At 71.1% G+C, this 57105-nt stretch carries 49 protein-coding genes, 1 pseudogene and 3 CRISPR repeat arrays (1 of these 53 cut by a window edge); of the genes and pseudogenes, 10 read left to right on the plus strand and 40 right to left on the minus strand.

Annotation, left to right across the window (positions count from 1 at the left end; translation table 11 throughout):
* The 3 genes from pyrH to rpsB form a co-directional block, all read right to left on the minus strand.
* Positions 1-368, minus strand: the start of a protein-coding gene (gene pyrH, locus ACFW3L_RS15610; RefSeq protein WP_040694415.1) for a UMP kinase. 376 nt of this gene lie to the left of the window's left edge; 368 of the gene's 744 nt are visible here — the first part of the coding sequence; its start codon is at positions 366-368; its stop codon lies off the left edge, out of view.
* 224 nt (positions 369-592) lie between these two features.
* Complete coding sequence (tsf, locus tag ACFW3L_RS15615) at positions 593-1429, minus strand: translation elongation factor Ts (protein ID WP_378740801.1); 837 nt, start codon at positions 1427-1429, stop codon at positions 593-595.
* A gap of 128 nt (positions 1430-1557) precedes the next feature.
* Positions 1558-2496, minus strand: a complete 939-nt coding sequence (gene rpsB / locus ACFW3L_RS15620) for a 30S ribosomal protein S2 (RefSeq protein WP_378740803.1) — start codon at positions 2494-2496, stop codon at positions 1558-1560.
* Positions 2497-2822: 326 nt separating this feature from the next.
* Between rpsB and ACFW3L_RS15625 the strand changes: the two are divergent.
* Positions 2823-3197 (plus strand): annotated as a pseudogene (locus tag ACFW3L_RS15625) (peptidoglycan DD-metalloendopeptidase family protein); the annotation flags it as partial.
* A 580-nt stretch (positions 3198-3777) separates the two neighbouring features.
* Here ACFW3L_RS15625 and ACFW3L_RS15630 read toward each other — a convergent pair.
* From ACFW3L_RS15630 to ACFW3L_RS15640, 3 genes are all read right to left on the minus strand, one after another.
* Positions 3778-4659, minus strand: coding sequence for a tyrosine recombinase XerC (locus ACFW3L_RS15630; RefSeq protein WP_378740805.1), 882 nt, complete (start codon positions 4657-4659; stop codon positions 3778-3780).
* On the minus strand, positions 4656-5015 hold the full coding sequence (locus tag ACFW3L_RS15635) for a RidA family protein (protein WP_378740808.1): 360 nt from the start codon (positions 5013-5015) through the stop codon (positions 4656-4658). Before ACFW3L_RS15635 ends, ACFW3L_RS15630 begins: the two co-directional genes overlap by 4 nt.
* Before the next feature lie 210 nt (positions 5016-5225).
* Positions 5226-6020, minus strand: coding sequence for a BTAD domain-containing putative transcriptional regulator (locus ACFW3L_RS15640; protein WP_378740811.1), 795 nt, complete (start codon positions 6018-6020; stop codon positions 5226-5228).
* 221 nt (positions 6021-6241) lie between these two features.
* On the opposite strand from ACFW3L_RS15640, the gene ACFW3L_RS15645 reads away from it, so the two are divergent.
* Together ACFW3L_RS15645 and ACFW3L_RS15650 are read left to right on the plus strand one after the other, a co-directional pair.
* Complete coding sequence (locus ACFW3L_RS15645) at positions 6242-7582, plus strand: aspartate aminotransferase family protein (protein WP_378740814.1); 1341 nt, start codon at positions 6242-6244, stop codon at positions 7580-7582.
* Positions 7579-8754: an iron-containing alcohol dehydrogenase gene (locus ACFW3L_RS15650; RefSeq protein ID WP_378740816.1), complete on the plus strand. Its 1176-nt coding sequence runs from the start codon at positions 7579-7581 to the stop codon at positions 8752-8754. Before ACFW3L_RS15645 ends, ACFW3L_RS15650 begins: the two co-directional genes overlap by 4 nt.
* 215 nt (positions 8755-8969) lie before the next feature.
* Here ACFW3L_RS15650 and ACFW3L_RS15655 read toward each other — a convergent pair whose 3' ends face one another.
* From ACFW3L_RS15655 to ACFW3L_RS15775, 25 genes are all read right to left on the minus strand, one after another.
* Positions 8970-10328, minus strand: a complete 1359-nt coding sequence (locus ACFW3L_RS15655) for a SagB/ThcOx family dehydrogenase (protein ID WP_378740819.1) — start codon at positions 10326-10328, stop codon at positions 8970-8972.
* Entirely contained in the window at positions 10325-11425 is a 1101-nt protein-coding gene (locus ACFW3L_RS15660) for a thiopeptide maturation pyridine synthase (protein ID WP_378740821.1), read from the minus strand. The genes ACFW3L_RS15655 and ACFW3L_RS15660 overlap by 4 nt, the downstream gene beginning before the upstream one ends.
* Positions 11422-12345 (minus strand): thiopeptide-type bacteriocin biosynthesis protein, encoded by a 924-nt coding sequence (locus ACFW3L_RS15665; RefSeq protein ID WP_378740823.1) that lies wholly within the window; start codon positions 12343-12345, stop codon positions 11422-11424. The genes ACFW3L_RS15660 and ACFW3L_RS15665 overlap by 4 nt, the downstream gene beginning before the upstream one ends.
* Complete coding sequence (locus tag ACFW3L_RS15670) at positions 12342-14861, minus strand: lantibiotic dehydratase (protein WP_378740826.1); 2520 nt, start codon at positions 14859-14861, stop codon at positions 12342-12344. Before ACFW3L_RS15670 ends, ACFW3L_RS15665 begins: the two co-directional genes overlap by 4 nt.
* A complete protein-coding gene (locus ACFW3L_RS15675; protein ID WP_378740829.1) occupies positions 14858-16480 on the minus strand; it encodes a SagB family peptide dehydrogenase in 1623 nt (540 codons plus the stop codon). The genes ACFW3L_RS15670 and ACFW3L_RS15675 overlap by 4 nt, the downstream gene beginning before the upstream one ends.
* A 32-nt stretch (positions 16481-16512) precedes the next feature.
* Positions 16513-18390, minus strand: a complete 1878-nt coding sequence (locus ACFW3L_RS15680) for a TOMM precursor leader peptide-binding protein (protein ID WP_378740832.1) — start codon at positions 18388-18390, stop codon at positions 16513-16515.
* On the minus strand, positions 18387-20192 hold the full coding sequence (locus tag ACFW3L_RS15685) for an NAD(P)-dependent oxidoreductase (protein WP_378740834.1): 1806 nt from the start codon (positions 20190-20192) through the stop codon (positions 18387-18389). Before ACFW3L_RS15685 ends, ACFW3L_RS15680 begins: the two co-directional genes overlap by 4 nt.
* Positions 20193-20270: 78 nt before the next feature.
* The gene (locus ACFW3L_RS15690; protein WP_017545978.1) at positions 20271-20489 is read right to left on the minus strand and encodes a hypothetical protein; all 219 of its coding nucleotides are present in this window, start codon (positions 20487-20489) and stop codon (positions 20271-20273) included.
* 265 nt (positions 20490-20754) lie between these two features.
* Positions 20755-20970, minus strand: a complete 216-nt coding sequence (locus ACFW3L_RS15695) for a hypothetical protein (RefSeq protein WP_378740838.1) — start codon at positions 20968-20970, stop codon at positions 20755-20757.
* Between the two features lie 131 nt (positions 20971-21101).
* Positions 21102-22262 (minus strand): DNA-processing protein DprA, encoded by a 1161-nt coding sequence (dprA, locus tag ACFW3L_RS15700; RefSeq protein ID WP_378740840.1) that lies wholly within the window; start codon positions 22260-22262, stop codon positions 21102-21104.
* Between the two features lie 2 nt (positions 22263-22264).
* A complete protein-coding gene (locus ACFW3L_RS15705) occupies positions 22265-23785 on the minus strand; it encodes a YifB family Mg chelatase-like AAA ATPase (RefSeq protein WP_378740842.1) in 1521 nt (506 codons plus the stop codon).
* Positions 23785-24156 (minus strand): YraN family protein, encoded by a 372-nt coding sequence (locus ACFW3L_RS15710; protein ID WP_378740845.1) that lies wholly within the window; start codon positions 24154-24156, stop codon positions 23785-23787. Before ACFW3L_RS15710 ends, ACFW3L_RS15705 begins: the two co-directional genes overlap by 1 nt.
* A gap of 117 nt (positions 24157-24273) precedes the next feature.
* Positions 24274-24606 carry a DUF2469 domain-containing protein gene (locus tag ACFW3L_RS15715; RefSeq protein WP_378740847.1) on the minus strand — a complete coding sequence of 111 codons (333 nt, stop codon included), beginning with the start codon at positions 24604-24606 and terminating at the stop codon, positions 24274-24276.
* Positions 24607-24872: 266 nt separating this feature from the next.
* Complete coding sequence (gene lepB / locus ACFW3L_RS15720) at positions 24873-25748, minus strand: signal peptidase I (RefSeq protein WP_378740849.1); 876 nt, start codon at positions 25746-25748, stop codon at positions 24873-24875.
* A gap of 62 nt (positions 25749-25810) precedes the next feature.
* Positions 25811-26170, minus strand: coding sequence for a 50S ribosomal protein L19 (rplS, locus tag ACFW3L_RS15725; protein WP_378740851.1), 360 nt, complete (start codon positions 26168-26170; stop codon positions 25811-25813).
* A 175-nt stretch (positions 26171-26345) separates the two neighbouring features.
* Positions 26346-27161: a tRNA (guanosine(37)-N1)-methyltransferase TrmD gene (gene trmD, locus ACFW3L_RS15730; RefSeq protein WP_378740853.1), complete on the minus strand. Its 816-nt coding sequence runs from the start codon at positions 27159-27161 to the stop codon at positions 26346-26348.
* 11 nt (positions 27162-27172) lie between these two features.
* On the minus strand, positions 27173-27694 hold the full coding sequence (gene rimM / locus ACFW3L_RS15735) for a ribosome maturation factor RimM (protein WP_378740856.1): 522 nt from the start codon (positions 27692-27694) through the stop codon (positions 27173-27175).
* Positions 27695-27883: 189 nt separating this feature from the next.
* Entirely contained in the window at positions 27884-28126 is a 243-nt protein-coding gene (locus ACFW3L_RS15740) for an RNA-binding protein (protein WP_378740859.1), read from the minus strand.
* 2 nt (positions 28127-28128) lie between these two features.
* A complete protein-coding gene (gene rpsP / locus ACFW3L_RS15745) occupies positions 28129-28584 on the minus strand; it encodes a 30S ribosomal protein S16 (RefSeq protein WP_378740861.1) in 456 nt (151 codons plus the stop codon).
* 266 nt (positions 28585-28850) lie between these two features.
* Complete coding sequence (ffh, locus tag ACFW3L_RS15750; protein ID WP_378740864.1) at positions 28851-30449, minus strand: signal recognition particle protein; 1599 nt, start codon at positions 30447-30449, stop codon at positions 28851-28853.
* A 189-nt stretch (positions 30450-30638) separates the two neighbouring features.
* The gene (locus ACFW3L_RS15755) at positions 30639-31850 is read right to left on the minus strand and encodes a hypothetical protein (protein ID WP_378740866.1); all 1212 of its coding nucleotides are present in this window, start codon (positions 31848-31850) and stop codon (positions 30639-30641) included.
* A gap of 409 nt (positions 31851-32259) precedes the next feature.
* Positions 32260-33603: an ammonium transporter gene (locus ACFW3L_RS15760; protein ID WP_378740868.1), complete on the minus strand. Its 1344-nt coding sequence runs from the start codon at positions 33601-33603 to the stop codon at positions 32260-32262.
* Between the two features lie 261 nt (positions 33604-33864).
* Complete coding sequence (gene ftsY, locus ACFW3L_RS15765) at positions 33865-35055, minus strand: signal recognition particle-docking protein FtsY (RefSeq protein WP_378740870.1); 1191 nt, start codon at positions 35053-35055, stop codon at positions 33865-33867.
* Positions 35056-35157: 102 nt separating this feature from the next.
* Positions 35158-36189, minus strand: a complete 1032-nt coding sequence (locus ACFW3L_RS15770; protein WP_378740872.1) for a FecCD family ABC transporter permease — start codon at positions 36187-36189, stop codon at positions 35158-35160.
* Positions 36190-36254: 65 nt separating this feature from the next.
* Positions 36255-37250, minus strand: a complete 996-nt coding sequence (locus ACFW3L_RS15775; RefSeq protein ID WP_378740874.1) for an ABC transporter substrate-binding protein — start codon at positions 37248-37250, stop codon at positions 36255-36257.
* 698 nt (positions 37251-37948) lie between these two features.
* Between ACFW3L_RS15775 and ACFW3L_RS15780 the strand changes: the two genes are divergently transcribed.
* Both ACFW3L_RS15780 and ACFW3L_RS15785 read left to right on the plus strand, forming a co-directional pair.
* Positions 37949-40573: a S8 family serine peptidase gene (locus tag ACFW3L_RS15780; RefSeq protein WP_378741042.1), complete on the plus strand. Its 2625-nt coding sequence runs from the start codon at positions 37949-37951 to the stop codon at positions 40571-40573.
* 162 nt (positions 40574-40735) lie between these two features.
* Positions 40736-41086: a ribosomal protein L7/L12 gene (locus ACFW3L_RS15785; RefSeq protein ID WP_378740876.1), complete on the plus strand. Its 351-nt coding sequence runs from the start codon at positions 40736-40738 to the stop codon at positions 41084-41086.
* Positions 41087-41141: 55 nt separating this feature from the next.
* On the opposite strand, the gene ACFW3L_RS15790 is transcribed toward ACFW3L_RS15785, so the two are convergent.
* The 4 genes from ACFW3L_RS15790 to ACFW3L_RS15805 form a co-directional block, all read right to left on the minus strand.
* On the minus strand, positions 41142-41318 hold the full coding sequence (locus ACFW3L_RS15790; RefSeq protein WP_378740878.1) for a DUF397 domain-containing protein: 177 nt from the start codon (positions 41316-41318) through the stop codon (positions 41142-41144).
* Positions 41319-41383: 65 nt separating this feature from the next.
* The gene (locus ACFW3L_RS15795; protein ID WP_378740881.1) at positions 41384-41554 is read right to left on the minus strand and encodes a DUF397 domain-containing protein; all 171 of its coding nucleotides are present in this window, start codon (positions 41552-41554) and stop codon (positions 41384-41386) included.
* Between the two features lie 313 nt (positions 41555-41867).
* On the minus strand, positions 41868-42035 hold the full coding sequence (locus ACFW3L_RS15800; RefSeq protein WP_378740884.1) for a DUF397 domain-containing protein: 168 nt from the start codon (positions 42033-42035) through the stop codon (positions 41868-41870).
* Positions 42032-43099: a Scr1 family TA system antitoxin-like transcriptional regulator gene (locus ACFW3L_RS15805; RefSeq protein WP_378740887.1), complete on the minus strand. Its 1068-nt coding sequence runs from the start codon at positions 43097-43099 to the stop codon at positions 42032-42034. The genes ACFW3L_RS15800 and ACFW3L_RS15805 overlap by 4 nt, the downstream gene beginning before the upstream one ends.
* A 222-nt stretch (positions 43100-43321) precedes the next feature.
* On the opposite strand from ACFW3L_RS15805, the gene ACFW3L_RS15810 reads away from it, so the two are divergent.
* The 5 genes from ACFW3L_RS15810 to ACFW3L_RS15830 all read left to right on the plus strand — a co-directional run bounded on the left by ACFW3L_RS15810 (position 43322) and on the right by ACFW3L_RS15830 (position 46157).
* The gene (locus ACFW3L_RS15810; RefSeq protein WP_378740890.1) at positions 43322-43645 is read left to right on the plus strand and encodes an ATP-binding protein; all 324 of its coding nucleotides are present in this window, start codon (positions 43322-43324) and stop codon (positions 43643-43645) included.
* Between the two features lie 291 nt (positions 43646-43936).
* The gene (locus ACFW3L_RS15815; RefSeq protein ID WP_378740893.1) at positions 43937-44500 is read left to right on the plus strand and encodes an ATP-binding protein; all 564 of its coding nucleotides are present in this window, start codon (positions 43937-43939) and stop codon (positions 44498-44500) included.
* Positions 44500-45021, plus strand: coding sequence for a hypothetical protein (locus ACFW3L_RS15820; RefSeq protein WP_378740896.1), 522 nt, complete (start codon positions 44500-44502; stop codon positions 45019-45021). Before ACFW3L_RS15815 ends, ACFW3L_RS15820 begins: the two co-directional genes overlap by 1 nt.
* 102 nt (positions 45022-45123) lie before the next feature.
* Positions 45124-45666: an ATP-binding protein gene (locus ACFW3L_RS15825; protein ID WP_378740898.1), complete on the plus strand. Its 543-nt coding sequence runs from the start codon at positions 45124-45126 to the stop codon at positions 45664-45666.
* A complete protein-coding gene (locus tag ACFW3L_RS15830) occupies positions 45663-46157 on the plus strand; it encodes a hypothetical protein (protein ID WP_378740901.1) in 495 nt (164 codons plus the stop codon). Before ACFW3L_RS15825 ends, ACFW3L_RS15830 begins: the two co-directional genes overlap by 4 nt.
* A gap of 36 nt (positions 46158-46193) precedes the next feature.
* A CRISPR array of direct repeats spans positions 46194-47259; the repeat unit is 29 nt; unit sequence GGGTCCATCCCCGCGTGCGCGGGGAGCAG.
* Positions 47260-47472: 213 nt separating this feature from the next.
* On the opposite strand, the gene ACFW3L_RS15835 is transcribed toward ACFW3L_RS15830, so the two are convergent.
* The 5 genes from ACFW3L_RS15835 to smc form a co-directional block, all read right to left on the minus strand.
* Positions 47473-48921, minus strand: coding sequence for an amidohydrolase family protein (locus tag ACFW3L_RS15835; RefSeq protein ID WP_378740903.1), 1449 nt, complete (start codon positions 48919-48921; stop codon positions 47473-47475).
* Between the two features lie 196 nt (positions 48922-49117).
* Positions 49118-49699: a CRISPR direct-repeat array (repeat unit 29 nt; unit sequence GGGTCCATCCCCGCGTGCGCGGGGAGCAG).
* A 298-nt stretch (positions 49700-49997) separates the two neighbouring features.
* Positions 49998-50534 (minus strand): NUDIX hydrolase, encoded by a 537-nt coding sequence (locus ACFW3L_RS15840; RefSeq protein ID WP_378740905.1) that lies wholly within the window; start codon positions 50532-50534, stop codon positions 49998-50000.
* A gap of 340 nt (positions 50535-50874) precedes the next feature.
* Positions 50875-51879: direct repeats of the CRISPR family, unit length 25 nt; unit sequence CCATCCCCGCGTGCGCGGGGAGCAG.
* A gap of 149 nt (positions 51880-52028) precedes the next feature.
* The gene (locus ACFW3L_RS15845) at positions 52029-52415 is read right to left on the minus strand and encodes a hypothetical protein (RefSeq protein ID WP_378740907.1); all 387 of its coding nucleotides are present in this window, start codon (positions 52413-52415) and stop codon (positions 52029-52031) included.
* Between the two features lie 119 nt (positions 52416-52534).
* A complete protein-coding gene (locus tag ACFW3L_RS15850; protein ID WP_378740909.1) occupies positions 52535-53023 on the minus strand; it encodes a hypothetical protein in 489 nt (162 codons plus the stop codon).
* A 102-nt stretch (positions 53024-53125) separates the two neighbouring features.
* Positions 53126-56671, minus strand: a complete 3546-nt coding sequence (gene smc / locus ACFW3L_RS15855) for a chromosome segregation protein SMC (protein ID WP_378740911.1) — start codon at positions 56669-56671, stop codon at positions 53126-53128.
* Positions 56672-57105: the final 434 nt, after the last annotated feature.

A 57105-nucleotide genomic window follows, 5' to 3' on the forward strand; every position in this document is an offset into this window, starting at 1 on the left:
CGCGGAATGTAGGCCTCGGCGACCTGGCTCATGTGGATCGCGGTCTGTACGCGGGTGTCCACACCCAGACGCTCCAGGAAGTCCTGGAGGGCGAGGCAGTTGATGACGGTGCCGAGCATCCCCATGTAGTCGGCGCGGCCGCGCTCGATCCCGCCCTCGGTGAGCTGCGCGCCGCGGAACATGTTGCCGCCACCGACGACGACGGCGACCTGGATGCCCTCGGAGACCGCCTCCGCGATGGACTCCGCCACGTACTGGACGACCTCGGGCTCGATGCCGAGACCGCCACCTCCGGCGAACGCCTCCCCCGAGAGCTTGAGCATCACACGTTTCCAACCGGAGTCGTGCATGGCGGGTTCGGTGGTCATCGCTTCGTTCTCCGACACGGCCTGTGGCCTCCCTTGTTCTCCCCGAGTGGCACAGGGTCCCCCGAGTGCTCCTGCTGCGGGCGGCGGGGGCGAAGGTCGCCCCAAATCCACCCATATCCACCAGAAGGTGCCGGGGAGAGAAGTCTCCCCGGCACCTCCATCATGTCAAAACCCCAGGGTGTGTGCGGTGGACGCCTTCTCGGAACGCCCCACCGGACAACTCCCTAGGCCTGGCCGACCTTGAAGCGAACGAAGCGCTTGACGGTGACCCCGGCCTCGTCGACGACCTTCTGGACTGACTTCTTGTTCTCCTTGACGAACGGCTGGCCGAGCAGCGTCACGTCCTTGAAGTAACCGTTGAGGCGGCCCTCCACGATCTTGGGGATCGCCTGCTCGGGCTTGCCCTCCTCGCGGGTGGTCTCCTCGGCGATGCGGCGCTCGTTGGCGACGACCTCGGCGGGGACCTCGTCCTTGCTGACGTACTGCGGGGCCAGCGCGGCGATCTGCTGGGCGAGGTCCTTGCCGACCTCTTCGTCCTTCTTGTCCAGCTCGACCAGGACGCCCATGCTCGGGGGCAGGTCCGGGTCGGACTTGTGCAGGTAGCTCGCGACGTAGGCGCCGTCGAACTTCGCGATGCGGCGGAACTCGAGCTTCTCCCCGATGATCGCGCTCTTGCCCTCGATGTACGCCTGGAGGCTCTTGCCCGGCTCGATCTCGGCGGCGGCGATGGCGGCGATGTCGTCGCCGTCCTGGGCGGCGACGAAGTCCGCGACCTGGTTGGCCAGCTCGATGAAACCGGCGTTCTTGGCGACGAAGTCGGTCTCGCAGTTGAGCTCGATGAGGGTGGCCTTACCCTCGCTCTCCTGCTTGAGGACGACCATGCCCTGGGCGGCGGTGCGGTCGGCGCGCTTGTCGACGGACTTGGCGCCCTTGATGCGCAGGGCCTCGACGGCCTTGTCGTAGTCGCCGTCGGCCTCGGTCAGGGCCTTCTTGCAGTCCATCATGCCGGCGCCGGTCGCGTCGCGCAGCTTCTTGACGTCCGCGGCGGTGAAGTTCGCCATGCCTGTTCTCGGATTCCCTTGGAGTGAAGTCGGATCTGGAAGTGACCGGGTGAGCACCGCACGGGCCGCCCCGCCCACGAGGGGCGAGGCGGCGCACGGGAGACGGTGTCCCCGGAAGGGACCGCTGACTACTCGGCGGTCTTGTCCTCAGCGGGGGCCTGCTCGGGGGCGTCCACCGGGGAGTCCTCGGAGGTGACCTCGGCCGGAGCCTCGGCGGCGACCTCGTCGGCCGGGGCGACGGTCGGGGTCTCGGCCGGGGCCTGCTCGGCGGCGGCCTCGGCGGCGGCCGTCTCGCTCTTGCCCTCGAGGAGCTCGCGCTCCCACTCGGCCAGGGGCTCCTCGGCGGCCTTCTCCTCGGTCGCGCCGGAGGCACCGGAGCGGACCAGCAGACCGTCGGCGACGGCGTCGGCGACGACGCGGGTGAGGAGGCTGACGCTGCGGATGGCGTCGTCGTTACCCGGGATCGGGTAGTCGACCTCGTCCGGGTCGCAGTTGGTGTCGAGGATCGCGACGACCGGGATGTTCAGCTTGCGAGCCTCGCTGATCGCGATGTGCTCCTTCTTGGTGTCCACGATCCACACGGCGCTGGGCACGCGGGACATGTCGCGGATACCACCGAGGGTGCGCTCCAGCTTGTCCTTCTCACGGCGAAGGTTCAGCAGCTCCTTCTTGGTGAGCGCGGAGCCGGCGACGTCGTCGAAGTCGATCTCCTCCAGCTCCTTGAGACGCTGGAGCCGCTTGTGCACGGTGGAGAAGTTGGTGAGCATGCCGCCCAGCCAGCGCTGGTTGACGAAGGGCATGCCGACGCGGCGGGCCTGCTCGTCGATGGCCTCCTGCGCCTGCTTCTTCGTGCCGACGAACAGGATGGTGCCACCGTGGGCGACCGTCTGCTTGACGAACTCGTAGGCACGGTCGATGTACGCCAGCGACTTCTGGAGGTCGATGATGTAGATGCCGTTGCGCTCGGTGAAGATGAAGCGCTTCATCTTGGGGTTCCAGCGACGGGTCTGGTGCCCGAAGTGGACGCCGCTCTCCAGGAGCTGGCGAATCGTCACGACTGTGGCCATGACCTGGTCCTCCTTGCGGTGGCGGAGGGATGCTCCGCCGTCGGTTGATCCTGACGCCCCGGCCGTACCGCCACCCCGCCGAAGCGGTGTGGACCGTGGGTGCGGCCCCTCCCGGAGGAGGCGGGTGGGCGTGCGTATTGTTGGTTGGTCCAGCGGACCACAGACAATTCTATCCTCCGCCGGGCACACCCCGGAACAGCTCCGTGCCCAGGCAGATCGCTCGGGCGCCGACGCCTCTTCAGGGGCGGTTCCCCGACCTCCGGGGAGTTGTCCACAGATCCCGATCAGCGGTGGCGGATCCGGACCGCCGAGCGCACGCTGGAAGCATGTGTCCTCGCCGCCTCTGGCACGTCCTCCTCTCGCTCTCCCTCCTGCTTCTGCCCGTCCTCTCCCACCGGGCCACGCCCTCCTGGCGCTGGCCGGTGGACCCTCCCGCCGAGGTCCTGCGCGGCTTCGACCCGCCCGAACAGCCCTGGCTTCCCGGGCACCGGGGCGTGGACCTGGCCGCCGAACCGGGGCAGCCGATCCACCCGGCGGGCCCTGGTGTGGTGCACTACGCCGGCCGGATCGCGGGGGTGGGAGTGGTGAGCGTCTCCCACGGGGACCTGCGCACCACCTACCTCCCTGTGGACGCCACCGTCGCCCGGGGCGACCCGGTGGGCGACGGTCCCCTGGGCACGCTGTCCGCCGAGCCCCGGCACTGTCCGGACCGTCCCTGCCTCCACTGGGGTCTGCTCCGCGCCTCCGACTACCTGGACCCCCTCGGCCTCCTGGGCCGAGGCGGGATCCGCCTGCTGCCCCTCCACCGGGCGGCGGGGGTCGAACTGGGTGCGGGCCAGCGGCCGGGCCACTGCCCCGGCCAGGCCCCCGGGAGCCCGCATGTCCGCTGTCCCGATCACCGGGGCCACACCGCAGCGGCTGTCAGGCACGGACCCGTCACCCCGACCGGGAAGCCCCGAGCAGGAACCATGCGCAGAGGCCTCCGCTCTCAGCCGCCGCGACCCGACCACCGAGGCCACGCACCGAAGCGGACCGCACCTGGCGGGGAACGCCCCAGATCGGGGCCCAGCGCAGGAACCATGGCGGACGGAGGGGACTCACTGTCGCGGACCGACCACCGGGGCCGCGCACCGGTGCGGCCAGCACCTGGCGGGACCCGTCACCCCAGTCGGGGAAACCCCGAGCAGGAACCATGGCGGACGGAGTGGCTTCCCTGCGTACGGAAGTCGCAGCGGTGCCAGGTGGAGGCGCGCCCCGCCCCCGGTTCGGTGCCGTGCGCGCTCAGGCGCGGGGGTGGGCCTGTTGGTAGGCGGTGCGCAGGCGCTCCACGGAGACGTGGGTGTAGATCTGCGTGCTGCGCGGGCTGGAGTGGCCGAGGAACTCCTGGACGCTGCGCAGGTCGGCTCCGCCGTTGAGGAGGTGGGTGGCGGCGGTGTGGCGCAGGCCGTGCGGGGCGGAGTCCACCCCGGCGGCGCGCAGGTGGGCGTGGACGTCCTCACGGGCCTGGCGGACGCCCAGGCGGCCACCCCGGGCGCCCAGGAGGAGGGCTCCGGTGGGGGTCGGGGACACGAATTCGGGACGTCCCCGGGTGGTCCAGGCGTCCACGGCGTCCAGGGCCGGGGCTCCCACCGGGACCGTGCGCTCCTTGTCGCCCTTGCCCAGCACCCGGACGGTGTTCCGGGCGCGGTCGAGGTCGGCCAGGTCCAGTGCGCAGAGTTCGGCCACCCGGATGCCGGTGGCGTAGAGCAGTTCCACCACCGCGTGGCGGCGCAGCTCGACCGGGGTGGTGGGAGCGGGGCCCTCCAGGGCGGAGGCCGCCTGCTCCTCGTCCAGGACGGTGGGCAGGGAGCGCTGTTGGCGGGGGGTGGCCAGGCGGGGGCCGGGGTCGGTGGCCAGGACCCCCTCGCGGTGCAGGTAGCGGGTGAGGGCGCGGACCGCCGCCACCCGTCGGGCGATGGTGGACCGGCTGGCTCCGGCGGATCGGGCACGGGAGAGCCAGGCGCGGATCAGGGGGACGTCGAGGTCGGCCGGGCCGTGGCCGCACGCGTCGAGGTGCTCCAGAAGGGAGGTGAGGTCGGCCAGGTAGCCGCGCACGGTGTGCGGGGAGCGACCCAGTTCGCCGGACAGGTGGGCGGCGAAGCCCTCCAGCGGGCCGGCGGTCACGCGCGCTCCCGGGGCAGGCAGGCGACGGCGTCGATCTCCACGTGGAAGCGCGGGTCCACCAGACCGCTCACCTCGACCAGCGTGGCCGCGGGCCGGTGGTCTCCGGGCAGGGAGTCCAGGAGGGCGGAGCGGAACTCGTCGAGGTCGGTGATGTGGCGGAGGTAGTAGGTCAGCTTCACCACGTGGGTCAGGTCGGCCCCGTGCCGGGCCAGCACGGCCTCCATGTTGCGGAAGATCTGCCGGGTCTGTCCGCCCGCGTCGCCCGCGACGTCACCGTCGGGGGCCACCGGGACCTGACCGGAGACGAAGAGGAGCGGGCCGTCGGCCAACAGGGCGTCACTGTACGTTCTGGCCATGGTCGAACCCTACCCAGCGGCGGGCTCCGGCACCCCTCGGTGCGTCGTGCCCGGCGCCCCGGGCCCGTGCCCGTGGGCCTCGGTCGGCGTACCGCCGCCGGGGACACGGTGTCCGTCGCGGAGGCGGACCCGTGTCCCCGTGGCGGTGTCGTGTGGCTGGTCAGGTCTGCTCGCGGAGGTGATCCGGGACGACCCTCCGAGGGAACCCTCCTACGCGGCGCTCGGTTCCCACTGTGTGTCCAGGTCGTCGGCGGTGATCCGCAGGAGCTGACCGTCGGCCCGCAGGATCGCCTCGTGGAGTCGCCGCAGGGGCATGGTGGGCTCCACACCGAGCTCGTGGGCGAGGCGGAGCCGGGTTCCCCGATAGATCCCCAGTGCCTCGGCCTGGCGGCCCGACCTGTAGAGCGCGAGCATCAACAGGGCGAGCAGTCTCTCCCGATACGGGTGCAGGGCGGCGAGCTCGGTGAGTTCGGGCACCAGACGGGCGTGGTGCCCACGGTCGAGGTCGATCTCGATCCTTTCCTGGTTGGTCAACAGCCTGAGTTCCTCCAGCCGCCGAATCTCGTTCGCCACCACACCACTGTTGGGAATATCCGAATACGGTCTTCCCCGCCACAGCCCCAGGGCGTGGCAGTACATTTCGGAGGCCTGCTGGAGCTCGCTCCGGCTCCGTGCCCTGCGCGCGAGGACGACCGTCGTCTCGAACCTCTTCGCGTCGACCTCCGCACTACACAACTCCATGCGATATCCCGGGCCGTCCCGCACCAGACGGCCGCTGTCGTCCAGCACCTTCCGCAGCCGGTGGACGTACACCTGCAGGGTGCTGCGGGCCCCGTCCGGCGGCGCGCCCTCCCAGAGGGCCTCCGCCAGTTCGTCCAGCGAGAGCCGGTGCCCTCCCTGACTCAGCAGCACGGCCAACAGACGGCGCAACATGGGGGCCCTGAGCACAACCGGAACGCCGTCCCGATAAATGACCAGCGGACCCAGAATCCCGAACTCAATCACGTCGCCTCCTGTTCGGGAAGTGCTCTACCCAACTCCGTGCGTCTGGAACGGGCCAGCTTTATCACTACTTCACGTGGCAAATCATTGCCGACGGTTACCTTCAGCACGTGTTGAAAGTAGGTCGAAAGACCTGTTCGGCGCAACCGGACAGTAATCGAGGTGTAAGCGACTTCCCCCAAGCTGGGACCAGCGCCGACCGAAGCCTGCCAAGAAAGTGCCAGATGAACTCTGACGGGCGATCCCCCGCGCCGACGGGAACCTCGGGAGCCTCGCCCCTGTGGCTGCCGATGACCTCGATGTCCATGTTCGAGCGGGGCGGGACGACCCTCGTGGAGGGCGACGGCGTCCGGGTACGGGACGAGGCCGGGAACAGTTACCTGTCCGCCACGTCCGGCCTGTGGAACGTGACCTGCGGTTGGAACCACCCCCGGATCGTCGACGCCGTCACCGAGCAGCTGCGCCGGTTCTCCTACGGAACGCTGTTCCGCTACGGCCACGACGTCGCCCGCGACCTCGCCGCCCGACTGCTGGAGATCGCGCCCGGGCGCTTCGACCGCGTCTACTTCTCCTCCTCCGGCTCCTCCGCCAACGAGGCGGCCGTCAAGGTGCTGCGCCGGTACCGGAGCCTGGTCGGGCAGCCCGAGCGCCGCCTGGTGGTCTCCTTCGACGCCCACTCCTGGCACGGGACCGGGATCGGTGCCATGGCCCTGACCGGCGAGGAGCTCGACCAGGAGGAGTACGGGGTGGACCGCCGGTGGAACCGGCTGCTCCCCTACCCCGACCCCTTCGCCGCCGAACGCGGCCTGGGCCCCGACGAGCGGACCTGCCGCGAGGCCCTGGCCGAACTCGAACGCACCGAGGGCGACCAGGTGGCCGCCGTCATCGTCGAACCCGTCCTCTGCTCGGGCGGTGTGCTGATGCCGCCGAAGGGCTTCCTGGAGGAGGTCGCCGCCGCCACCGAGCGCATGGGGGCCCACCTGATCGTCGACGAGGTGGCCACCGGGTTCGGACGCACCGGGAGGATGTTCGCGAGCGAGCACACCGGTGTCCGGCCCGACGTGGTGACCATGTCCAAGGGCATCAACAGCGGGTACCTCCCGCTGGCGGCCACGCTCTTCCCCGCCGAGGTGTTCGAGGCCTACGAGTCCTCGGGGACCTACCTGACGCACGGGGAGACCCAGTCCGGCAACCCCGCCGCCTGCGCCGCCGCCCTCGCCACCCTGGACGTCATGGAGGACGAGAACCTGGTGGAGCGCTCCGCCAAGGCCGGGGCCCGGCTGCGGCAGCACCTGGACGCGCTCCTCGAACTCGACATCGTCGGTGAGGTGCGCGGCGAGGGCCTGGCCCTGGCCGTCGAACTGGTCCGTGACCAGGAGAGCCGAGCGCCGCTCTCCCCCATGGACATGGCGATGATCAGCCACCTGTGCCAGCGCAACGGGCTCCTGGTGCACCTGAGCCGCCGTTGCCTGCTCCTGTTCCCCCCACTGGTCGTCACCGACGCCGAAGTGGACGAGATCGCGGCCCGGCTGACCGGCGCGTTGAAGGCGGTGAGGTCACGATGACCGACACGGGTTCCACCATCAACCCCCACTGGTGGGTGCCCACCAGGGTCGACTTCGGCGCGGGCCGTCTGCGTGACGTGCCGCTGGAGATCGAGCGGACGGGCCGCCCGGTGGCGGTCGTGGTGGACGAGTACGCCGCGACCTCCGTGCCCGGTGTGGCCGCGCTGCTGGAACGGCTCGCCCCCGAGGTGATCGTCCGCCGCGCCCCCTCCACGCCCACCCGGCAGGAGGCCGTGGAGCTGGCCGACCGCCTGCGCGCGGAGGGTGTCCGCTCCGTCTGCGCGATCGGCGGCGGAACCGTGATGGACCTGGCCAAGGCGGCTGCCGCGGCGGTGGCCCTACCCGGCCTGCTCACCGGGTGGAAGCCCGGCGGCGGGTTCGTCATGCCCGAGCCCGTCACGCGGGGCGGTCTGCCCGTGGTGGCGGTGCCCACCACGGCGGCGACCGGTAGCGAGGTCAACGCCAAGGCGAGCCTGGCCGACGGGACCGACCGCCGTTTCCTGGTCCACTGGTCCCTGTTCCCCAGGGTCGCGGTGATCGACCCGATGCTGCACACGTCGCTGCCGCCCGCCCTGACCGCCGAGGGCGCCCTGGAGACGGTCGCGCGGCTCCTGGTCCCCATGGTGTCGGACCCGCCCACCACGGCCCTGCCCGACGAGGTCGCGATCGGCCAGATCAGGGCGGTGATCCCGGCCGCAGAACGGGCCCTCGCCGACGGTGACGACCTGGAGGCGCGCGGCACCGTCGCGCTGGCCGCCAGCGTCAGCACGTTCACGCTGCACCAGATCGGCCGCCACCTGCACTCGTTCTGGGTCTGGTACCCGACCAACACGCTCACCGCCCAGGGTCTGCGCAAGGGACCGGCCCTCGGCGTCCTGCTGACCCGGTGGGCGCGGATGGTGGTGGACGGCGACAAACTGGCCGGGCACGCGGACCGGCTGGCCGAGCTGGGCGGTCGGGCGCTGGGCCTGACGGGCACGTCGGTGACCCCGGTCGAGGTCGCGGACGCGCTGGGCGACCTCCTGCGCCGCTGGGGCTTCCCCACCGAGTTCGAGGAGCTGGGCCTGGACGTCACCGCCGAGGAGCTGACCGAGCAGACCTGGCGTGCCTGGTCCGAGCCGCTGCGGCCGAGGACCAGGGAGCAGGTGCGTTCCCTCTTCGAGGGCGTCTAGGCGGAGCATCCCCATCCGTCTCCCGCGACCACCCCCAAGGGTCGCCTCGGGCACGGAGTCCTGGCGTGACCACCGGGCTCCCTCGCGCCCACACGTGAGCCGGGCAGGTGAGGGCCGGGCCGGTCGGGGGGTTCCCGACCGGCCCGGCCCCACGTGCGCCCGGTCCCGACGGCATCCCCCACCACCGGGACCGGGCCGTATCGCGGCGCCGCCGCCTACAACGGCACCTCCAACGAGGCGCCCACGTGGGCGGCCACGCCGATGGGCGCCACGCACATCGTGGAGGCGTCCGGCAGTCCCAGGTTGCTCTCGATCCCCGGGCCGTCGTAGGCGCAGAGCGGGAAGGTACCGAACCCGCGGTCGGCGGCGACGAGGGCCGCCGCCTGGAGGGAGACGCCGATCGCCACGGCGCCGACCCGGAAGGCGCCGGGCCCGTGCTCACGCACCAGTTCCGACAGCTCCAGGACCGGGACCACCACACCGGCGAGCGACAGGTTGAGCCGGTGCCCGGGAGCCCCGATCCGGGTGGCCACCGCCGGGTCCTTGGGCGGGACCAATCTGCCGTGCCCGCCCAACGGGGCCAGCACGGAGTCGACCGCCTCGGCCACGGGCGCCAGGTCCTCGGCGGAGGGCGGGGGCGCCACGAAGCCGCCGACGGGGCTGCGTCGGCGCAGCATCGCCCGCTCCGGGTCGCGGGGCATGGTGATCTCGCCGAACTCCAGCTCCGGCCCGGGCTCGGACCGGCGGGCCGCGCACAGGACGTCCTGCGGGTAGCGGTCCGGGACCGGCGGCACCCGGACGGGGGCGGGGTCGCTGGCGGGCGTGACCGTGCGGGTCGGCCCGACCGTGACGACCGCGAAGGCGATCTCGGTCTCGTCGCCCAGGTCCAGGATGTGCTCGATCTCGTCGTCGACGAAGGCCAGCCGGGGTGTGCACTCCCAGTCGAGGCTCCGCCCGGCGATCAGCAACTGCGCCAGCGTGTGGCCGGTGTCCAGCAGGTGCAGCCGGTGGGCGAACTTGCCGTACCGGCCGGTGGTGCGCTCCAACCGGGTCGTCAGCACGATGGTCAGGTCGGAGACCGCGCCGCCCAGGGCCCGGGCCAGCCGGGGCCGGGGGTCCTCGGTGGTGACCTGGGTCAGTCCGTGGTGGACCGGGTTGTAGCGGTGGGCGCCGACCGGCAGCCCGGACTCCCCGCCCGAGAGCAGCCACAGGTCCACCGGGTAGGCCGCGCCGCCGCTGGCGACGAGCCGGAGCAGGGTGGTCATCACGTGCTGCTCGTCGAACCCCCATCCGGGGGCGCCGGTGGGCAGGAAGGCCCTCGCCCCCGAGACGGTCAGGAACCGGTGCCGCGCGAGCCCGTTGCCGGTGGCCAGCATGCGGGAGATGCGGTCGACCGGCCCGTCGGGGCCACTTCCGGGGCGGGGCAGGGCGTGCTCGGCCACGCCGGGCCGTCCCGCCCGCGTCGGGTACAGCTGGTAGGCCCCCGACACCTGCGGCAGTTCGCGGTCGGCCAGGTACGCCAGGACGGTGTCCCGGTCGGCGTCGGTCGCTGTCGTGCGCTCGGCCGTGCTCATGAGTGCCCTTCTACGAGTTCGGTCGCGCCCGAGGCCACCATCGCCACGGCGTCGACCCCACAGGCCTGCTCCACCGCGTCAGCGACGACGTGGCAGTACAGGAATCGGTCCACCGGGCGCACGCCGATCCGCGCCAGGTGCAGGTACAGGAGGTTCAGCGCCACCCGGTAGCGGAGGAACCAGGCCGCCCCGCGCAGGGTCCGTTCGAAGTCACCGGAGCCGCGAAGCGCCTGGTGGAAGGCGCTGTGGCGGGTCTGCTCCTCGGTCGCGTCGCCGCCCTCGGCGCCCCCGCCGTTGGCGACGGGACCGTCGAGGTCGAGGCGTCCGTCCGCGAGCAGCGGCCGGGCGTCGTCGGCGGCCCGCACGAGTTCGCGGCCCACGGCGGCGGTGAGGTCGTCCAGGTGCGCGGCGGCCCCCTCGGCGTGGGCCCGCACCCGCCGCACGAGGGGTTCCCGCAGCCGGGCGGAGCGTTCGTCGAAGAGCGCGCGGACGGCCCCGGGGTCGGGACTGCCCATGATGTGCGCCTCGGCGTGGGAACGGTAGGAGACGAACCCGCGTTCGAGGTAGCCGCCCACCTCCTGTGCCATGAGCAGCATGAGGTCCACGACGTGGGTGCTCAGGGAGGGCCCCTCGCCCACGGCCATGGCGAGCGCGGCGTCGGCGGTGCGTTCGTGGAAGCCCTCGAACAGCGCCACGGCGTCGGGCGTGCCGAGCACGTGCAGCCGGGGGTCGTGCGGCTCCTCCTCGACGGTGTTGTCGGGCTGCTGCGGCTCCAGCGGCCCGTACTCCCGTTCGCGTGCGGCCAGCTGCCGGTAGGTCTCCCGGAGCGCCTCGGGGTCGAGCACCGTGGTGGACGGGTGGGCGGCCAGGGCGGCGCCCAGGTGGCGCTCCGCGGCGGGACGCACGATCCGTTCCCAGGCGGCTTCGTCGGCGTCCACGATGATCCGCAGGTGCGGTCCCCGGCGCCAGTGCCGGGCCCAGTGGGCGGACAGCCCCTCGGCGGCCAGCTCAGCGAGCAGGGGGCGCACCCCGGCCCGCAGCAGGGGCGCGGGGTCGGGGTCGTGGTAGGCGACCCGGAGCCGTCGGGCGGCCGTCACGGCCGCACCGACGCGGTCTCGGCCAGGGCCAACCTGAGCAGTTCCATCACGAGTGCCTCCCGTTCCATGTGGACCCCGAGTCGGTTGTTGTGCATGTGCAGCGCGGACAGGGTCACCATCCCCCGGTCCAGGTGGGCGAGACCGTCCGGGGCCGCGTCCTCGGGCGGCTCCAGCTGGCCCCGCGCCTCCACGGCGGTGAGCCCCTCCTGGAGCCGTTCGCAGGCCCGCAGCCACTCGCCCTCGCCGCCGCTCGGGGACGCCGTCAGGGCGTGGCGGACGAGGTGGCGGACGCGTTCCCCGGACCGCTGCCAGGACTGGTCGACGAGCCGCTGCCACTGGGCGCCGATCCGTTCACCGATCCAGCGGCCGACCATGTGGTCCACGAACCGGTTCACCCAGTCCGCGTCACCGACCGTCGCCAGACCGCTGGCCATGCACCACACGGCGCGGGCCACCGGGTCGGTCGGGGTGCCCACGTAGGCCAGGGCGTCGCGGCTTGAGGCGGTGAAGAACTCCTCGACGTGCTCCATCGCCTCGGGGCCGCCGTACATCCCGGTCTCGGGCCGGTACGACTCCCACGTGAGGGTGTTGTCCGGCAGGATGTCGGCTCCGGCCTCCTCGCCGGGGTTGCCGATGAGGTCGGCGAGGCGCTGGAAGTCCGCCGGGTCGGCCTCCACACGGGAGGGGCGTCGCGCCACGAGGTCCTCGAACCGGCTCCGGACCTCCTCGTGCGCGGTCGCGCGGTCGGCGGGGTCGGGCACCCACATGCGGAACCTGACGTGCGGGCCGCCGGACCAGTAGCGGACGTAGAACCAGCGCGGCGCGCGGTCACCCAGCGTCCGCGCGGTCGGCGCGACGACGGAGGTGACCACCTCCGCGAGGTCCTCGTGGTAGTAGCAGTGGGCCGTGATCCAGCTCATGCGCGGTCCCCCGGTAGTTCGACGGCGTACTCCACGACCCGGTCGGCGCCGAACACGTTCGGCTCCGCCTCCTGGAACAGCAGCAGGTCCCGTCCCCTGGACATCCGGGCCAACTCCTCGATCCCCCACCAGGAGCACAGGTCCAGCGGGCGCGGTTTGCGGTCCTTGGCCTTCTCCATGACCCGTTCGGTGGAGTCGACCACGTCGGCGGCCCGCGCGAAGACGACGTCGGGCAGGCCCAGGTCCCGGACCCGGCGGCGCGCGCGGGTGAACCGGTCGAAGTCGTCCCCCTCGTCCAGGTCCAGTTCGGCGCGGGGCACGATCCAGCTCCGGCGTTCCATCACGACCGCGCCGACGCTCAGACGCGGCAGCACCGACACCTCGGACGGCTTCGGATTGGTGTACAGCGCGCGGGCCCGGCCCACGAGAGCCCACGCCTCGGCCATGGGGGTGGTCAGGTCGAGGAGGAAGCGCAGCACGGGCGGGAACCAGTAGCGGCCCATGGTGCCCCGGTGGACGAGCCGCACCGCCCGGTCGGCTGACCGCCACCAGAGGGTGGGGAGTCCGGCCGGGTCCAGGCGGATCTCCAGGTCGGCCGGGCGGACCCGCCGCTCCGGCGGCCGTGAGGGGACGCATCCCGGCCAGACGAGTTCGTGCCCGGCGTAGGGCGCCACCCGGTTGAGCGAGCTGCGGAACAGGCCCGCCACCTCGACGAGGAGAGGGCCGTCGCCGTCGTCGTGCGGGACCGGCGGCTCCGACCAGCGGCGGACCCGCGAGCCCGCGGTCTCGTGCCCGGGGGCGGCCGCGTTGAAGGCCACGGACCCGCCCGGGAGTGGTTGGAGGAACAGGGTGGTGGGGTGGTCGCCGGGCAGCCAGGCGGGCCCGGCGTCCAACAGCCGGTCCAGGGCGTCGGTGTCCGCGTCGAAGGCGGGGCCGCCACCGTCCGGCGGGGTGAGCAGCCCGAGCAGCCCGGTCTGGAACCGGCGCAGCTCCTCGATCCTGGGCACCCCGGTGTCCGCCAGGTGGAAGGGGTTGTCGCGCAGACCGTGGAGGCCGATGGTGCCGGGGGCACCGTCCGGAGTGTTCCCGGGGTCGGCGGCCTCGTTCCATGCCAGCCAGGCCTCCAGCAGCCCCACGCGGGCCCCGGTCCCGAAGCGGCGTCCGAGCAGCTCCGCGATGGCCAGGCGGCCGGGCAGGGCACCGTCGAACACCGACACCAGGCGCCGGACGCGGTGCAGGTCGCGGTCGAGCGCGGACCAGTCGGGGGTCCGGGGCGGGGTGGACCATCCGGGGAGGACGTCCTCGTAGCAGAGGTACTTGCCCGGGATCAGGGACGGGTCTCCGCCGGCCTCGGTCAGCGCCGCGCCGACCGCCGCGCGCAGGCGCCCCAGTGACAGCCACCGGTCGCCCGGAGCGTCGGCGGCCTCGACCTCACGCACCGCCTCGCCGACCCGCCTGACCGGGGACCCCTCGGGGAGTCCGAGCCGGTCGGCCACGTCGGTCAGCCGGTCCGGGACCTGGTCCGGCACACCGAGGTCACTCTGGAGGAGCCCCGCCGTGACCAGCTGTCCGAGCATGGACTCGGCCTCGGCGGCGGACGCACCGAACCCGGACGTGAGGAAACCGGCCAGGTCGGCTGGGGAGGCGCCCTCCTCGGCCCGCCGGGCGAGCGCGAGCAGCCACGGGCGGGCGGGGACGCCCACACAGCGGCCGTCCGCGTGCACGACCATGGCCCGCTCCCCCAGGACGGTCAGGGTGGGGTTGGTCCGCAGTACCAGCGGCCCGTGCGCGGTCGCCAGCAGGCGCTCCAGCTGGAACTCGACCTCGGCGTTGAGTTCGAGGTGGCGGGAGAACCCGTCCGGCGCCGGGACCTGGACCGCCTCCGCGGCCCCCTTCACCGCCCCGTCTCCCGGCGCGGGCCCGTCCCCTGCGGGGAGCGGTCCGGCGGTGGTCAGGGTGGAGAAGGGACTGGTCTTCAGCGCGGTCCGCAGCGCGTAGTTGACCACGCGCCTGCGGGTGTTGAGGTGCTCGGGGGCACCCGGCGGCCCGGAGAGCCAGGCCTCGACGTCGGGGAACAGGGCGTCACTGGACATCGCGAGGGCGCGCCGGAAGTCCTCGTCCAGGACGAGGTCGGCCAGGCGCCGTTCGGCGGCCGACGTCTCGGCACGGAAGGCCTCGCGGGCCTCCTCCCAGCCCCGGTCCAGCGCCTCGTGGTCGGCGACCAGCCGGGCGTGGAGTTCGCGGGCGGACGCCGACAGCCGTGCCAGCGCCTCCTCCGACAACGCCTTGGGGGGCCGTCCGTTGTGGACGGCCCGACGGCAGGCCAGCAGCGCGCGGCGGACGGCGCGGTCCTCGCATCCGCCCACCGCCGTGTGGATGAGGTCCGCCAGCTCACCACCCCTGCGGTCGAGGTCCTCCCGGGACGCGTCGAGGGCACCGAGGCGGCGGGCGGTCCCGGAGAGCTCTCCGACCCGTGCGCCGCCACTGGGCAGCCCCGCTACACGTGCGACGATCAAGGCCGCACCCTCGTCCCCAGGTGCCAGGGCGCGTTGGGCTCACCCAGTACCAGAAGAAACACCGGAATCTCCCGTTCACCGTCGAGGCCCAGCAGGCGGGCGCACTCGTCGGCGTCGTAGCTGTTGGTCACCCGGGCGGAGAGCCCGTGCGCGGCCGCGGCCAGGGAGATCCGCTGCGTCACCACTCCGGTGAGCAGCTGGGTCGCGCGGAAGGCACGCCTCGGGTGGTGTTCGAGCAGCCGCTCCGTGTCGGCGGTGACGACCACCATCAGCGGCGCGGTCCGCGCGTTGATCTCCGTCCGCCACACGTCCATGGCCTGGAACGGGGGGCGCAGGTCGCCGTGGCTCACGGTGCGCAGCGCACCGTCCACGAGGCGGTGGTGCCCCTGCGGCAGGTCCGTGACCGCGCCCGCGATCACGTGCACCCCCACCTCGGGCGGCGCCGTCTCGTGCCAGAGGTCGTCGGCGGTCGGCCGGACCGCGTCGAGCAGGAGGTCGGCCACGACCCCCAGCGACACCGGCTTCGCATTGGGCAGGAACACGTCCGGCCCGGAGTCGCGGCGGACCACCGCCGTCCCCGTGTCCGTACCGCTCTCCCGCCGGGACGACGCCAGCGGCAGATCGGATCCCGAGCCCGGGGCCGCGGGTTCGGCGCCGACCAGCGGGGTGCTGGCCAGGGCCTTCACCGGTTCCAGTTCGGCCGGGTCGTTCAGCCGTGAGGCGCGCTCCACGGCCAGGGTCCGGTGGCTGAGCGCGGGCTCGATGCCGTTGCCGCCCGCCACGGGAACCACGGTCCGCCTCGGCGGCACCGGTGCGGCCGTGCGGTGGCCGGGCTCCGTCGGCACGTCCGCGCCGTCCCAGAGGGGCAGGAGCGCCAGCACCGACTCCGAGTCGTCGTCCGGCAGCGCGAGCAGCCGGGCCACGGCCTCGTCGAGGAACCGGAGCCGCGCATGGCCGCCCAGGCCCAGGGCGGAGGCCACCACCTGGAGGTTGCCGAGAACCAGCCCGGCCTCCTGGGTGGCCAGCCGGTAGGCGTAGTTCCGGTACCGGAAGGCGGTCTTGCCCAGCCGGGCTGTGACGATCAGGACGGTGCGCGCGCCGTCGAGCTCAGCCGCCGACGCGGCGGCCAGTTCGGACAGCCCGACGTCGTCGCGCAGCTCGGAGAGCTCGTGGTGGGCCGGGTCGTAGCGGTGGACGCCTTCGGGCGCCGCGTCCGACCACACCGCCAACTCGACCGGGTAGAAGCAGCGGGCCGAGGCCACCGTGCGGTGCCACGGCCACTCCACCTGCGGGCCGATGTCCATCCGGGAGAAGCCGTACCCGTAGAAGAGGAGCTCGCCGAGCCGCTCCAGGTCCGACCCGTGGTCGGGGCCGGACCGGCCGGGGCCGGCTCCGGGACGCGTGTGCTCGTCCCGGAGCGCGGCCCCGAGCGGACCGATCCGGTGACGCGGACCGGAGGGGAGTCCGAACCTGCGCCGGGGCACGGCCGGGCGGGTGAACAGCGGGGGGCGGGCGGGGTCGTCGAGCCCGCCCTGCCCCTCCGCGTGGATCGCCTGCCACCGGTAGTGCACGTCGTACAGGTACTCCCGCACCAGGGTCGCGTCATCGTCGCCGGTCACGGGTACCGCCGTCGTGTTCGGGTCCGTGTCCGTCATGGGAACGGGTGCGGGTCGGGGTTCACGTCGTCGAAGCCCTGCTCCGCCGCCGCCGCGAACACCCGGTCCAGGCCGCGCACACGACGGAACCTGTTGCCGAAGGTCATCGGCAGCATCCCAGGAACGATCACCTTCACGCAGAACAGACCGCCCGCACGGTGCTCGGGGGTGGTCTGGTCGACCACCAGCACCTCCAGACCGTGCTGTCGGAGCCGCTCCACGGTGTCGTTGAGCAGCGCCTCCAGGTCGGTCGGCCCGTCGGCGTGCAGCCGCGGGTCGGGCGGGGCCATCTCCCGCTTGGGACCGTCGAACAGGAACGCGAGCCGGTCCTGGGCCTCGGGCCTGCCGTTGAGCTGGCTGTGGTGCAGCATCGACGTGCACAGGTCGGGGTCGTCGACCATGCGCCGGGCGAGGTCCTGCACGTCGGCGGGCTCATCCTGGTGCTGGGCGATGATCGGCGCCAGCTCCAGGAGCCCGGCGGCCACAGCGTCCTCCATGTCGAAGTGGGAGGCGGCCGCGCACAGGAAGCGGGCGTAGCCGTCCCGCTCCTGCTCGTCGACGACGCCCACCCACACGCTGGGGATTCCGTGCTCGGTGGTGGTGTCCCAGGCGTGCGCCGTGTATCCGGTCAGCCGCTCGATGCGCTCCAGCAGGAGCGGCACCGTGGGCCCCTTGGCGGTGCTGAGGTCGATCTCGGCCGGGGTGCGGCGCGAGTACCAGGTCATCAGGAACGCGTCGCGCTCGATGACCTCCATCAGCCCGTGCAGGATCGTCTCCGGCATCGAGCCGCCGACGGCGCAGCCGTTGGACACCTCGTACAGGAACCGGGGGCGGTCCGGGCGGACCAGCCGGGTGCGGTAGTAGGCGTAGGTCTCCGGCACGAGGACCGGTGCGTCACGCGTGAGGGAACGGCCCCAGACCCAGTCCAGCTCCGACTCCTCGGTCCACCGCTGGCACGGGAACCCCTCCTCGTCGTAGCGGTGCTCGTCGTGCAGACCGAGCCGACGCAGGTCGAGGGCCTCGGGCAGGTCCTTGTAGGCGCCCGTGACCACGCTGCGGTGGCCGGACGGGCTCATCCCGCCCCAGCGCTCGACCGCCTCCGCGACGGCGGCGGTACCCGACTCCCGGTAGGAGGGGGTGCGGCCGATGCCCTGCTCGATGTCGGTCGAGTTCCGCAGGCCCAGCGGCGCGGTCATGTTCGGGAACACGCCGCCGCCGTACTTGAAGAGGGTGCGGACGAGGCCGACGTCCCGGTCCACGTAGGTGGGGAGGAACGACGCGTCGTCCACCAGGGACTTGGTCCGCATCGAACCGGGCTTGTGGGACAACGAGGCGCTCGGCACGAGCGTCTCGGTGTCCTCGGGGTTGTCCTCGGGCAGCGCACCGCACACGGCGCACAGCGGGTCGGGCAGGAGCACCGCGCGCCGCACACCGAGGCCGATCAGCCGCACCACCATGACCGAACGCCGCTCGGACGTGTCCTGGTCCCGGTCCAGCTCGACCAGACGGCCAGCGACCTCGGCGGCGAACTCGGCGTGCAGGTGGGTCAGCGCGGGCGGCGCCCACCGGCGCAGCCGCTCCGGGTCACGGCGGTCGATCTCGGCCATCGGCTCCGGGAACTCCCGGGCCAGCAGCAGGCGCGACTCCAGGCACTCGGGGCAACCGGGGACGTCCTCCCGCACCACGGGACCGATGTAGAGCCGGTCCCGTCGCGCGAGCACGGGCAGCACCGGCCCGCTTCCGGCGGGGATCTCGGGGAGGACACCGTCCTCACCGACCAGCACCGTGTACTCCGGGGGGACCACGGCCCTGAGGGCCTCGGCCAGCGCTCCGGTGCCCACCACGGTGGGCGTGGTCGTCAGCGACTCGGTCACAGCTCCACCACCCTGAGCAGGTGCGGCGTGGCCGTGCGCAGCGCGGGCTCGCCGTCCAGTTCCACGACCCCGAGCCGATGCCCGCGCGCGGCCAGCAGCTTCACCGCGTCCTCGGACGTCAACAGGTGGCCCGTCAGCGGAGCGGCCGAACCCTCGGGTTCGGGTACGCGGTCCGGTCGCGGAGGCATCGTCACGGGGTCCTGCCCGCACTGCGCGGAGGTCGTGGCGCGGATGACCGCCGACGAGGCGGCGGACGCCAGGTCACGGCCGGAGGCCCGGGCCAGCGGCTCGGAGTCGGTGGCGACGAGGACGGTGGGCAGCTCGGCGTCCAGCTGGAAGAGGCGGGCACTCGACCCGACGAGCAGTTCCAGGCGGTTCAGCTGCTCCCCGACGAGCTCGGGGAGGTCGGCCCGGTCGATCAGCGGGGCCCGCTGCGGAACGGGCACAGCCCGCTCGGCGGCGTAGTCCAGCACCGCCTGGGAGAGCGCGGACTCACGGTCCAGCGCCGCTCCGACACCCGGGACGTGGGCGTCCGTGATACCCACCGGTGCGACCACCGGGCCGGGCTCACCGCTGACGAGGTCGTGGGCGGGACCGCTCGCCGGACGGGCGGCGGCCAGGCGGCCGAGCGCCGCCAACGTGGCGCCGTGGCGTGCCTCGACGAAGGCGTCGGCCACGCCGAGGACGTCGCTGGTCGCGCCGTCCTTGGCCAGGCGGGCCACGGCGACGCGCAGCGGCAGCTGCTCCGGGTGCTCCTCGATCTCCAGCAGGGGGCCGGTGAGCGGGTCGAACAGCTCGGCCGCGGCGAGGGAGAACGCCTCGCTGTCGATCTCGGACCCCGGGTCGGCGGCGGGTTCGCTGCCCCCGCCGACCGGCAGTACGCGCCCGGTCTGGGACTCCAGGGTCTCCAGGTCGATGCGTTCCACCTCACCGGAGACCGGTGCGGGGTAGGCACCGGTCACGGCGCGGAAGGCCGCGAAGAGCGCGGTGTTGGCGGGCACGCCCACGGCGGGACCGCGCAGCCAGGTCGAGGGGCCGACGGGCAGGGTGCCGGTGTCGGTCAGGCGCGCCTTGGCGTCCGCCCAGTCGGCGGCGCCGCCCGGGATCGGCCCCACCCAGGCCGCGTCACGGGTCACCAGGACCGGCAGCAGCGGCGCCGTGCAGGCCTCCGCGACGGAGTCGATCAGCGCCGGGTCCTCGGTCAGCACGACCACGAAGTCGGCGGCGGACACGCTCGCGGCGAGGTCGGCGGCCGGGGTCTCGACGAGTTCGAGGGCCGGGTCCTCCTCCTTCGCCGCGGCGAGGTCGGCGGTGCGCGCGGCGCGGGCGTCGGCGTCACCCGAGGGGTCGACGACCTCCACGCGGGCACAGCCCAGGTGCCAGGCGGCTCGCGCGGCGGAGTCCGCCAGCGGGGCCTCGCCCACGATCACCATGCGGGTGCCACGCCAGGTCTGGAACCGGGCCGGTCCGGAGTCGCACCGGAAGTCGACGTAGGCGATCTCCGCCTGGTAGCGCCGGAGCTCCGCGTCGGTCAGCGAGTGCGGCAGGTCCTCACTGACGTCGCGGACGAACCCGTTGCGTTCGAGCAGCCCCACCAGGTCGGTGGCCATCTTCTGGTGGGCGGGCGACAACCCCGAGGTCAGGTCCTCAAGCGGAACGGAGCCGTCCAGGCTCGGCGCGAGCAGTTCCACCCACTGATAGATCGATCCACCGCGCAGCGTCACCGACCGCGCGCTGTCGATGATGAAGGCCCCGTCCGCGGTCGGGACGTAGTAGACATCTGGCCGGAGTTTCGGTCGCATCCGCGCCCCTCTCTTCTCTCTCACCGTTACGAGGGGACGGCCCCGGCACGGTCACCGCGCCGGGCCCGCCCCGCCGGATCAGCTGCAGCAGCAGCAGGGGCAGCAGCTACAGCAGCTGCAGCAGCCGCCGCCACTGCCAGACGCGCCGATCTCCATCATGGCCAGCGTGGAACCGAGGGACTCGATACCACCGGGCTGGTCCGAACCGAAGCCGAGAACACCCTCACTGCTGGTGCTGAATTCCTCGACCGGAAGGTCTCCGAGACCAGCGGAAATCTGGTCAGCCTTCATCGACATGGGAACCTCCTCTCCTTCTTCGTAGTAACGCCGAGGCACTTCCGCCCCGGCGTCGCACCATCATCCCCGCCGGTGCTTACAGCGCACCTACAGCAGGTTTGCACCCAAATGCATTCACGGACCCGGGAACTCCCGGGAAAGGTGAAACGTTCCGGGGATCGGGCGTCGGGCCGGTCGTGAACCGTCGTCCGACCGGCCCGCGCACCCCGGGTTCCGGTGGTCCGGCCGGCCGCCCGCAGGCGGGCCGACCGGGCAGGTCACCGACTCAGCTGCAGCAGCAGCACGGGCAGCAGCTGCAGCAGCTGCAGCACTCGCCACCGCCGGAGGCACCGATCTCCATCATGGCCAGCGAGGAACCGAGGGACTCGATACCGCCGGGCTGGTGGGAACCGAAGCCGACGACACCCTCACCACTCGAACTGAATTCCTCGACCGGAAGGTCTCCGAGGCTTGCCGAGAGGTGACCGGACTCGATAGACATACGATCTCACTCCTTTCTTCGTCCAAGGTTTGACAACGCGTCGAATAATCGACACCCACCACTGTGGCCAATCGCAGTTACATCTCGACTACATCGCGTTTTACCGCCCCCGCAGTTCGGTGCGGCGACCACTACCCGCACGGCCGCGGGGGGTGCGACCGCGGCCCGGGTCGCCTCCGGGGCCAGGGCAGACGCCAGCCCGCCTCACAGCGCTCCACCAGCCCCGCCGCCGCCAGCATCCCCAGGGCACGGATCGTGTGCTCCAGGTCCCCGGTGCTGTTCGTGGCCACCACGGCGGTTCCCACACCACGGCGGGTGACCGCCGAGAGCACCCGGGCGGTCTCCCGGTCCAGTTCGGCCTCGGGCACCAGGGGCCCCGCCTGCCCGGGGACGGCCTCCCCCAGCGGCACGATCAGCTCCACCACGTCGTCCGCCCTGGTCACGCAGTTCGCGCGGCCCTCCCGGAGCAGACGGTGACAGCCCACCGACATCGCGGAGGTCACCGGACCCGGGACGGCCATGAGCACCCGGTGGAGGTCGGTGGCGTGGGCGGCGGTGTTCAGGGCCCCGCTGCGGGCCCCCGCCTCCACCACCACCGTGCCGGGGGTGAGCGCGGCGATCAGCCGGTTGCGCACCAGGAAGTCCGGGGTACGCGGAGTACGGCCGACCGGCCACTCGCTGACCAGCACCCCCGTACGCGCCACGTCCGCGAACAGCCCCGCGTGACCGCGCGGGTAGTCCGTGTCCAGACCGCAGGCCAGGACCACCACGGTGCTCCCCGTGGTGAGGGCCGCCCGGTGCGCGGCGCCGTCCACCCCGTAGGCGCCCCCGGAGACCACGGAGAAGGAGCGGTCGGCCAGCTCGCAGGAGAGCTCGGCGGCCACGTGCGTCCCGTAGGGGGTGGCGGACCGGGCGCCCACCACCGACACCGACCGCAGGCACAGGTTGCGCAGGTCGCCCATACCCCGCACCCACAGCCCGTAGCAGACGGGCAGCTCGTCGAGGCGCCCCGGCCACTCCGGATCTCCCGGGGCGACGAACCGGACCCCGAGTTCCGCCGAGGAGTCCAGCAACCGGTCCGGGTCCACCCTCCGGGACCCCTCCGACCAGCCCCGCCAGCTCCGGACCGCCTGGGCCGAGGGCGGGCTCCCCGGGGGCGGCTTCCCCGACAGCAGGGCGTCCCAGACCGGGGCGGCCCCGTGCTCGTTCACCAGCGGCCCCAGCCAGCGGTGGCTGGGCGGCGCCACCGCCGTCAGACCGACCCGTGCGCGTGCCTCGTCGTGGTCGCCCACCCTCACCACGCCCTTCCGGCCCACAGGGCGAAGGCGTAGGAGGTCTCCTCCTCGGTGGGGCGGTCCCGCCCCGCGAGGTCGGCCAGTGTCCAGGCCACCCGCAGGGCGCGGTCCACGCCCCGGGCGCTGATCTGTCCGGCGTCCATCGCCCGGCCGAGGACCCGCAGGCCCGCCGGTTCCACCGGGAAGTCCCGGCGCAGACGCGCTCCGGGAATGACCGCGTTGGTCCGCCACGGGGTGTCCGCCAACCGTTCCCGGGCCCGCTCCCGGGCTCCCGCCACCCGTGCGGCGACGGTCGCGGAGGACTCCGCGAAGGCCCGGTCGGCCAGGAGTTCGGCCCGCGCCACGGGCTGGAGCTCCACCTTGAGGTCGATCCGGTCCAGCAGTGGTCCGGACAGCCGGGAGAGGTAGCGCCGCCGCTCACCGGAGGGGCAGGTGCAGAGGCTGCCCGGTTTCGCGCAGGGGCACGGGTTGGCCGCCATCACCAGCTGGAAGCGGGCGGGAAAGGCCACCGTGGAGGTCGAGCGGGCGATCACCACCTCTCCGCGTTCCAGGGGTTCGCGCAGCGAGTCCAGCACTCCGCGCCCGAACTGCGGGGCCTCGTCCACGAAGAGGATCCCGTGGTGTGCCTTGGAGACCCAGCCCGGCTGCGGATTGCCGTGGCCGCCCCCGATGATCGAGGCCCGGCTGGAGGTGTGGTGCGGGGCGGCGAAGGGAGGCACGGTGACCAGCGGAGCGCCCGGAGGCAGCAGCCCGGCCACCGAGTGGATGGCGGTGGCCTCCAGCGCCTCGGTGGAGGAGAGGGTGGGCAGCACCGTGGGCAGGCGCTCCGCGAGCAGGCTCTTCCCCGTTCCGGGCGGGCCGAGCATCATCAGGTTGTGCCCTCCGGCCGCGGCGATCTCCACCGCCCGGCGGGCCACCGGCTGACCCAGGACGTCCGCGAGGTCGGGGCTCCCCCGGTCCGGGGCGACCGCCGACGCGGGCGGCTCGTGGGGCCGCTCGGGCTCCTCCTCCCCGCGCAACCAGCCGCACAGCTCCGCGAGGTCGGTCACGGCGGTGACCGCCACGTCGGGGACCAGCCGGGCCTCCGCCAGGTTGCCCGCCGCCACCACGAACCGGGTGAACCCCTGGTCCGCGGCGGACACCATGGCGGGGAGCACCCCGCGCACCGGGCGGGCCCGACCGTCGAGTCCGAGTTCCCCGAGGAGTACGGTGCCGAGCAGCCGGTCCGACGGGACCTCACCGGCGGCGGCCAGCACCGCACCGGCGATGGCCAGGTCGAAGAGGCTGCCGGACTTGGGCAGGCTGGCCGGGGACAGGCTGATGGTGATCTGCCCGCTGGGCCAGGCCTCGGAGCTGTTGGCCACCGCCGCGCGGATCCGGTCCCGGGCCTCCCGCAGGGCGGCGTCCGGCAGCCCCACCAGGGTCACCCCGGGCTCCCCGCCGCCCAGGTGCACCTCCACCTCGACGATGTGTCCCTGGACGCCCAGCAGCGTGACGCAGTGGGTGAGGGCGAGCGACATCAGGCCATCCCCCGTTCGTGGGAGACGAACACGCGCCCGTCCGTGACCAGCAGGCAGACCCCGTCGACCCGCAGCGGCCACGGCGGGCACCCGTGCAGACGGGCCCAGGACCGGCCCAGCTGGCGCAGCCTGCGCCGCTTCCCGGCGTTGATGGCCTCCACCGGGTGGCCGTACCGCAGCGAACCACGGGTTTTGACCTCCGCGACCACCAGGAAGGGTCCGTCCCGGCCCACGATGTCGATCTCCCCGGCACCGCCCGGGGCCCGCCAGTTACGGGCCACCACCCGTATCCCGGCGTGTTCGAGGTAGGCCGCGGCGAGCTCCTCGCCGCGGCGTCCCAGCTTCCTTCGGTACTCGGCCCACCGATCCACCGGCGACCACCTCCCACAACCACGTTCCGTGATCGGGGCCGGGTACGCCAGGGGTTGGTTCCTCCTGTGGAAAACCCCGTCCGGGGCGGAGGAGGGAGGGGGACACCGCGCGGGGGGCTACTCCCCCGATCCGCCGCCGTCCGCCGGAGGCATCTCCAGGTCGGACTTGGTGATCTCCTCGACGTTCACGTCCTTGAACGTCACCACGCGCACGTTGCGCACGAACCGGGCCGGGCGGTACATGTCCCAGACCCAGGCGTCCTCCATCACGACCTCGAAGTACATCTCCCCGTTCTCCGTCGAGCGGGGCTGGAGGTCCACGTGGTTGGTGAGGTAGAAACGCCGCTCGGTCTCCACCACGTAGCCGAACAGGCCGACGACGTCGCGGTACTCGCGATAGAGCTGGAGCTCCATCTCGGCCTCGTACTTCTCCAGGTCCTCAGAACTCATGTGCGCGCTCGCTTTCGTCAGCACTCTCCGGTCATGATGTGCCGGTCCCCCTGACGCGGGCACCTCCGCCGTCCGGCGTCTTCCGGCCGGAGACGGCCCCACGTGTTCGGGGAACGCCGATACGATCCGAGTTCCATCATGCGTCACGGAACGGGCTTTTGCGCCCCGTCGAGCGGAATTCCTTCGACGGATCGGTCACCCACCCCCGGGACACCGCCGCGACCTGCGACGACACCCGACGCCGTTCGGCGGGTCCGGACACCGGCTCAGCCGTCGGACGCGTTCAGCTCGTCGAACGTCGCCGGGACTCCCAGCCCTCCGGCCTGGCTGAACGGCCAGATGATGACGAAGGCCCGGCCCACGACGTGGTCGATCGGGACGGCGCCTCCCCCGGGGTTGTTCTGGTTCATGCGGGAGTCGTAGGAGATGGCCCGGTGGTCGCCCATCAGCCACAGGTACCCCTCGGGCACCTCGATGGGACCGAACTCGGTGTGGCTCTCCACGCTGCCCGGGTAGAGGTAGGCGTCCTCCTCCAGGGGAACACCGTTGACCAGGACCCGGTTCTGCTCGTCGCAGCACTCCACGGTGTCGCCGGGCAGCCCGATGACCCGCTTGATGTACTCCTTGCCCGAGGGCGCGGCGCCCAGCTGCTGCTGCACCCAGGTGAAACCGCGACTGACCGGGTTGGTCGACTCCGGGGGCTGTACGACGGTCGGGTCGTCCCACGACCCGTCGCCGTTGAACACGATGACCTCTCCGCGCTCGATGTCGCGGATCTCGTACACCACCTTGTTCACGAGGACCCGGTCACCCACGAGCAGGGTGTTCTCCATCGACGACGAGGGGATGTAGAACGCCTGCATCACCCAGGTCCTGATCACGAACGCCAGCACGAGGGCGATCACGACCAGGATGGGGAGTTCCTTCCAGAACGACCCCTTCTTCGCACTGCTCTGGGACTGGCTCATGTCGGCGTCAGCTCTCTCCTCCGCTCCCTGGCCAGCGGCGTCGGATACACCACTGGCTCCCAGGCGCTCATGCGTCTGGGAGCCAGTGGCGGAGCTGTGCTCCTCCGGGCCGGGCCGGGCGGAATCCTCGTCCGGGACCGCGTCCGAGCCGAGGTCCCTCTCGTCTTTGCTCATCGGCCGAAAGCCTATCCTGCCGCCCGGTGGGGCGGCGTGGTTCCGGCCGGATCAGCCAGGACCTACTTGGTGACGGGCTCGCGGCGCTCGCGGATGCGGGCGGCCTTGCCGCGCAGGTCGCGGAGGTAGTACAGCTTGGCGCGACGCACGCGACCGCGGGCGGCGACCTCGTACTTCTCGACGGCCGGGGTGTGGATCGGGAACGTACGCTCCACGCCCACGCCGTAGCTCACCTTGCGGATGGTGAAGGTCTCACGGTTGCCCGAGCCCTGACGACGGATGACGACGCCCTTGAAGACCTGGACACGGGTGCGGGTGCCCTCGGTCACGCGGACGTGGACGTTCAGGGTGTCGCCGGGGCGGAACTCCGGAACGTCGGTGCGAAGCTGAGCCTTCTCAAGCTCCTGAATGGCGGTGTGCATCTCGCGAATCCTCATCAATAGCGCGCCGCGTCCTGCCCCCCGGCTGTTCCGGGGAGGGGGTGCGCGGGCGAGGCCCTGTTGGGTCTGACCAGTCGAACCACCCGGTGACCGACACAGAGGCCGACGTCGTACCGCCGGCATGCGGATGCCTGGGGGTCACCAGGGGGGAACTCACCTAGTTTGCCACATGATCCCGGCCGTCCCGAACCGGCCGTTCACCACACTCGGCTCCGTCGGCGGGGTCGGCCACCTCGGCCAGGACCTCGCGGTCCCGCTTGTCGAGGCCGTCGGCGGGGGTGGCGGCGACCAGGTCCGGCCGGTTGCGGGCGGTCTTGCGCAGCGCCTGGTCGCGGCGCCAGCGGTCCACCGCCCCGTGGTTGCCGGAGAGCAGCACCGGGGGGACCTCCTGGCCCCGCCACGTGCCGGGCTTGGTGTACACCGGCCCCTCCACCAGGTGTTCCATCCCACCGGAGGCGAAGGAGTCCTGGACGTGCGACTCCCGGTTGCCGAGCACACCGGGCAGCAGCCGGGTGATGGCCTCCACCATCACCAGCGTGGCCGACTCGCCCCCGTTGAGGACGTAGTCACCGATGCTGACCTCCTCGACCGGCATCCGCTGGGCGGCGTCCACGGCCACCCGGGAGTCGATGCCCTCGTACCGGCCGCATCCGAACACCAGGTGCTCCTCGCCCGCGAGCCGCTCGGCGTCGGCCTGGGTGAAGGGGCGTCCGCTGGGGGTCGGCAGGACCAGCCGCGCGGGCCGCTCCGCCACGACGGCGTCCAGGGCCTCGCCCCACGGCTCGGGCTTCATCACCATGCCGGGACCGCCGCCGTAGGGGGTGTCGTCGACGGTGTTGTGCCGGTCGTGGGTCCAGTCGCGCAGGTCGTGGACGTGCACGTCCAGCAGACCGGCCTCGCGCGCCTTACCGATCAGCGAGAGCTCCAGCGGAGCGAAGTAGTCGGGGAAGATGCTGATGATGTCGATGCGCACTGCGTACTCGTTCAGTCGGTGTTCTGGAGGTCGAGCAGGCCGGGCGGCGGGTCGAGCACGATCCGGCCGCCCGCGACGTCGACCTCGGGGACCAGCGGGGCGACGAACGGCACCAGGATCTCGTGGCCGCCAGTCTCGGCGGTGATGACCAGGACGTCCTGCGCGTGGTGGAGGACGTCCTCGACCTCGCCCACGGTGGTGCCCTCGGTGGTGACGGCGGTCAGGCCGATCAGTTCGTGGTCGTGGAACTCGTCGGGGTCGTCCAGGGGGGCGATGTCCTCGGAGTCCACCATGAGGAGGGTGCCGCGCAGCGTCTCGGCGGCGTCGCGGTCGGCCGTTCCCTCGAAGCGGACGAGCATCCTGCCGCTGTGGCGGCGCGTCGAGGCCACCTTCAGCGGACCGGTCGCGGCGGGGTCGGTCTGGAGGACGGCGCCGACGGCGAACCGGGCGTCGGGGTCGTCGGTGCGCACGTCGACGGCGACGTCGCCGCGGATACCGTGCGCTCGGCCGATCCGGCCCACCACGAGTCGCATGAGCAGTGCTTTCCTTCGGGTCGTTCTTCGGTTCCCGGACGTCACACGGGGTCTCCCGGCGTCCGGGTCCCCTCGGTGTCCCCGGGCCGGGAACGGCCCCGGGGAAGGCCGTGCCCGGGGCCGTTCACACGGTCCCCGGGCACGAGTGCGGGGCGCCGACCGTCAGCGGTCGGCGCCCCCAGAGGCGCGTCAGCGCACTTCGTTCAGGTCCAACAGGTCCACGCGGACGTACCGGCCGCCTGCGAGGGAGCCGACGACCGTCCGGAGTGCCTTGGCGGTCCGGCCGTTGCGGCCGATGACCTTGCCGAGGTCGTCCGGGTGGACCCGGACCTCCAGGACCTTGCCCTTGCGGAGCCGCTTGGCTCTCACCTGGACGTCGTCGGAGTTCGAGACGATCCCCTTCACGAGGTGCTCAAGCGCCTCTTCCAGCACGATTAGGCCTCGCCCTCGGACTTCTTCTCAGCCTCGGCGGTCTCGGCGGGCTTGTCGGCCGCCTTGTCCGTCTTCTTCTCGGCCTTCTTGGTCTTCTTCTCCTGACCGGGAAGGACGAGCTCCTTCAGCGCGGCCTGGAAGGCGGCTTCCTGGGCCTCGGGGTCCTTGGCCTCGGCGACCTGGAGCGGAGCCGGGGCGGCGAGGCCCTTGAACTTCTGCCAGTCGCCGGTCTTGCGCAGGAGGACCTTCACCGCGTCGGTCGGCTGGGCGCCGACGGACAGCCAGTACTGGGCCCGCTCGGAGTCGACCTCGATGAGGCTCGGGTGCTCCTTGGGGTGGTACTTGCCGATCTCCTCGATCGCCTTGCCGTCACGCTTGTTGCGGGCGTCGGCGACGATGACACGGTACTGGGGCGTACGGATCTTGCCCATACGCTTGAGCTTCAGTTTGACAGCCACTGGAGTGGTCTTCTCCCGTATAACGGTGTTAGCGCCTGATGGGCGACCCACGTGGGGTTGTGGAACCCGTCGAGGCATGACGTGGGCGGCGGGCTAGTTAGAGGGCTGACCCGGCCACCGTTAGTCGACTACTCATTGTGCCAGACGCGGACGTGTTCCTTGGACAGGACACCACGGTGCGCGCGGCCCGGTTCGGGAACGGCCGCGGCCCGCCGGGAATCTCCCCGGCGGGCCGTGGTGGGTGTCACCGTCGCGGTGTCGAACCGCTACTTCTTCGGCAGCTTGAAGTTGGACAGGTCCGGCATGTTCGGGCCACCGAAACCGGGCGGGAGGGTGGGCTGGCCGCCGCCACCGCCGCCGAGGCCCGGGGGCAGCTGGGGCATCTCCTGGCCGCCCTCCTCCTGGCGCCGCTTGCGCTCGGCCTCGCGGTCGGCCTCCTGCTGGCGGGCCTTCATCGGGTTACCGCTGCGCTGCTTGCCCTTCTTCGCCTTCTTGGCCTGGGCCTTGGCCTTCTTCTTGTTGCCGCCCACGCCCGGCATGCCGGGCATCCCCGGCATGCCGCCGCCGCTCTTCATCTTGCGCATCATCTTCTGCGCCTCGAAGAAGCGGGTGACCAGGCCGTTGACGTCGCTGACCTGCGTACCGGAACCGTTGGCGATGCGCAGTCGGCGGGAGCCGTTGATCATCTTCGGGTTGGCGCGCTCGCCGGGGGTCATCGACTGGATGATGGCCTGGATGCGGTCCAGGTCCTTGTCGTCGATGCCGTCGATCTGCTCGCGCATCTGCCCCATGCCGGGCATCATGCCGAGCAGGTTGCCGATCGGGCCGAGCTTGCGGACCATCGCCATCTGCTGGAGGAAGTCGTCCAGCGTGAAGTCGTCGTCCGAGGCCATGGTCGAGGCCATCTTCTCGACCTCGGCCTCGTCGAACGTGCGCTGGGCCTGTTCGATGAGGGTGAGGACGTCACCCATGTCCAGGATGCGCGAGGCCATCCGGTCCGGGTGGAAGAGGTCGAAGTCCTCGAGCTTCTCGCCGGTGGAGGCGAACATGATCGGGCGGCCGGTGATGTGCCGGATGGACAGGGCCGCGCCGCCGCGGGCGTCACCGTCGAGCTTGGTGAGCGCGACCGCGTCGTAGCCGACGCCGTCCAGGAAGGCCTGGGCGGTGTTGACCGCGTCCTGACCGATCATGGCGTCGACGACGAAGAGGATCTCGTCGGGGTTGACCGCGTCGCGGATGTCCGCGGCCTGCCGCATCATCTCGGTGTCCACGCCGAGGCGTCCGGCGGTGTCGATGATGACGACGTTGTGGTTGTTGCGCTTCGCGTGCTCGATGGACTCGCGGGCCACGTCGACGGGGTCGCCCACGCCGTTGCCGGGCTCGGGAGCGAACACGGGCGTGCCCGCGCGCTCACCGACCACCTGGAGCTGGGTGACGGCGTTGGGGCGCTGGAGGTCGGCGGCGACCAGCAGCGGGGTGTTGCGGTCGGCGGCCAGCCACTTGGCGAGCTTGCCCGCGAGGGTGGTCTTACCGGCGCCCTGGAGACCGGCGAGCATGATCACGGTGGGCGGCGTCTTGCCGAAGCGGATCTGCCGGGTCTCGCCACCGAGGATCTCGACCAGTTCCTCGTTGACGATCTTGATGACCTGCTGGGCGGGGTTGAGGGCCTTGGAGACCTCCTCACCGCGGGCGCGCTCCTTGATCCGCGCGATGAACTCGCGGACCACGGGCAGCGCCACGTCCGCCTCGAGCAGCGCGAGACGGATCTCGCGCGCGGTCGCGTTGATGTCCTCCTCGGACAGCCGCCCCTTGCCGCGCAGCGAGGAGAAGACCGATGTCAGCCGGTCGGAAAGCGTCTCGAACACGAGTGTGGCCAGTCCTTCGTCGTCGGGTTTGACTTCCTAGCCTACCGCCCCGCCGTCACCGGGCACGAAGCCCAGGTCCGGCCGGGGTCTCCCGGCGCGGAAGGGGCGGGGGACGCGCCCCCGCCCGGTTCCCGTTCTCGGGTCCCCGAGCCCGCACGCGGGTGCTGGTCGGGTGTGCGGAGCCGGGGGCTACTCGCCCTCGGTCCCCTCCGCCTCGGCGCCGTCGGTCTCCTCGGCGCCCTCGGACTCCTCGGTGTCGCCGGCGAGGGTGGCCTCGCGCTGCTCGGCCAGGGCCGCGAGCATCTCCTCCTGCTGGCCGCCGCTCAGACCCCGGGTGGACAGGCGGGCCTCACCCTGGATGTCCTCGTAGGTCTTGGGCTCGGTGGTGACGATGTTGTAGTTGGCGTCGCAGGACAGGTCAAGCGAGCCGCCCGCCTCCAGGGAGCCGCTGTCGGTGCACTCCTCGTCACCGATCTGCTCCTGGGTGAAGGTGACGTCCATGCGCACCAGGACCGTGCCGCTGCCCGAGGCCCCGGAGTCGCGGACGGTGCCGGACCAGGTGCAGTGCGGGCCGTCGACGCACTCCATCGCGGGCTGACCGTCCCAGCTCACCTCGATGCGGGCGTCGCGGGAGCCGGTCAGCTCCTCCTCGGTGACGGTCGTCAGGTTGTCGTAGAGCTCCTCGGCGGCGGCCTCGTCGGCCTGGGCGATGTCCAGGCGCACCTGGGGGCCCGTCTCCCCGCCCTCGGGAACCAGTTCCTCGACCTCGACCCGGAGGATCTGCTCGGTCTCCGCGTCGATCCACAGCTGGTTGCGCTCGCCGTTGAGGTCGACCTTGTAGGCGCGGGTGTCGTCGAGGGTCTCCTCGACGGCCTCGTCGCCCTCCAGGCCGATCTCCTCCAGGATCGCCGCCAGCGCGGGCGGGGCCAGGGTGTTCTGCGGGTTGATGCCCGCCTGCGCGGTGGAGCTGCGCACCCAGGAGCCGTCGAACTGGTCGCTGTCCGGTCCGAAGACGTTCTTGTCGAGCCAGAACTCCTCACCGGCGCGCAGGAAGATCTTGCTGTCGGCGGCGATCATCTCCGCCTCGACGCCGTTGGCGCGGACGGTGCCGCTGGTCGCGCCGCCGTCGGCGACGGTCAGGGTGGTCTCCTGGATGTCCCCGCCCACGCTGGGGGCGACCTGCCCGTTCGCGGTGAGCGCCGGGTACTCGGCCAGGTCCGCCAGGGCGTTCTCCAGCAGGGGCGCCGCGTCGACCGGTTCGGCCGCGTCCTCGGTGGGGGCGGGTTCTTCGTCACCGCCGCCGAAGCCGCATCCGGCCAGTCCCAGTGCGGTGATCGTGCCCACCGCGGCGAGGGCGAGCCGTCCGCGTCCGCGACCCCTGTTGTGAGTAACCGGCGCCATCTTGCCTCCTGACCCCGACCTGTGGGGTGCTGATTCGAATGCGCGTGAAGGAAGTCGTCGGGAGGTGTCCCGGGCGTCGTCACCGCCCCGCCTCTCCGCGACATGGGATGCGGGCGCGGACCTGCCGGTCGCGTCCGGTGGACCCCCGTGGGTCGGTCCCTCCGGCGCTCCTCGCCGTTCCCCCGGAACCGGGCTGGCCGCCGCACCGCCCCGAAAGGGTATCGAACGCGAGCACGCGCCACTGCCAACACCACTCCATGAACACGCACAAATCAGTGGAATCCGAGAGGCGTGGGCGGGGCGAACAGCCAGAACGCGAACGGGGCCGACGGGGGAGAAATCCCCCGTCGGCCCCTGTGTCCGCCCCACCGTGTCGGTGGTTCGGGACCGGTCGCCTCGACGTTGAGTGCTAGGACCCGATCCGCGGTGGGGCGGCCTCCTCACCCGGAGGCGTCGGTGAGGAGGCCGTCGCTCCCTCCAGTTCGTCGAGCTCGTCGAAGGCGTAGGCCGACTCCGCGTGGAGCTCGTGGTCCAGGCCGTTGGTCTCGACCTCCTCGGCGATACGGAAGCCGATGAGCAGGTCGATGACCTTGGCGATGACCCACGTGACGATGAAGGTGTAGACCATGACGCCGATCACGGAGATCGCCTGCGCCGCGAGGAGGCCGAGGCCACCACCGAAGAACAGGCCCGCGTCCCCGCCGCCGGGCACGGCGGCGGAGGCGATGAACCCGAGGGCGAGGCAGCCGACGATGCCGCCGACCATGTGGATGCCCACGACGTCCAGGGCGTCGTCGTACTTGAAGCGGAACTTCCAGCTGATGGCGTAGGCGCAGATCGCGCCGGACAGGGCGCCGACGATGATCGCGCCGACCGGGGTGACGTTGGCCGCGGAGGGTGTGATGGCGACGAGCCCGGCGATGGCGCCGGAGGCGAAGCCCAGGGCGCTGACCTTGCCGTAACGGAGGCGCTCGACCAGCATCCAGGCGGCGGTCGCGGCGGCGGTGGCGACCTGGGTGTTGACCAGGGCCAGGGCGGCCTGCTCGTTGGCCGCGTAGGCGGAGCCGCCGTTGAAGCCGAACCAGCCGAACCACAGCAGGGCGGCGCCGAGCAGGACGAACGGCAGGTTGTGCGGGCGCATCGACTCGGAGCCGAAGCCCTTGCGGCGGCCGAGGACGAGGACCAGGGCCAGGGCCGCGGCCCCGGCGTTGATGTGCACCGCGGTGCCGCCCGCGAAGTCGATGACCTCGGGCAGGCCGGTGAACTCGTGCATGCTGGCGATCCAGCCGCCGCCCCAGACCCAGTGGGCGACGGGGAAGTACACGAGGAGCGCCCAGATCGGGGCGAACAGCAGCCAGGCGCCGAACTTGGCGCGGTCGGCGATGGCGCCGCTGATCAGGGCCACGGTGATGACCGCGAACATCAGCTGGAAGCCCGCGTCGACGAGCAGCGGGTAGCCGCCGTCGGTGCCGTCCATCGGCTCGACCTCGGTCATGATGCTGCTGAGGCCGACGTAGTCGAAGCCTCCGACGAACATCTCCAGGGCGCCGTGGCCGGGCGCGTAGGTCAGTGAGTGGCCGACCAGGACCCACAGGACGCTGATGATGGCGATGCTGCCGAAGCTCATCAGCATCATGTTGAGGACGCTCTTGGCCCGCGACATGCCTCCGTAGAAGAAGGCCAGGCCCGGGGTCATGAGCATCACCAGCGCGGCGCTCATCAGCAGCCACGCGGTGTTGCCTGAGTCAATCATTTCGTCGCCTCCGTTGCACGGACGGGGGATGGTCGTGAGATGCGGCGGTCAGCGAGCGCGTCTTCGGGCCCGATGCGCTGGCCACGGCGACCACTGTCCGACCCGGGTGTTTCCCGACCGGACCCGACGTGTTGCGGAGGCGTAAAAGGGCGGCTCGGAGTGTTAAGCCGTCATGAACGAACCGTGCTCAAGGGGCGAACGACGAACGGCCGGACCCCCGTGTCGGGTGTCCGGCCGCTTGGTGCAGGTGGTGCCCCCGGGTCAGCCGAGGATGGCGTCCACGAACACCTCGGGGTCGAAGGGGGCGAGGTCGTCGGGACCCTCCCCGAGTCCGACGAGCTTGACGGGCACGCCCAGCTCGCGCTGGACCTGGACGATGATGCCGCCCTTGGCGGTGCCGTCGAGCTTGGTCAGGGCGATGCCGGTGACGTTGACGACCTCCGCGAACACGCGCGCCTGGCGCAGTCCGTTCTGGCCGGTGGTGGCGTCCAGGACGAGCAGGACCTCGTCGACCCGGGACTTCTTCTCCACCACGCGCTTGACCTTGCCCAGCTCGTCCATCAGGCCGGTCTTGGTGTGCAGGCGTCCGGCGGTGTCGATGATCACGGTGTCCGCGCCGTCGTCGATGCCCCGGGCGACGGCGTCGAAGGCCACGCTCGCGGGGTCGGCGCCCTCCTCCTTGCGGACGACCGGCGCGCCCACCCGGCTGCCCCAGGTCTGGAGCTGCTCGGTGGCGGCGGCGCGGAAGGTGTCGGCGGCGCCGAGCACGACGCTGCGGCCGTCACCGACCAGGACGCGGGCGAGCTTGCCGGTGGTGGTGGTCTTGCCGGTGCCGTTGACGCCCACGATCATGATGACCGCCGGACGGTCGCCGTGGGGTTCGGTGCGCACGGCGCGGTCGGCCTCGGTGGTGATCTGCTTGAGGAGTTCCTCGCGGAGCAGGGCGCGGACCTCGTCGGTCTCGCGGGTGCCGAGCACCTTGACGCGGGTGCGCAGGTTCTCGACGATCTGGGTGGCCGAGGCGACACCGATGTCGGCGGTGATGAGGGTGTCCTCGATCTCCTCCCAGGTGTCCTCGTCCAGGTTCTTCGAGGAGAGCAGGCTGAGCAGCCCCTGGCCGAAGGAGCTCTGTGAGCGGGCCAGGCGGGCGCGCAGGCGGACCATGCGCCCGGCGGACGGGGGCGGGGTCTCGATCTCGGGGGCGGTGGGTTCGGCTGGGGCCGTGGCGGCGGCGTCCTCGGCCGGAGGCGCGTGGGCGGGGGGCGTCTGGGCCGCTCCCCCGTCCTTCTCACGGTCCTCTTCGAGGGCGGTGGCCCCGGTTTCCCCGGTGACCTCGGGCTTGGCTTCTTCCTCACCCGGCTTGACCGAGCGTCCGGCCCTGACCAGGAAGAACCCACCAACCGCCAGGAGGGCGACGACGACGATGATGCTTACGAGCAAGGTGATGTCCATAGCGTTCACCAGTCTCCCAGAGTGTCCGACGCGTTCGCGTCACGCCCCGGTGGCGTGCCGGGAACGATGCCGGTGGGGGCTTCCGGGCCCTCGGTGGCCCGGTCAGGTGCCCCGGTGGCGGGTGGTGCGCAGGATGAGGACGAAGAAGGGTGCCCCGAGGAAGGCGGTGACCACGCCGATGGGTAGTTCGGCCGGGGCGACGATGGTCCGCGCCACGACGTCCACCAGGACGAGGAACGCGCCGCCCATGAGCACGGTGACGGGCAGGATCGCCCGGTAGTTGGAGCCCACGAGGCGGCGCACGATGTGCGGGACGACGATGCCGACGAACCCGATCAGCCCGCTCACGGAGACGGCGGCGGCGGTGGCCAGGGAGGCGGCGGCGATCACGACCATCCGCACGACGGCGGGGTTGAGGCCGAGGCTGACCGCCTTGTCGTCGCCCAGGGCGAGCATGTCCAGCAGGTAGCCGCAGAGCAGCAGGACGACGAGCGCGACGACCGCGTACGGGGCGACGAGGCGGACGTCGTCCCAGCCGCCGCGACCGAGCCCGCCCAGCAGCCACGCGTAGATGCGCTGGAGCTGGTCCACGCCCATCTGCTGGACGAGGGTCTGGGCCGCGGACAGGAACGAGGAGACCGCCACCCCGGCCAGGACCAGCGCGGCGGTGCCCCCTCCCCCGGCGGTGGCGCCGAGGAGGTAGGCGGCGGCCACCCCGGCCAGCGCTCCGGCGAAGGCGGCCACGGGGACGAGGGCGCGCGGGTCGGCCAGGACCTCGTGGCCGAAGACCATGACCATGGTGGCGCCCAGTCCGGCCCCTGCGGCGGCGCCGAGCAGGAAGGGGTCGGCCAGCGGGTTGCGGAAGACGCCCTGGTAGGCGCCGCCCGCCGTGGCCAGCAGGGCGCCGACGACGGCGCCCATCACCACGCGCGGCAGGCGCAGTTCCATGAGGAGCGCCTCCTGCCGTTCGGTGAGCGGTGTCTCCACCCCGAACGGCAGGAGGCTGAGCAGGTGGCGGAGGATGTCGTCGGCGGAGATCGAGGCGGCCCCCGCCGCGACGCCGAAGACCCCGGCGGCGAACAGGGCGACCGCGCCGCCCAGCACCCAGACCAGGGGAACCCCGAAGCCCTTCACGTCCTGCTCTCCTCGCTCTCGTCCCCCTCCGCCCGGGCCGCGCGGCCCGGGCGGGGGTCACGGACCTACTGCTGGGCGGTCTCGACGACCGCGTCGCCCACGGACTGCGCGAAGTCGACCACGCGCGGGCCCCAGCGGGAGGCGATGTCGGTGTCCAGGACGTGGACCGAGCCGGTCTCGACGGCGGAGACGGTGTCGTAGGCCGGACGCTCCTCCACGGCCTCGACGGCGGACTCGTCACCGTAGGAGAGGAAGATGAGGTCGGGGTCCTCCTCCACCACGAACTCCGGGGACAGCTGCGGGTAGCCACCGCTCTCGCCGTCGTCCGCCTGGTCCGCGATGTTCACCAGACCGAAGGCGTCGTAGATCTGGCCGACGAAGGTGCCGGAGGTGGCGGAGAAGAGGGTGTCGTCGAGTTCCTGGTAGAAGGTGAGCCCGCTGTCACCGATCTCGGCGCAGACGGACTCGACGATCCCGTTGAACTCGTCCTCGATCCGGTCGGCCTCGGCGTCGGCCTCCTCCGTCTTCCCGGTGACGTCCCCGAGCAGGCGGATCTGGGCGTAGACGTCCTCCAGGCCGGTGGCGCCGGGCAGCACCAGGGTGGGGATGTCGACGGCGCCGAGCTGGTCGGCGGTGTCGACGGCGCTGTCGGCGAGGATCACCAGGTCGGGGTCGTACTCGCTGATCGCCTCGACGTTGGGTGTGAAGCCGCTGAGGTCCGTGGTGGGGGCCTCGGCGGGGTAGTCGGAGTAGTCGTCGGCCGCCTCGACCTGGTCACCGGCGCCGATGGCGAAGAGCATCTCGGTGTTGCTGGGCGAGAGCGAGACGATGCGCTCGGGGGCGGCGTCGACGGTGACCTCTCCGACCATGTCGTCCACGGTGACGGGGAAGGTCCCGTCACCGACGGTCGCGCGGTCGGCCGCGGGCTCGGGGGCTCCGCACTCGGCGGAGGCGGTCCCGGTCTCCTGCGCGGGCTCGGAATCGGGTTCGGTGGTGCCACAGGCGGTGAGGGCGAGGGTGGCGCCCAGGAGTGCGACGGGGAGTTGGCGGGCGATCCGCACGGTGCGGTGCTCCTTCGGTGAACAGGGGAAAGAGCACGACCCGGTCGGGGACGGCCGGTCCTTCCCACGAGGACGGGGTTCGTCGGTGCCGAGGAGGCGACCTGGCTCGTCCCCGCGCACGCGCGGGGCATCACAGTTGCGGGGCAGCGCCGGGTTGCGCGGGCCGTGGTGGCGCCGCGGGACCGGACTTCGCTCGTTCGACACCCGTCGCACCGCCGGAGGGCGGCACGACCCCCTCACTCTACTCGGCGGTACTCGCGCGGGCCGGGGGCACCTCTCCGGCCCCCGGATGGGTGCACGCACCGCTCCCACCTGCGCTTTTCGTGGGACCGTGCCGGAAACGGAACTCGACACCGTGGCTCACCCGTGGGATTGACGATGCCCTTTCAGCCCGAAGGTGCTTTATGTCCCCTTTATGTGGAGATGTGACGCCAGGGGCATTTGAACCCCACGAATCCATTGTGTGGCCATATTGATCCTCGCAGCACATTGACACCTTTATCGCACAAGGCAATGATCTCGTTGCCATGCGCGCCGAACATCCGATCACGGACGACATGCGGCGTATCCCCCCGTGCGCGATCCCTCGCACCCGGCGGGGTGCCGTTCCCCCTGTTTCCTGAGGCGCGCACGAGAAGGGATGTGTTGACAAGGTGGCACGCAACCTGTCACGTCTGGCTTCGATCGCCGGGCTGACAATGATCGCGGGACTCGTCGCGGTCACACCGGCAGGCGCCGACGAGGGTGCGGAACTCGCACCTCTGCACCCGGCGCCCACCGCGGAGAACGGCGAACTGACCCACCAGGTCCAGGACCTGTGGTTCATCGAACTGGAGAGCCCGCCCACCTCCGAGGGCACGGCCTCCGCGCGCGTCGAGGACGAGCACGCCGAGTTCCGCGACGAGGCCGACGAACTCGGTCTCCAGTACACCGAGCGGCTGTCCTTCAACGAACTGTGGAACGGCCTGTCCGTGGAGATGGACGACGCCCAGGTGAGCACGGCCCGGGAGATCTCCGGCGTCGCCGCGATCCACCCGGTCGTCCGCCACGAGCTCCCCGACCACGACGAGAGCTCACCCGACATGGACACCGCCCTCGGCATGACCGGGGCGGACATCGCGCAGAGCGAGCTCGGACTGACCGGTGAGGGCCTCCGCGTGGCCGTCATGGACACCGGCGTCGACTACACCCACCCCGACCTCGGCGGCCCGGGCGGCTTCCCGTCCGAGCGCGTGGTCGCCGGACACGACTTCGTCGGTGACGACTTCAACGCCAGCGACCCGGCGAAGAGCACGCCGGTCCCCGACGGCGACCCGCAGGACTGCAACGGCCACGGCACCCACGTCGCGGGCATCATCGGGGCCCAGGGAGAGGTCACCGGCGTGGCGCCCGACGTCGTCTTCGGCGCCTACAAGGTGTTCGGCTGCGCGGGGTCCACGACCTCCGACGTCATGATCGCCGCCATGGAGCAGGCGCTCGCGGACGACATGGACGTGCTCAACATGAGCGTGGGGTCGGCCCACTCCTGGCCGCAGTACCCGACCGCCGTCGCCTCGGACAACCTGGTCGACGAGGGCATGGTCGTCGTGGCCTCCATCGGCAACGAGGGGGCCTCCGGCCTCTACTCCGCGGGAGCCCCCGGGCTGGGCGCCGACGTGATCGGTGTCGCCGCCTACGACAACACGCACATCCGCGCCGACGCCGCCGAGGTCAGCCCGAGCGGCGAGACCATCGCCTACATGGAGATGGACGACGCGACGCCGCCGCCCGCCTCCGGCGAGACCGACGAACTCGTCTACGTCGGCCGGGGCTGCCTGGCCGCGGGCGACGAGCTGGAGGGCGACCCCGAGGGCCGGACCGCGCTCATGGTGCGCGGCGAGTGCACCTTCGGTGAGAAGTACGACGCCGCGCTGGCCGCCGGTGCCACCGGTGTCGTCATCCACAACAACCTGCCCGGCATGTTCGCGGGCGGCGGCATCGTCGACCAGGGCGCTTTCGCGGTGGGCGTCTCCGACGAGGCCGGGGCGCACCTGCGCGAGCTCCTGGAGGGCGGCGAGTCCGTCACCCTCACCTGGAGCGGGGAGGAGACCACGATCCCCAACCCGACCGGCGGGCTGATCAGCAGCTTCAGCTCCTACGGCATGTCGGCCGACCTGGACATCAAGCCGGACCTGGGCGCGCCCGGCGGGCTGATCAACTCCACGTACCCGATGGCCAAGGGCGGCTACGCCACCATCAGCGGCACCTCGATGTCGTCCCCGCACGTCGCGGGCGGCGTCGCCCTGCTGCTGGAGGCCCGTCCGGACCTGGCCGCGCACGACGTGCGCGACGTCCTCCAGAACACCGCCGACCCGACGGCCTGGTGGGGCAACCCGGACCTGGGGATCCTGGACAACGTCCACCGTCAGGGCGCCGGGATGCTCGACGTCCCCGGGTCGGTCCTGACCACCACCGGCCTGTCCCCCGCGAAGCTGCCCCTGGGTGCCACCGAGGGGCCGGTCACCGAGACCGTCACCGTGACCAACCACGGCGACGAGGAGGCCACCTACGAGATCGGCCACACGCCCGCGCTGGGCACGCACGGCAACACGTTCGCTCCGTCCTTCAACGACTCCTACGCTCAGGCCGACCTCAGCGAGGACAAGGTGACCCTGGCTCCCGGCGAGTCCGCCGAGGTCGAGGTGACCGTCACGCCGCCCGCCCGTGAGTACGCGCAGATGCTGTACGGCGGGTACGTCGAGGTCACCGAGGTCGGGGGTGCGGCGGAGACCGGTACCGTCCGCGTCCCGTACGCCGCCTACAACGGTGACTACCAGGAGATCGAGGCCATGACCCCGATCACCGACGCCAACGGGAACGTGCACGAGCTGCCGTGGCTGACCCGCATCACCCAGTGCGAGGTCTTCACCGGTCTGGAGTGCGCCGACACCAACGGCGGCACTTTCCAGAACCAGCCCGACGGTGCCGCCTTCTCGATGGACTGGGTGGACGGTCTGCCGGACGTGCCGTACGTGATCGCGCACTTCGACCACCACGTCACCCGGTTGGAGATGACCGTCGTGGACGAGCGCACCGGCCGTCCGGTCCACCCGGACCGGAACCTGGCGGTCGCCGTCGACCACGTCAACCGCAGTGCCACGAGTACCGCCTTCTTCAGCTACGTCTGGGACGGCACCGTGGTGGACTCGCGCAACCGCGTGACCGACGTCCGTGACGGTGACTACCGTCTGCGGGCCAAGGCGCTGAAGGCGCTCGGTGACCCGGCGAACCCGGACCACTGGGAGAGCTGGACCTCTCCGGTCATCACCATCGACCGGGGCTGACTCCGGTACCCACCGGTGAGCAGTCGCGGGGCCGTCCTCCTTCGGGGGGGCGGCCCCGTCCGCGTGCGGGTGTGGGTGCGGTGCGGGTGCGCCACCGGCCGGGCGTACACTGCGGGACCCGGACGGATCACCCCGTTTCTCCCGCGCTGAAAGGACCCACCCATGGCCGGATTCTTCGACCGCTTCCGTAGTCCCGAGCCGGAGCCCGTTCGCGCGGAGCTCACCCGGGAGGGGTACGAGGAGGTGCTGGGTCTCCTGAGGACCGACAACAAGATCCTGGCGATCAAGCGGATCCGGGAGCTCACGGGCATGGGGTTGTTGGAGGCCAAGAACCTCTCCGAGGCCATCGAGGCGGGGCGGTGGGCACCCGCTCCGGACGGGAGCCTGGCCGACCGGGTGCGTGAGCTGGTGGCGGAGGACCGTGTGGCGGACGCGGTTCGGATGGTGGCTCAGGAGACCGGGATGACCGAGGACGAGGCGTCCCGGTTCATCGGAAGCCTCGACCAGGGCTAGGTGTACTGATCACTGAGGGTGGATCCCGGCTGATCCGACGCGGGTCTCCTGCGCCCTAGAGGCGCACGGCCGCCACGAACGCGTCCCACTCACGGGCGGACGCGTCGAGCTGGCCGAGGTGGCGGTTCTGCGTGTCCCGCACGGCAGCGCCCTGCTCCGTGGCGCGAGCCTCCACACAGTTCCCACCTTGACCATTGCTGTAGCTGGACTTCTTCCAACCATCGATCATCATGTGATGCCTCGATCCCTTCCACTTGGTACGGAACTTCAAGCTGGCGGGCTGCGGTTCGCCTCGCCTTAGAGGCGTACGGCGGCCATGAACGCCTCCCACTCACGCACGGACGCGTCCAGGCGACCCAAGTGGGGGTACTGGGTGTCACGCACCGCAGCACCCAACAGCGTGACACGCGCCTCCACGCAGTTCCCACCTTCGCCATTGCTGTACGACGACTTGTGCCAGTCCGTCATCGGTATTCCTCCGCTTTCTCCCTCAGCAGGATCGGCGTTGCGCCCGAGATCGACCTCCCGACCACATCTCCCCCAACAGCGTCGGGACCTCGAACGCCACTCCACGATCTCACCCCTTCGGGCACCATCCAGAAAGAGGGCTCTCCGCAGGTCGTCAAGCATCACGATCCGGAGGGGACCCTGGGGCCAGTGTTGCGAATGGCCCCCTAAGGCCTTTGGCCCTGGAGATGTGTTCTTCTCCAGGTATCCTGATCAGGCACAACTCAAACCGGCCCCCGCCAATTACCCTGGCGGGGGCCGGTCGCGCCTGTGGCTAGGAAATTGAGGCCTTCAAGAAGGCCGCCCACTCCACCGCTTGAGCTTCCAGATAGCCAAATTCGCGGTTCTGGGTATCGCGGATGTACGTGACTGGCCCTTCTGCCACCTCCACGCAGTTACCTCCGCCACCGTCGCTGTAGCTCGACTTGTGCCACTCGTTCATGCGGCCCGACGCTCCTTAATCTGGCTGATCAGCTCAAGAGTCGCCCGCGTCGACAAGGCCTCGGCCTGCATCGCGCTGAACAGGTCGAAGGCCTCCCGCACGGTCTTCTCGGTGTCTACGATCTCACCCCCCATAGCGTTCTCCAGATAGAGGGCCTGCCTACGTGGCCCTAGGTCCACAACACGGTACGGAGCGCACAACCCCGGAGCTCCGTCGAGGGGGATCGCTTGGAACCGGATCGTACCGGCTTTGACCAGAGCATCAATCCACGCCAACTGCGCAATCAGTACTGCCCGCGAACCGATCTGGCGAGTAAGAACCACTTCGTCGACTAGGAACCACATCCTGACGCCGCGTTCCCGGAGGGCCTCCAGGCGAACCACCCTGGCGCGTACGATCTCGTCAACTTCGTCTTCGGTCGCTTCAGGCGTCCGCGCCTTGACCAACGCGCGAGCATAGTCGGCAGTCTGGATGACGCCAGGGAAGATGATGGACTGGTACTCGCGGAGCTGGGTGGCCTTCCGCTCGAGTGACAGCGCACTCTTCAGCTGTTCTGGAATGGCCCCCTCAAGGTGGGTGTCCCTCCAAAAACTCAGCAAAGCACCTTCAGTCGCGAACAGCGCTTCCATTTTGTCCACATGGTGGCGTTTTGCTACTCGTGTCGCGCGTTCGATCGACCCGACCATCGCCCCACTCACACCCAGGCGCGCCCCAACGTCAGGGAGTGACAATCCTCGGTCAGTGCGGTGTTTACGCACAGCCGCACCAAAAGGAACCCACTTCCGAATCTGATCTTTCGGTCCGTCCTTCGACATGGCAACAGTCAACAACAGATCGCAACTACTCGCCACTCCCAGAACCAGGAAAAAACAGTTGCCCTGTTTCCATGGCGCCCTGACCAGCACATGTGTCAAGTTATGGCCAGTCGCTTCAGAACGCCAGAACCGGCTTGAGGCGCAACTGGAGCACGACTTCAGCCCACTGCCCTTTATCGGGCCAAATAGGGGTTTTGGGCTGGATTCCTGACTGGGGGAGACACGGCCAGTGGTCGATCCCCAGGTCATGAAAACCCCAGTGGCCGATGTCGAGAGCAGTCGACTGGGCTCAAGACCCACCCCGAAGCACCCGAGGTGAGACAGATGCGGGCTATTAAGAACCACTCCAGAACACCAAACACCCACGTCGGACGCTATCCCCGCGCCCTCCGATTCTCCGAGCCCGCACGTCACGGAATCCTGCTCGGACCCACTCGCGAGTACCGAGCCCTTTCCGCCTGGTGTCGGAACATGCTTCCCGTTCAGGGGACCCGTCTGGCCCGCATCACGCGGATCCTCGTCACCAACTCCCACCAGCACTCCCGGTCGGGCCTGCCCGGCGGAACCGTCCGCGTGGTCCTGGACCAGTCCCGACCGCTACTCCCCCACCTCTACGTCACGGATCAGGGACCGCGAGACACCGTCCAGCCGCAGTACCCGCAGCTCAACCCCCGAGAAAGCGCCTCCGGACTGGCGGTCCTCAACCGCCTCGCCCTGTCCTGGAACCCCTCCTGGACCTGGGACGGCAACCGCATCCAGCAGACCACGGTCGAGGTTGTCCTCGACCTCGGCTGACCCACCACCCTCACCCCGCCACACCCGGGAGCCGAACCGCATTTCCCGGCGGGACGCCCACCTTTTACACCCGTGCATCACCAACCACTCTCAAGAGAACTGGACGAATATGAGCGCTGACCGCCTGCCGCCTCGACCTGGGTGGTTCACCCGAGTACTCACCAACCCCCGCTGCACCACTGCTTGCTCTCGGGGTCCGTTGGTCCCCGCGCCCAGGAGGCCAATCGACTCCATCCCCTTGCAGGTCCTGGGAGCCGCCCTGGCCGGGCTGCGGCGGTTGGCGGTGGCCACGTGAGCGTGTTCTCTCCTGAGCTGACCTCCCGCGAGGCCACAGTCCCTTTGGCGAGCTTCATCAAGCCGTTCCACGCTCACTACTTCTCCCGGACCGTGGGCACCCCGTTCCGTAAGCGCAAGTACGCCTTCGCCGGACTCCCCAGCCTCATGCCCCTGGTCCGGGCGTTCCTGGACACCAGCGCCGCCGAACGCTCCACCGACTACCGATACCTGTTCACCCTGCTCGGCTCGGAGCTGGCCAACAACGCCATCGCGCACTCGCTGTCGAGTGAGCACGGACAGACCTACTCACTCACCGTCGACCGAGGCGCGAACGGCATGACGTTGACCTGCCAGGACCAGGGCACCCGGAACCCCATGGCCCCCGGGCCCCTCACCGCTACCGACCTCACCACCCTGGCCCCCGACGCGGGTCCGGGCAGTGGCCGAGGCCTCGGGCTGGTCAGCGCGTTGGCGGATCGGTGGGGCGACAACGGCAACCCGAAGTTCCGGCAGGTCTGGTTCCACCTCTCCTACGACCTCACCCACAACCCATGGACCCAGATCGAGGGAGAGCAGTGATGCTGGACATCGACACCAGGGACCTGCTCGCGACCGCAGAGGACGCGTTGGCCGCCCCCACTCATCTGACTCCCGCGCAGGTGGACGTGTGGCACAACCACACCCTGCGCAACCGCATCCCGGTGATTCTGGAAGCCCTACGGATCGCGCGGGAGAAGAGCGATGGGGAACTGGCGGTCCGGTTGATCGACCAGGCCATCCACGACCACCCCGCACCCACCCGGGTACCCGGCAACCGGCCCGTAGCGGGCAAGGTTCCGAAGCAGAACAACCCCCATCCGGAGTCGCTGCCGGTCCCCGAACACGTCCTCTGCACCCTGCTGCACAAGCACTGGAACATGACCGTGGAGGGCCACGTTCCCAGCGAAACCTTCGTGGCCCGCCGCCCCCTCGGGTGGACCGGTGACGGCGACCCCTACGAGCGCATCACCGCACCCACCCGCACCGAACTCCTCCGGCTGCTCGCTCACCGCCACCTGGGTGTTCACAGGAGTGACCCGGAACCTCCGCCCGCTGCCTGAGTGGGCCCGAAGCCGTTCCATGAAAAAGCTCTGGCGGGTGCACCAACACCCCCAGAGCAGGCCGACAAGTACCAACCCCTTGAAGAGAAAGCGATTGCCGACATGGCCATTGTGCCGCACACCCCTGCCCGCGACCACACGAACAGCCCGCCTGAGAACCAGTCTCGGTGGGAGTGCCGGGTCTACCCCGGGCAGCTCTCCCAGACCAGCCAGGTCCGAGCGGACCTGGACGCCGACCTCCACCGTCTGTTCTCCCCCACCGCCGAGGTGAAGGAGGAGATGGTGTTGTGCGTGAGCGAGATGTTCGCCAACGCCTGCGAACACTCCCGCTCCGGACAGGACCCCGACGGACGGGTGGTCCGCACCCTGGACCTGCCCCGTCCGGGAACGGTGCGGATCTCGATCATCGATGACGGCACCCGCACCAACTCCACCACGGACACCGTTCCGAAGGTCCCTCGCAGGCGCACCAGGCAGCAGCAGGAGCGCGCCGAACGCGGACGCGGCCTGCTCCTACTCGACCACCTCTCCACCCGATGGGGATTTCGGCCGGTGCTGGACTTTCCGTTCTGCGCCGGGCTGGGCACCGTCATCTGGGCCGAGTTCACCCTCCCCGCCCTGGTCGCTGGAAGGTGTGCTCGATGACCAGTCACCAGCTCAGCCCGGGGGTGCGGTCCGTCCTGGTCGCTCCCCGAGGCCACCGCTTCCCCCGCCCGGCGCGCCCACAGCGGACCGGGCCGTCCCGGGTCGTTCCGGCTACGGCAACGGCTCCTCGCGCGAAGTCGCCCCAGATCGAACGGGCTCACACCGAGCTGCCCTGGTCCGAGTCACACCAGGACCGTCAGGAACGCCTCCTGCGCCAGATGCAGGGCAATCCGCGAGTGGCCTACATGCTCGAGCACGGACCCCTCCCGCACTGGGTGCATGTCGCCCGCCAACAGCGCGAACGGCAGGCACGGGAGGCCGCCACGACCAGGGCCGAGCCGGAACGCGTCCTTCTCCGGGGGCGCCACCGAGCACCCCGCCGGTGGTGGGGATGGCCCGCCACCGCCATCAGCTCCACGCTCCTCCTGGGCCTGACCACCCTGGAGACCGTGGGCCAGCCCCTCAGCCACAACATCGGCATCCCGACCTAGCCGAACACCAAACCGGGGCCCGGCAAGTGTCGGGCCCCACCCAACCCCGCAAACGCGGGGAGCAGGCGATCGGTATCGGCGCGTTCGTCTCCGGTGTGGGTCCATCCCCGCGTACGCGGGGAGCAGTAGAAGCTGCGGTCCAGGTGAGCCTCGACGGTGGGTCCATCCCCGCGTGCGCGGGGAGCAGCTCCGCGAGCGAGCCGACGCCGGGCGTTCCGTGGGTCCATCCCCGCGTGCGCGGGGAGCAGCCGGAGGAGGTGCGGGCAGTGAGCTCCTGGACGGGTCCATCCCCGCGTGCGCGGGGAGCAGATGCGCGAGCAGGCCGAGGCGCGCGTCGCCACGGGTCCATCCCCGCGTGCGCGGGGAGCAGCGGGTGAAGCGCAGAATCTCCTGCGCGAGCTTGGGTCCATCCCCGCGTGCGCGGGGAGCAGCGCTTTCCCGCCGGGATGCGGTTCCCTGGTCGGGGTCCATCCCCGCGTGCGCGGGGAGCAGGCCGCCACGGTCGACGGGCGCCTCGTGGGGTGGGGTCCATCCCCGCGTGCGCGGGGAGCAGGGGGCCGGTCGCTGTAGGTCGTCCGACATCGTGGGTCCATCCCCGCGTGCGCGGGGAGCAGGGGACTCCACTCCCGGCCCGCAGCCGCGCCCTGGGTCCATCCCCGCGTGCGCGGGGAGCAGACCGCTGGCGACGAGGAGATCCTCGGGCAGGCGGGTCCATCCCCGCGTGCGCGGGGAGCAGCACTCTGAGGGCTGGAGCGGGTGGTCGGCCACGGGTCCATCCCCGCGTGCGCGGGGAGCAGCTCCGTGGCTACAACACCTCCAACGAGCTGGTGGGTCCATCCCCGCGTGCGCGGGGAGCAGCGGTAGAACGCAGCCAGTCCCTGGTCGGCGGCGGGTCCATCCCCGCGTGCGCGGGGAGCAGAGCAGGTCGCGGCGGAGCGGTGCTTCGGGGACGGGTCCATCCCCGCGTGCGCGGGGAGCAGCGTCGTGGCGCTGATCGGGAGCAAGACCGCACGGGTCCATCCCCGCGTGCGCGGGGAGCAGGCCACAGCCCCCCAATCGCCACGAGGAATAATGGGTCCATCCCCGCGTGCGCGGGGAGCAGTCTCATTGACCTGCACGTTTGTCAGCGGAAAGACGCCAAATCTGCAAGTTGTTGAGAAACAGACATTTCACCCATCCTCCTGGCGATCTCCTTTGCTCTTTCTACCTCCCACCCGACGCTCACGGCTACTCCGTTCCGCAATCAGCGATTTCATAAGCCGGGCAGTCCCAGCCGGGACCTCCAGCGGGTACTGCCCGTTCCGGGCTAGCGAACTCAGCCACCGTGGGTGGAGGAGCTCTTGTAGTCGGTGTAGGAGTACGGGTTGTCGAGCAGGGTGGGCTCGGGCACGTCCGGGTTCATGCCCTTGACCCACTCCTCATCGCCGAGCGCGCCCCGCAGGTGATCCAGGGTCGACTCAACGTTCCTGCGGATCGTGCCCAGGTCGACACCGACCAGGCGGTGCTCGTGCTTGACGACCCTGCCGTCGACCAGGACCGTGTGCACGTCACCACGCTGAGCCTGGAAGACCACGTGGCCGTAGGGGTTGAGCAACGGGAACGAGACCGGGGAGTGCTCGTTCTTGATCAGCACCAGGTCGGCCTTGGCCCCGGGGCGCACCCGACCCAGGTCGGCGCGGCCCAGCGCGTCGGCGCCACCGCGAGTCGCCCACTCCACGACCTGGTCCGCGCGCAGGGACGCGTGCGTGACCGTTTCCCCGCGCGCGTGCGCCTCCAGGTGCTCGCGGGAACGGTCGGCGCCCAGGGTGGTGCGCATGGCCGAGAACAGATCGCCGCTCCACCAGGCACTGGAATCCATCGACAGCGACACCGGGATGCCGTGTTCGCGCAGCCTCCAGGTGGGCGGGTAGCCCTGCCCGGCGCTCTGCTCGCTCTCGGTGGAGACCGAGACGCTGCCGCCGGTCGCGGCGATGCGGTGGTAGGAGTCGGTGGACAGCGAGGCGGCGTGCACGTACACCGTCTCCGGTGTCATGAACCCGTGGTCGTGCATGAGCCTGATGGAGTCGTCGCCGGTGGCGCCCCACACGCCCGCGTGCGTGGTCACCGGCAGCCCCAGTTCGCGGGCCACCTCGAACGCGCGCTTCTCGGGGAAGTCCGGATCGCCGGTGACGTCGAAGGCGATCTGCACGTCGAGCATGTCGCGGTCGCCGTCGAAGCGGCGGCGCACGAAGTCACGGAAGGCCGGGTCGGTGGCCCACTCGCCGGGCTGGGCCTGGATGTTGCCGTAGGCCAGGACGAACCGGCCCGGAACGGACTTCAGAGCGTCCACGGCCGCGTCGGCGTGGTCCACCGTGCTCAGTCCGTGCGACCAGTCCACGACCGTGGTCACCCCGGCATCGAGGGCCTCGGCCGCGGCCAGTGCGTTGCCCGCGTGCACGTCCTCGGGGCGGAAGAGCTTGCCGCCCTCCAGGTAGTACCAGACGAAGTACTGGGTCAGGGTCCAGTCGGCCCCGTAACCGCGCATCGCGGTCTGCCACATGTGGCGGTGGGTGTCGACCATGCCCGGCATGACGATGCCGTCGGTGGCGTCGACAACCGCGGCGCCGTCGGGTACGGCCAGGTCGCGGCCGACCTGCGCGACGCGGTCATCGACCACGAGCACGTCGGTGTCGGGCAGGACGGTGCGGGCGTCGTCCATCGGCAGCACCGTTCCACCGCGCAGGACGACGGGGCGTCCGCGCTCGAACCGGGTGTTCTCACTCATCCGGGGAAGCTCCTCGGCGGGTTGTTCGACGTTCGGGCTTTCTTTCCGTAGTCGAACGTATACGCGGATTCAGGGCGTTCGGTGACGAAAGGTGCACCTGTGCTCCCCGGGGCCGTTCCACGGGGCCGCAGCGACCTGCCGGTGTCCTGGAATCAGTCCCAACCTGGTCGCCTCGCGCGAACACACGCGCCCGGCTGTTCCACTCCCCGCGTGCGCGGAGAGCAGACACGCGCAGCAGCTTCCGCCTCGCGCACCTTGCGTCCATCCCCGCGTGCGCGGGGAGCAGAGTGGGCGGAGAAGAAGGCCGAGCCGTCCTTCGTGGGTCCATCCCCACGTGCGCGAGGAGCAGACGAGCAGGTCCACGAAGGGCTCGCCGTCCTCGGGTCCATCCCCGCGTGCGCGGGGAGCAGCTCCGCCTGCCGACCTCCTGGCCCGGCCACGTGGGTCCATCCCCACGTGCGCGAGGAGCAGGGTCCTGGAGGTGGGCTAGGCCCCCCGGCGTGGTGGGTCCATCCCCGCGTGCGCGGGGAGCAGCGTCGGGAATCGGCCCTGGTCCCTCCTGCCCTGGGTCCATCCCCGCGTGCGCGGGGAGCAGTGCTCACCTAAGACGCTCGCACGCCCACTCGGGGGTCCATCCCCGCGTGCGCGGGGAGCAGGAGTCGGGTAAAGAATTTGTTGACGAAACCTAGGGTCCATCCCCGCGTGCGCGGGGAGCAGATCCGTGACTATGTGGTGCCGACCATTCTCTGGGGTCCATCCCCGCGTGCGCGGGGAGCAGTCTCACTGACCTGCACGTTTGTCAGCGGAAAAAAGCCAAATCTGCAAGTTGTTGAGAAACAGACAATTCACCCCAAACTCGCCACGATCCTCTGCCTCCACTGCCCGTGCAACGCGTACAGCCACCGTTCCCGATGCTAGGCCCGATCAGGAATCCCCGTCCTTCGCCCTGGGAAGTGTACGAGGGCGTAGCCAAAGCACAGGCTGGAGGGCAGGCCAGCGCCAACGACAGGATGGCGCGGCTGTCCGCAGCCAGGAGTGGGCCATCTTCTCCGTGAAACGCCGATTCCTCGTCGCGGTTACCGATTACCAACTTCGGTTGCGTAAAGGTAAAGGAGCGCGTTCATGGAGGTGCCGCTGACAAGTTCGCGTTTATCCACCAGTTCCGGGATTCGCTCGACCGGTACCCAGTCAAGGCGTTCGGCTTCCCAGTCCTCTTCGGGTTCACCGATGTGCTCAGCGCTGTCAGCCACGAAGATGTGGTGCTCGCTGTCGGAGAGACCACTCGAGGGCTGGGTGTACAGCAGCGGACGCAAAGGGCCCGGACGCCATCCGGTCTCCTCCTCGACCTCGCGTGCGGCAGCATCCTTGGGGAGCTCACCTTCCTTGATGCCTCCGATGGGGATCTCATAGCCCCAGGTGTCGGTGATGAAGCGATGGCGCCACATGAGCAGGACGTTCCCCTGCTCATCGAGTACAGCCGCTCCGGCACCGGGAGCCGAACGGATGACCCGATGAGATAGACGTCTGCCTCCCGTGATCTCCACGTCCGCGAGGCGGATATCGAGCCACTGATCGGTGTAAAGGGGTTTCTCCGAGTGCACGGTCCAACGCATGCGTTGTCTCCCTGGGGGTCGCGGTCTGCAACCATCAGGCAATCACAGTTGCCACATGAGCTCCGCGTCCGCCTGTTCGATGAAGTCCCGTATCTCTGATCCCCTGCTGCGACGTGCGAAAGCGTCCAGGACGGACCTCACCCGGTCGTTCAGCCTGACGGATTCCATACCACCGGCACGTCTGAGCATCTTCCAAGCTGCGGGGAGCGCCTCGTCTACCCGCGACTGCTGAATCCGAATGAGGGCAAGCCCTGCGTAGCGGTGTACCTGCCCACGCGTGTGGGCGAGATTCACGGTGCGCACTGACTCGACTGCGTATCGTTCAGCGGCAGTGAGTTCATCGACCCCGCTTGCGCGGGGAGCAGTCCTTCCACCGGTCGTTGATGATCGTGTGGAGGGGTCCATCCCCGCGTGCGCGGGGAGCAGCTGGCCACCTCGGTGGGGGTCATCTCCACCGCGGGCCCATCCCCGCGTGCGCGGGGAGCAGTACCGGCTGAATGTCGGTGTCCGCCTGGAGCAGGGTCCATCCCCGCGTGCGCGGGGAGCAGAGGGGGTGGGACGAGGTGTCCTGGATCGTACTGGGTCCATCCCCGCGTGCGCGGGGAGCAGCGTGGGGCGGCGAGCAGGTAGCTCGTCGCCGCGGGGCCATCGCCGCGTGCGCGGGGAGCAGCGTGGGGCGGCGAGCAGGTAGCTCGTCGCCGCGGGGCCATCGCCGCGTGCGCGGGGAGCAGGAAGCGAGTGCCGTCGTAGGAAGCGGACCGGCGGGGCCATCCCCGCGTGCGCGGGGAGCAGTCGTCCGTCTCCAATCATCGGCCGACGCCTACCGGGGGCCATCCCCGCGTGCGCGGGGAGCAGCCGAGGCTCGCGGCGGCGATGAACAAGTTCTCGGGGCCATCCCCGCGTGCGCGGGGAGCAGATCCTGGGCACGGCGGGCGGCCATACGGACACGGGGCCATCCCCGCGTGCGCGGGGAGCAGCATCTGCACACAGAACAGGGGGCAAACCCTGGGGGGCCATCCCCGCGTGCGCGGGGAGCAGACACCGAGCCAAGATGCCAGGTCTTCGCTCGCGGGGCCATCCCCGCGTGCGCGGGGAGCAGTCGTCCGTCTCCAATCATCGGCCGACGCCTACCGGGGGCCATCCCCGCGTGCGCGGGGAGCAGCCGAGGCTCGCGGCGGCGATGAACAAGTTCTCGGGGCCATCCCCGCGTGCGCGGGGAGCAGCTGCATGGTGCACGCTCCAGCGAAGCAGGGCGGGGGCCATCCCCGCGTGCGCGGGGAGCAGGAGACCGCGTCCCCTCAGCCTGACCGGCGTGCGGGGCCATCCCCGCGTGCGCGGGGAGCAGTCTCGCTGACCTGCACGTTTGTCAGCGGAAAGACGCCAAATCTGCAAGTTGTTGAGAAACAGACAATTCACCCAAACTCGCCACGACCCTCTGCTATCTCCACTGCCCATAGAACGCTTACAGCCACCCGTTCCCGATCCTAGGCCCGATCAGGAATCCCCATCCTTCGCCCTGGGGAGCTTCACGAGGGCGTAGCCGAAGCACAGGCTGGAGGGCAGGGCCAGCGCCAATGACAGGATGGCGCGGCTCTTCTGCCGCTCCGAGCAGGACGAGTCCACCCACTCCTGGCGGATCATCTGTTCGATGTCCTCGCCCCAGTCGCGGCGGTCGTCCCACAGGGCGGGCCCCACCCACACGACCGGCGAGCAACGCACCCGGCCCTCCTCGCCCGGCGGCGGCTGCACCCGGTACGACGTCCCCAGGAGCAGCATCATGGCGAAGACACCGGTACCCCCGACCGCCACACTGGCGCGGACGACGCCGGGGAAGTGGCGCATCCGCTGTCGGGCCCACAGCACGAGGGGGATGAAGAACACGGCGTCCGTTTCGACCTGAAGGTTGGGGTTGGTACTGGCACTACAACCGCCAGGCTAGGGCTCCGACCGGTCCGCGGTCCCCCTCGAACCGAGGGGAGAGGCAGTGACCTACGCCACCCTCACTTCGCCCGGTCGGCGTCGCGGGCGAGGGTGAACAGGCTGACCGTCGCCGCCACCGACAGCACCAGGGCCCACCCCAGTCGGGAGATGGCCAGCTGGGAGCAGGTCCCTTGGCCGAGCGAGGGGCGCTCCTGCCAGAAGGAGGCACCGATCACCGGCATGCACCCCGGAGACCTCGCCTCCTCTCCCCCCGCGATCATGAGAAGGAGGGCGGGATCCGTCACCAGCAGTGCGACGGCCAGGCCGTAACCCACCCACACGACCAGCCGCAACAGGGGATCGTCCTTGTGGGGCACCCTCTCCCCGTGCTCGGTCCCCTGCTCTCCGGCCTCCTCCTTCTCGCTCTCCACGGCGACCGCTTCCGGGCCCACCGTTCTCTCCCGCTCCAGGGCCGTGGCCGTGACCCGGCTCCGATAGGCCGCGTAGACCATGGCAACGACGATCAGCGCGACGAAGACGAACAGAAAAACGGAAGCGGCGGTGTCCAAGGAAGACCTTCACAGGGGATGGAGGCGGGGGATCGGCCCCACGCCAACGCGGGAGGCCGACCGTGAGCCTACCCCGGGACACCGTCGGAGGGCGTCCGGGCGCTAGGCGGGCCGGTCGAGCTTCTGGCTGATGACCTGCGAGATCCCGTCACCCTGCATGGTGACGCCGTACAGGGCGTCCGCCGCCTCCATCGTGCGCTTCTGGTGGGTGATCACGATCAGCTGCGACGACTCCCGCAGCTCCTCGAAGATCACCAGCAGACGCTGGAGGTTGGTGTCGTCCAGTGCCGCCTCGACCTCGTCCATCACGTAGAAGGGCGACGGTCGTGCCTTGAAGATCGCCGCGAGGAAGGCCACCGCGGTCAGCGAGCGCTCACCACCGGACAGCAGGGACAGCCGCTTGACCTTCTTGCCGGGCGGCCGGGCCTCGACCTCGATGCCCGTGGTGAGCATGTCCTCGGGGGTGGTCAGCACCAGACGACCCTCACCCCCGGGGAACAGACGGCCGAAGATCGCCGCGAACTCCCGCTCCACGTCCAGGTAGGCCGAGGAGAACACCTCCTGCACCCGGGCGTCCACCTCCGCGACGATGTCCATCAGGTCCCGGCGGGTCTTCTTGAGGTCCTCCAGCTGGGCGTTGAGGAAGGCGTGCCGCTCCTCCAGAGCCGCGAACTCCTCCAGCGCCAGCGGGTTGATCTTCCCGAGCTGGTTGAGCTGGCGCTCGGCCACCTTGAGCCGCTTGGCCTGCACCTCGCGGACGTAGGGCAGCGGCACCGCCGTCTCGTCGGCGTCGGCCGCCGGGGGCACCGGCACGCGGGGACCGTACTCGGCGACGAGGGTGGGCACGTCCACGCCCAACTCCTCCAGAGCCTTGGTCTCCAGCTGCTCCAGACGCATCCGGCGCTCGGCGCGGGCCACCTCGCCGCTGTGCGCGGAGCTGGTCAGCTTCTCCAACTCCACCGAGAGCTCACGGACCCGGGCACGTACGGTCTTCAGCTCTCCGTCGCGGGCCTCGCGCTCGGCCTCGGCGGCCACGCGCTCGGTCTCGGCGGCGGCCAGGGACACGGCGATGCGCTCCAAGGCCAGCCGGGCGCTCTCCAGCACGGCCTGGGCGACGGTCGCCTGGGCGGCGCGGCTGCGGCGCCGTTCGGCCTCGCGCTCCACCGCCCTGCGCTCCTCGGCGGCCTGGGCCAGCAGGGCGTCGGCGCGGCCCGCGATGGAACGGGCCCGCTCCTCGGCGGTGCGCACGGCCAGCCGCCGCTCCATCTCGGTGGCGCGGGCACGTGAGGCCAGGGCGGAGAGTTCGTCGCGGTGGTCGGCGTCGGGCGCCTCCTCCTCGACGGCGGCGGCGATCTCCTCGGCCTCCGCGAGCTCCTCCTCCAGGCGCTCCAACTTCTGCGCGTCCTCGCCCCGCGACGCGGCGGCCTTGGCGGCGGCGGCCGCGTAGCGCTCGGACTCGGCCTCGGCGGAACGGGCCTGACCACCGAGCTTGCCCAGCCTCTGCGCGGACTCGTTGCGCCGGCGGTCCCCCTGGCGACGCCGCGCGGTGACCTCGTCGGCGGCCTCCGCGATCTCGGCGCGCTCGCGCTTCTTCTCGTCCAGCTCCACGGCGACGCGCTTGGCGGCCTCGGTCGCGGCCTCCAGGCGTTCGGCGGCCTCGTCCACCGCGGCCTGGACCTCCAGGAGGCTGGGCGCGGCGGCGGTCCCCCCGTGGACCATGGCGGTGGCGAACACGTCGCCGTCCGGGGTGACCGCCCGCACCTGCGGAAGGGCGGCGACCAGCTCGCGGGCGGCCGGGGCGTCGTCGGCCAAGGCCACCCGGTCCAGGAGGGCTGCTACCGCGTCGGACAGGTGCTCGGGGGCGTTGACGGCGTCGGCGGCGTAACGGACGCCCCCGGGCAGGGAGGGCCAGCTGGCGCGGTCGGCGGAGGGGACGGCGCGGGCGACGACGATCCCGGCCCGGCCCGCGTCCTCGGACTTGAGGAGTTCCAGGGCGGCGGCGGCGCTGGCCTCGTCGCGGACGGCGACCGCCCCGGCGGCCACCCCGAAGGCGGCGGCGACGGCGGTCTCGTGGCCCGGGTCGACCTGGACGAGGGCGGCGAGGCTGCCGAGCATGCCGGGCAGCCCGGCCTCCAGGAGGGTTCCGGCACCGTCCTTGTGCGCCAGGCCGAGTTCGAGGGCCTCCTTGCGGGCGGCGAGCGCGGCACGCTCCCCCTCGGCGGAGCGCTCGGTGTCACGGAGCTGGTTGAGCTCGGCGTCCACGGCGGACAGCTGGCGGGCGAACCGCTCCTGGGTCTCGTCGAGTTCGGCGTCCCCCTCGTCCAGCCCGGCGGACTCCTCGGCGGCCATCTCGTACTCGGACTGGGCGGCGGCGGCCCGCTCGGCGGCCTGCTGGGCGGCCTCCTCCAGCCGGGTGATCTCGGCCTCGTGGGAGGTCAGGCGTCCGCGCAGTCCCTCCACGCGGGCGGCCAGCCGGACGATGCCCTCGCGTCGCTCGGCGGAGGCGCGTGAGGCGGCCTCCAGACGGCGCTCCTCGCGGTGCAGGGCGTCCTCGGCGGCGGCGCGCTCGGTGACGCTGGTCTCCAGGACCTCGCGGGCCTCCTCCAGCCGGGTCTGGAGCTCCTCCTCCTGGGCGGCTGCCTCCTCGGCCTCCATCTCCAGTTCCTCGGGGTCGCGGCGCTGGACGACCTCGCCCTGGACGGCGACCAGGTTCTGGTGGCGTTCGGTGGCCAGCCCCCGGACGGCGTCGAGGCGTTCGGTGAGGCGGGACAGCGCGTGGTAGGTCTCGGTGGTCCGGGCCAGGGCGGGGGCGGCGGCGGTGGAGCGCTCCTCCAGCTCGGCCTCGCGCTCCTGGGCCTGGTTGAGGGCGGTCTCGGCGGCCCCGCGGCGGGTGCGGACCTCCTTCTCGTCCGCCTCCTCCTTGGACAGCTGCTCGGTGAGGGTGACGATGTCGTCCGCGAGCAGGCGCAGCCGGGCGTCGCGCAGGTCGGCCTGGATGACGGCGGCCCTGCGGGCGAGTTCGGCCTGGCGGCCCAGGGGCTTGAGCTGGCGGCGGAGCTCGGCCGTGAGGTCGGTGACGCGGTCCAGGTTGCCCTGCATCGCGTTGAGCTTGCGGATCGCCTTCTCTTTGCGCTTGCGGTGCTTGAGGATGCCCGCGGCCTCCTCGATGAGGGCGCGGCGTTCCTCGGGGCCGGCGTGCAGGACGGTGTCCAGCTGTCCCTGGCCGACGATGACGTGCATCTCGCGGCCGATGCCGGAGTCGCTGAGCAGGTCCTGGATGTCGAGCAGACGGCAGGTGTCGCCGTTGATCGCGTACTCCGAGCCGCCGTTGCGGAACATGGTCCGCTTGATGGTGACCTCGGTGTAGTCGATCGGCAGGGCGCCGTCGTTGTTGTCGATGGTGAGGCTGACCTCGGCGCGGCCCAGCGCCTGGCGGGTGGAGGTGCCCGCGAAGATCACGTCCTCCATCTTGCCGCCGCGCAGGGACTTGGCGCCCTGCTCGCCCATCACCCAGGACAGGGCGTCGACGACGTTGGACTTGCCGGACCCGTTGGGTCCCACCACACAGGTGATGCCGGGCTCGAAGCGCAGGGTGGTGGCCGACGCGAACGACTTGAAGCCGCGCAGCGTCAGATTCTTCAGGTACACCCGCGCCTCCCACGACGGTCACCGTTGTCGCCACGGGCGGTCGCCACGGGGCCGACCTCAAGGGTGCCATGAAGCAGGGCGCGAAGTGCGGCGTTGGGGCCACTCGGGGGCGATGAGCTGCGACACCGTGACGTTGCGGCGGTGCCGACGCCCGAGGGGTGCCGGAGGCGGAGAGATCGCGCGAACACGGAGGGTTGCGTGCGATTCCGCCGGGTACAACGGTAAAGGAAACCGCAAGGGAAGGGAAAGCGAGCGGCGGTTTCGGGTTCCCGTCCGGCTCCGGTACGCATGCGGTACGTGCCGATCGGGTGTCGAGTCCGAGTGTCGAGTCCTCGACTGTTCGGTGGAGATCCGGCCAGGGACGCCAGGAAGTGGCTTCGGCGTCCCCGTCAGTGGATCATCCTCCGTGTGTCGTCTCCAGGCCGTCGCGGACG

It is taken from the genome of Nocardiopsis sp. NPDC058789 (assembly GCF_042745575.1).
In the GTDB taxonomy this organism is placed as follows: domain Bacteria; phylum Actinomycetota; class Actinomycetes; order Streptosporangiales; family Streptosporangiaceae; genus Nocardiopsis; species Nocardiopsis eucommiae.

What these genes read in the sequence shown, in the direction of transcription:
- ACFW3L_RS15650 (WP_378740816.1), top strand. Translation starts at nt 7,579, where the DNA reads ATGACCGACACGGGTTCCACCATCAACCCCCACTGGTGGGTGCCCACC.
- ACFW3L_RS15655 (WP_378740819.1), bottom strand. Translation starts at nt 10,328, where the DNA reads ATGAGCACGGCCGAGCGCACGACAGCGACCGACGCCGACCGGGACACC.
- ACFW3L_RS15780 (WP_378741042.1), top strand. Translation starts at nt 37,949, where the DNA reads ATGATCGCGGGACTCGTCGCGGTCACACCGGCAGGCGCCGACGAGGGT.
- rimM (WP_378740856.1), bottom strand. Translation starts at nt 27,694, where the DNA reads ATGCGACTCGTGGTGGGCCGGATCGGCCGAGCGCACGGTATCCGCGGC.
- ACFW3L_RS15785 (WP_378740876.1), top strand. Translation starts at nt 40,736, where the DNA reads ATGGCCGGATTCTTCGACCGCTTCCGTAGTCCCGAGCCGGAGCCCGTT.
- ACFW3L_RS15635 (WP_378740808.1), bottom strand. Translation starts at nt 5,015, where the DNA reads ATGGCCAGAACGTACAGTGACGCCCTGTTGGCCGACGGCCCGCTCCTC.
- ACFW3L_RS15835 (WP_378740903.1), bottom strand. Translation starts at nt 48,921, where the DNA reads ATGAGTGAGAACACCCGGTTCGAGCGCGGACGCCCCGTCGTCCTGCGC.
- rpsB (WP_378740803.1), bottom strand. Translation starts at nt 2,496, where the DNA reads ATGGCCACAGTCGTGACGATTCGCCAGCTCCTGGAGAGCGGCGTCCAC.
- ACFW3L_RS15795 (WP_378740881.1), bottom strand. Translation starts at nt 41,554, where the DNA reads ATGACGGACTGGCACAAGTCGTCGTACAGCAATGGCGAAGGTGGGAAC.
- ACFW3L_RS15665 (WP_378740823.1), bottom strand. Translation starts at nt 12,345, where the DNA reads ATGAGCTGGATCACGGCCCACTGCTACTACCACGAGGACCTCGCGGAG.
- ACFW3L_RS15645 (WP_378740814.1), top strand. Translation starts at nt 6,242, where the DNA reads ATGAACTCTGACGGGCGATCCCCCGCGCCGACGGGAACCTCGGGAGCC.
- ACFW3L_RS15685 (WP_378740834.1), bottom strand. Translation starts at nt 20,192, where the DNA reads ATGCGACCGAAACTCCGGCCAGATGTCTACTACGTCCCGACCGCGGAC.
- ACFW3L_RS15830 (WP_378740901.1), top strand. Translation starts at nt 45,663, where the DNA reads ATGACCAGTCACCAGCTCAGCCCGGGGGTGCGGTCCGTCCTGGTCGCT.
- ACFW3L_RS15690 (WP_017545978.1), bottom strand. Translation starts at nt 20,489, where the DNA reads ATGTCGATGAAGGCTGACCAGATTTCCGCTGGTCTCGGAGACCTTCCG.
- ACFW3L_RS15790 (WP_378740878.1), bottom strand. Translation starts at nt 41,318, where the DNA reads ATGATGATCGATGGTTGGAAGAAGTCCAGCTACAGCAATGGTCAAGGT.
- tsf (WP_378740801.1), bottom strand. Translation starts at nt 1,429, where the DNA reads ATGGCGAACTTCACCGCCGCGGACGTCAAGAAGCTGCGCGACGCGACC.
- ACFW3L_RS15805 (WP_378740887.1), bottom strand. Translation starts at nt 43,099, where the DNA reads ATGACCTGGGGATCGACCACTGGCCGTGTCTCCCCCAGTCAGGAATCC.
- ACFW3L_RS15825 (WP_378740898.1), top strand. Translation starts at nt 45,124, where the DNA reads ATGGCCATTGTGCCGCACACCCCTGCCCGCGACCACACGAACAGCCCG.
- rplS (WP_378740851.1), bottom strand. Translation starts at nt 26,170, where the DNA reads ATGCACACCGCCATTCAGGAGCTTGAGAAGGCTCAGCTTCGCACCGAC.
- ACFW3L_RS15760 (WP_378740868.1), bottom strand. Translation starts at nt 33,603, where the DNA reads ATGATTGACTCAGGCAACACCGCGTGGCTGCTGATGAGCGCCGCGCTG.
- ACFW3L_RS15800 (WP_378740884.1), bottom strand. Translation starts at nt 42,035, where the DNA reads ATGAACGAGTGGCACAAGTCGAGCTACAGCGACGGTGGCGGAGGTAAC.
- ACFW3L_RS15715 (WP_378740847.1), bottom strand. Translation starts at nt 24,606, where the DNA reads ATGAGTTCTGAGGACCTGGAGAAGTACGAGGCCGAGATGGAGCTCCAG.
- ACFW3L_RS15810 (WP_378740890.1), top strand. Translation starts at nt 43,322, where the DNA reads ATGCTTCCCGTTCAGGGGACCCGTCTGGCCCGCATCACGCGGATCCTC.
- ACFW3L_RS15820 (WP_378740896.1), top strand. Translation starts at nt 44,500, where the DNA reads ATGCTGGACATCGACACCAGGGACCTGCTCGCGACCGCAGAGGACGCG.
- lepB (WP_378740849.1), bottom strand. Translation starts at nt 25,748, where the DNA reads ATGAGCAAAGACGAGAGGGACCTCGGCTCGGACGCGGTCCCGGACGAG.
- ACFW3L_RS15695 (WP_378740838.1), bottom strand. Translation starts at nt 20,970, where the DNA reads ATGTCTATCGAGTCCGGTCACCTCTCGGCAAGCCTCGGAGACCTTCCG.
- ACFW3L_RS15840 (WP_378740905.1), bottom strand. Translation starts at nt 50,534, where the DNA reads ATGCGTTGGACCGTGCACTCGGAGAAACCCCTTTACACCGATCAGTGG.
- ftsY (WP_378740870.1), bottom strand. Translation starts at nt 35,055, where the DNA reads ATGGACATCACCTTGCTCGTAAGCATCATCGTCGTCGTCGCCCTCCTG.
- ACFW3L_RS15755 (WP_378740866.1), bottom strand. Translation starts at nt 31,850, where the DNA reads ATGGCGCCGGTTACTCACAACAGGGGTCGCGGACGCGGACGGCTCGCC.
- ACFW3L_RS15705 (WP_378740842.1), bottom strand. Translation starts at nt 23,785, where the DNA reads ATGTCGCTCGCCCTCACCCACTGCGTCACGCTGCTGGGCGTCCAGGGA.